Origin of the sequence: Cecembia lonarensis LW9 (genome assembly GCF_000298295.1) — a bacterium.
In the GTDB taxonomy this organism is placed as follows: domain Bacteria; phylum Bacteroidota; class Bacteroidia; order Cytophagales; family Cyclobacteriaceae; genus Cecembia; species Cecembia lonarensis.
Genome location: NZ_AMGM01000023.1, coordinates 1 through 57,506 on the forward strand (window position 1 = coordinate 1; position 57,506 = coordinate 57,506).

The window sequence follows — 57,506 nt, forward strand, 5'->3', positions numbered from 1 at the left end:
TTTTGAATGCAGAGGAGGAGGGATTCGAACCCCCGGTACCTCGCGGTACAACGGTTTTCAAGACCGCCGCAATCGACCACTCTGCCACTCCTCTAATCGTTTGAAGGTTTTGAAAATTATCTCCCGAAATTTTTCGGGGAGCATCCTATCAATACCTGATGTCTTTCCGAAATCTGAATCAGATTACGGTGTGCAAAGGTAGCCCTTTGCTTGAAATTAACAAATACAATTGACCTAAAAAAAATCATGCTTTTAATAAGCTATTGATTATCAATTTCATTAAACGTTAAAAATTTTACACCATTTTTGAGATTTCACATACCATTTGGCCCTGAAATAATTTACCCTCACAAAATTTAAAAAAAGCTAATCTTACTTAAGGTATTGATTAACAAAGATTATTTTAAAAAACTCGGAAATTTTTAAAAAAATACAGGGATAAAACTTTGCAATGTTATTTCTCAATATTATCTTAGGTAAACCAATAAACACTCAGTAATGATATTGACATACAATTTATTGTATCTCCTTCTTTTTTTGTTGACCGTTGAAAATCATAACCTTACCCCCCCACTTGACACGATAGCTGTCGAGGATGAAACGCCTCCCCCTAAAAAAATCAAAGCGAAAATCTCCATTTCATTTGACGATGGCAATACAGGTGACATGCCAGGAATGACCTTGGATGAATGGAACGATCGCATCCTCAATCATTTGGATAAATATGGGGCCAAAGCACTTTTCTTTGCTACAGGAGGACAGCTCAACAGTCCCAGGGGAAGAGCCATGTTGCAAAAATGGAATGATCAAGGTCATTACATTGGCAATCACACCTACACCCATCCCAGTTTTAGCAACGAACAAATCAGCCTGGAATTTTATAAGAATGACTTTTTGAAAAACAAGCCCTTTGTTTCCCAATATTCAAATGCCGTACCCTTATTCCGCTTCCCTTATCTGAAAGAAGGTGAAACCATTGAGAAGAGGGATGGGTTCAGGAAATTTTTAGAAGACCAAGGTTTCAGGAATGGGCATGTGACAATAGATGGGTCAGATTGGTACATCAACAGCCGCCTCCTAAGCCGCTTGAAACGTAACCCTAAAGCAGATATCAGTGATTTCAAGGATTGGTACGTACAGCATCACCTGGAAAGGGCCAATTTCAATGACAGCCTTGCCACAGTCCTCACCGGAAGAAAAATAGACCATGTACTATTGCTGCACCACAACTTTGCTGCCAGCCTCTTTCTGGAAGACTTATTGGATGCTTTGGTGGAAGATGGTTGGGAAATTGTAGATGCACTTCAAGCCTATGAAGACCCGGTTTATTTTCATGCACCAAATACACTGCCTGCGGGAGGAAACTTCCTAAGGGCCTTATCCAAAGAAGCAGGGATTTATGGCAAATTATTTGTACATGCACCGGAAAAAGAAGGGTATCTCAAAAATAAAATGGATCATTTAGGGCTCTAGGAAAAACAGAAATATCATATAAATTGAGAACCTTTTGTCCAAGACAGATTGGTTATGCTTCAGTTCCGGCCTTTTCCAATTTAAATGTGTATTTTTAATCTAAATTTGACAGAGAGTAATGGAGATGAACAGCTTACCGGCAATTTTTCTGATTGATGAGGAAGAAATTGTCAATATGATCAATAAAACAGTTATCAGAAGGGCAGGATACAAAGGCGAGATCAAAGATTTTCAATCCGGTCAAGAAGCTTTTGATTTTATTCAAAAAGTAGTGACTCAAAATGGACCGCCTCCTCAGCCTTACCTGATTTTATTGGATTTGAATATGCCGGGATTTTCCGGTTGGGACTTTTTAAATAAATTTTTATCCCTCAAACAGGAATTTAGAAAACAGTTTAAAATCTCGATACTTACTTCTTCAGTGAATCCTGAAGATATCACTAAATCGAGTCAGTTTACCGATGTAGTGCAATTTTCCTTCAAACCCTTGACCAAGGATTCTTTCCTGAAAATTCTGGACGTGCTTTAAACTTCTCTACAATAATTAGGGCTTGCTGAAAAAGACTACGCTTAAGAAATAGGGGATTCATCAAAATTGAAAGAAATTTTTCTCCAATTGGCGTTTTTCAGCACGCCCTAATTAAGATCAAATATTCCACCAGTAAGTAAACTTCAAGGCGATAGACCTGTCCTTGGCATAGAAAGGTGCAGGAAGGTAATTATCTGTAAAAACGAGAAAAATATCAGAGGCAGGTTTAAATCGCCATTGCAATCTGGTATTCACATTAATATTCTCAATCTGCTCATTGTATTGAACAAAAGCAGTGATAAAGAACGTGTTGGTCAAAGTGAGATCCAATCGGGGACCTACAAGCCAAAACCGGGTAATCCCCCATGCCTCCGGAAGATGGATTTCATTGTAATTGGCATTCAAGGTCAAACTAAAATAAGGCTGAAACCTGTAGCCCATTTCTCCTGTAACATTATACCTCTTACCATCTGCGAAGTATCCTCCAAACCTGTTTGAAAAAGCATAGGTGAAAACACTTTGGGGCTTGGAACTATATTCTGTACCCCAAGCATACCAGGTATGGGCAGTTCCTGCATCCAAGGTTTCTCCGGAAAAATTGGTGGGATCAAAAGGCTGCAACAATTGAATAAAATCCCTTGCGCCCCATACCACCAAATTACTCTGAGTTCTGAACCTCACCCGGTAAGCCAGCCACGTCTCATTATCCGTTTGAGCAAAATCTGTATCAAAAAACATCCTTGAATTCAATTCAGGGCCATGACTGAGTATTTTTTTGCTTTTTGGAAAAAACAAATAACCTACAGAAGGGTGGACCTTATAAAATCCAGTACGCGGCACAAAACCCACTTCTGCCGTATAATTTTCAGAAACATACTCATGCTGCCAATTCCAATACAAATTGCCACTGGTATACCGAAGGTTAGCAGCGTGGGCCAACCCACTCCCTTCTTCCCTAGGATTAAAAGACTTTAATACCATGGCTTTTCCTGTCCATAGATTGTTGGCGGAGGCCAGATTAAACTCTAAGCCAAGGTTTCTGTCATAGTCAGAAAATCCCGGCTTATCCAAATAGGATGGCCTCCTGAACATTCCTACCTGCCGGTTGACAAAAATGGCTCCTATATTGGACCTTGAAAATACCCTTCTTTGTACGGATACGACAGAAAAATTTTGGGCGTCGAGGTCATCAGCTTCTACCTGCCCAGTTTGCATGTTCATGGCGCCAATCCGCCAATCCTTATTGATTCGCCCACTTAGCCTTGCCCCAGCCTGGATCGGGGCATTCAGGCCTATTCTTCTGGAGAAAAACGGCCGGATGGTTTCATATCCAAAATTGGCAAAAAGGTCTCCGTTTTCAAGAAAAAACTGCCTTCTTTCAGGAAAAAAAGCTCAAATCTATCCAAATTGGTTATTTGCCTATCCACTTCCACCTGAGAAAAATCCGGATTAACTGTAAGGTCAAGATTCATGGAAGATCCCAACCCGATCTTAGCATCCATACCATAGTCATAGCGGTACCCTGGAGCCTGTCCTTCCTGTATATTTTGCCGCATTCCGGCCAACCCGTAGGGAATCAAAGAAATATTTGGACCCGGGGCAGGAGGTGGATTATCCCATACCAAAATCCCTGTATAGGCCAAAGAGGCCGATGGAAACTGTCTTGGAACAGGTGCCCAACCCGATTTTTCGGTTGTTTTTAAATCAAGTCTACTGAAATTGATTCCCCACTCTTTAATGCCATATTTATACCTGATTGACTTAAAGGGAATAGCCGCTTCAAAAACCCACCTGTCCTCATAGTTTTTCACCTTAGAGATCCATTTATTGTCCCAACTCAGGTCTACTCTTCCTCCATCAAACATGATTCCATCCCACTGCGCCCCTGCTGCATTTGCACCAAATGAAAAACCATTTAACTGATCATCAAACGGATCCATGAAAAGTAGGAAATTATCATTCTTGCCAAAATTGAAATCCCTGCGTAAAGACTCCACCATATAAGGCCCTTCCACAGCATGATAATTGACCACAAGGAGATAAAGGAATTTGTCATCATAAGCCATTCTAACATCTGTCCTCACCTGTGAATAGCTGGTATCCATCGGAGTAATCATAAAAAAATCGGTTGCCACCTCGGCAGAAAGCCAGGTTTCTTCATCCATCACCCCATCAATGCTGATAGGATCTGAAATTTTTGAAATATGCAAACGGTAATCAGAATTGATTTTTTGGGCCAAACCCAGATACTGGATATTCACAATCAGGAATACCAGGAAAGTTGCTCTTTTCATTATGCTGGTCAATACCTTTTTTAAAGGTTCCCAAAGTTATGTAAAAAGCAAAGTTGACATTCAATTATTCTATGGATGAGGCTATCTGTTTAAGAATGGAAAAAATACCGATTAACCCCCTGTCACCGCACTGCATCCCAATCAAAATACCTTCCCCTGTAACACTGCATGGCCGTTTCGGCCAACTTACCGCTTAATTTGAAATTAGCGATGGCACCTACACCCGCCCCTATGATGGGAATCAATTGGGCCAACTTGGCCAAGTCCATATAATCCCGGTATTCCAACTGGAATGTTTTCCAATCAAACGCTTCTAAACCTTCCGGAAATTTTTCCTGGTATTCCCCCCAGTTTTCTATAATATCTATGGTCGTATTCCTGGTTTCCTGACTGGCAAAAGTGAGCTTAAAAATATAGAGCATAAACAAACGTTCCTTGAAATCCCTGACATCATAGCCGTATGAGGCCGAAATTTCAAAAAGCATCTTCATCTTAATACTTAAAAAGGCAGGAAAATCCGCCAAACCCATCAGCAGACCTCCAGCCCCTGTAATTGCTCCTTCTGCTGATGCAGCCCGTGTATAGATTTGGATCACCTTTCTGACCTTTTCCTCCCGCTGCTCCAAAGAAAAAGCCGGAAAAGGATGAGGTGTGATGAACCTTGTCCCTGACAATACAGCTTTTACCATATTTTCAATCGCAAAAGTAATCACACGATGCACCTTTTCCGGTATCAGTTCATTAATGCTCTTTTGGGTACCCTTGGTCAACTTATTGACAAAAGAAGGTGGCTTCTTTGTCTTATACAGCCAAGCTGTAAACTCCGCTAAAGCAATTTCATCGTAATATTCAGTGGGATTATGGAACAAAGTGAGAAACTTTAAAACCTCTACCTGAATAAACGACCTATTTTGTAAAAGGTAAAGAAATTTATCCCATTTTTTGTAGATATCTCTCTCCAAAATCTCTGACTAATATAACCTTACCATCCCCCATGTCTAAATAGCCATATTCAAAACAAAACCAAAAGCATTTACTCTCGGTTAGCAGAAAATGATGGGTATGGTATTTAAAATTATACCCCATCATGGAAAGTCTATCCTTCTGGATTTTCACTTTTTCCATGCCGTCTTTCAAGTGATTGGACAAAATTCTCCGATTACGCATCAGGATTTTCCGGATAACCACCACATCATCTTCTATATTCTTCTTTCTAGCATTATTATAGCTGCTCCTGCAGCCATCACCACAAAACTTCTTGTCCGCCCTTCCATAAATCACCGAATTACAGTAAAGGCAATGCTTTTTGATCCGTAACATGTAAAAATAGTTTTAGTGAAAAATAGAATAATTGATAAAAATCAAGTTAGTTAAATTATAAATAACAAAAAATACCTAACGTTAGGTATTTTTTACAAAAAACAGAAGGTTATATGCATTAAAACACATACAACCTCTGTTTTTATATAAATTTTTATTATAATTAATATATTATTTTTTTATAAAATCTCTTAAAACATAATGGAGTATCCCTCCATGCTTATAATAAGCTATCTCAATGGCAGAATCCAATCTACAGATAACCTCAAACTCCAGCAATTTTCCACCTTCTTGTTCAGCCTTTATCTTAAGCTTTTTCAGTGGAGTTAAACCTTCAGCAATTTCCGAAATATGAAAAGTTTCCTTTCCATCCAAGCCTAGACTTTCTGCATTTTCTCCAGGTAAATATTGAAGGGGAAGCACACCCATCCCTACCAAATTACTCCTGTGAATACGCTCATAACTCTCTGCTATTACTGCCTTGATCCCAAGGAGATTGGTACCTTTAGCTGCCCAATCTCTTGAAGAACCACTGCCATATTCCTTTCCTGCCAACACAATCAAAGGCGTGTTTTCCTGACGGTATTTTTGAGAGGCTTCAAAAACCGACATTTCCTCCCCTGAAGGTATATGCTTGGTATATCCCCCCTCTTTTTCCGCCAGCTGATTTTTGATCCTTACATTGGCAAAGGTTCCCCTGACCATGACTTCATCATTTCCTCTTCTCGATCCATAAGAATTGAAATCTTTTCTTTCCACACCTCTTTCCAACAAATACTTCCCAGCGGGGCTCAATTCAGAAAAAGATCCAGCAGGCGAGATGTGGTCAGTAGTGATAGAATCACCCAGTTTCAATAATACCCTGGCGCTTTTTATGTCCTCCGCTTCTTTCACTTCTTCAGATATACCCTTGAAAAAAGGTGCTTCTTTGATGTATGTGCTTTCCTCAGACCACTGATAGATCTTATCCTCAGGAACTGCTAATTGCTGCCAGATTTCATTGCCTTCAAAAATTTCTCCATAATTTTTCTCGAAGTCAGCCGGTGAAAGCACCCTTGACATCACTTCAAAAATCTCATCATTGGAAGGCCATATGTCCTTGAGATAGACAGGCTCAAGATTGGGGTCATAACCTATGGGTTCATGGTTCAAATCCACATCCACCCTGCCTGCCAAAGCATATGCCACTACCAGCATGGGAGACATCAGATAGTTCATTTTTACCTGTGGATGTACCCTGGCTTCAAAGTTTCGGTTTCCTGACAACACAGAAGACACCACCAGGTCATTTTCCTCCACCGCCTTGGCAATGTGTCTTGGCAAAGGACCTGAATTGCCTATACATGAAGTACATCCATAGCCCACCACATGGAACCTTAATGCTTCCAGATCATCCAATAAGTTTGCCTTTACCAGATAATCTGTCACTACCTTAGATCCCGGAGCCAATGAAGTCTTAACCCAAGGCTTGACATCCAATCCCCGTTCTCTGGCTTTTTTGGCCACCAATCCGGCTCCAAGCATCACGGAAGGGTTTGAGGTATTGGTACAGGAGGTAATGGCTGCTATTACTACAGAACCATCATGTAGGGCAAATTTCTCGTTATTCATTTTTACCACAACAGTCTTGAGACCATTTTTGACCTTGGTCTCATACTCAATGTCTGTCATAGAACCACTGCCAGAACCAGTTGGCTGACTGCCTCCTTCACCATACCAACGTCCCACTTCCCTTTGCTCAATGGGTATGTAGGCCCTCCCATGAACTTCCTCCAATAAAGCACTGAACTTATCCTTAAACTCCCTGACCAAAATTTTGTCCTGAGGGCGTTTAGGGCCTGAAACAGTAGGTTCTACCGTACTTAAATCCAATTCGACGACAGAGCTGTATTGAATTTTTCCTTCATCCGCTCTCCACAACATATTGGTTTTGCAATAGGTCTCCACCAGATCAATCTGTGCCTTAGCACGGTTGGTCTTTTCCATGTAATTCAAGGTCCTGTCATCTATAGGAAAATAAGTTACCGTACACCCAAACTCCGGAGACATATTGGAGATAGTAGCCCTATCAGGAACAGTCAGGGTATCAAGGCCCGGACCAAATACCTCTACAAATTTGCCCACCACACCATGTTGCCTCAGCAATTGGGTAATGGTAAGCACCATATCGGTGGCTGTAGTTCCCAAGGGCAATTGACCGGTTAACTTTAACCCCACTACTTGAGGAAGTATAAAGTAAATAGGTTGGCCCAAAATCGCCGCCTCTGCTTCGATACCTCCTACTCCCCAAGCCACTACACCAATGCCATTGACCATTGGGGTGTGGGAGTCTGTACCCACCAAGGTATCTGGAAAAACGGCTCCTTCTCTTGCGATGACTCCCTGTGCCAGGTATTCCAGATTGACCTGATGACAGATACCCATTCCTGGAGGGACTACAGAAAAATTATCAAAAGCTTTTTGTGCCCATTTTAAAAACTGATAGCGCTCACCATTCCTCTCATACTCCACCTCCACATTCTTTTGGTAAGAATAATTGGTGCCAAAATAATCTACCTGTACAGAATGATCAATAACCAGATCTACCGGAATCAATGGATTAATCTTTTGAGGATCCTTTCCCTTCCGTACTGCCTCTGCCCGGAGAGATGCAATATCCACCACTGCCGGAACTCCTGTAAAATCCTGCATCAGAACCCTTGCAGGTTTAAACGGGATATCTTTATCAGAGGGCTCGGGTTTCCATGAAGCGATGGTTTTTATATGCTCCTCTGTGATACCAAAATCATCAAAATTCCTGAGGGCATTCTCCAATAGTATCCTTATGGAAAAAGGTAAACTTTCTATGGCATAACCAGCATCCTGTAATGATTTCAAACTCCAATAATGCAGGTCTCCTTGAGGGGTGGCTAATGTTTTCTTGGATTTAAAAGGGTCTTTAGACATGGTATAAATGGATTATTAGTGAAACAAAAAGGACTAAAAAGTACATAAATATAACCTTTTGAAAGATCAAATGATTCATTCAACTATAAGTATTTAGCGTATTAAAAAAAATAAACCCTGGAAATTTAGCCATTTGACCAACTTCCCAGGGTTATTGCAAATTTTGCATAAAATCCTACTTTACTGATTTTCCTTGGCTTTGTTCATTCGTTTAAATCCCCTTCTGAAAGGCCAGGTATATTCCAATGCTTCCAAACCACGGTTAAGGTTCATGGTTGAACTGTCCGCATAAATCAACGTGTTTTTCAGCCTTTCCGCAAATTCCTCATCATTCAAAATCATACCTACCGTATTGTCCTTATCCGAAAACTTGCCTGTCACCTCATTCAGGTTATCTGTCAGGGTTTTGGCATTTTCTGCTGTACTCTGTAAACCTTCAATAGAACCTTTGAGGTTTTCAAACATCTCCTTGTCATGTAACAAATCGTGCACAAAATTACCTTCTTTGTTTAGGCTTTCGGAAAACTTATTCAGTTCTACCAGCATCCTATTGCTGTTCACCGTTGCCCTTTCCAGATTGGTCAGGATATTTCTAAAATTATCAGCCACCACACTGTCCGTCATCACTGCACCTACGATACCTTCGCCTTCTGCAATCTTCCCGGTGAGTACTTTCAGGTTTTCAGTAATGGTCACCAGGTTTTTGTTATTTTCCTGAAGGGTTTCCATCATCTTATCTGTATCCAGAGGCATTTCTGCTACCAGTCTGTCTCCGTTTTCCACGGAAGGGGCCTGCGTTGTCCCACCATAGATGACAATGATTTTATTCCCGATCAGACCATCCGATCCTATAGTAGCCCTGGAATCTTTCCGGATGTATTCCTGTGCTTTTTGTTCCACATTCATAACGATTTCCACCTGGGAATCACCATAAAAGTTAACCCTTCTGACGGTTCCTATTTTCACGCCCGAAAACCACACATTGTTCCCTGTCTGCAATCCGGCCACATCGTCAAAAACCGCAGTCAACTGAATACTTTTTACAAATTTCTTTTGTTGACCCCCTAAGGTCATGATACCGGTCACAAAAATGATGATTCCTATCAGCACGAATATGCCAACTATAACGGTTTTTTTCTTATCGTTTCTCATTATCTGATGAAATTATAGTCGTAGAAAGATTTGATGTTGGGGTCAGTGGCATTTTCAAATACCTCCTCGAAGGACCCCACAGCTTTAAACTGTCCCTCAACCAATACGGCCATTCTGTCCCCTGTATCTTTAGCACAGGTAAGGTCATGGGTAATTACAATAGAAGATGTTTTATACTCTTCCCTCACCTGATTGATCAGGTTATTGATATCTATACAGGTAATGGGATCCAAACCTGCCGTTGGTTCATCATAAAACATGATCTCGGGATTAAGGATTAAAGTCCTTGCCACCCCAATCCTCTTTTTCTGCCCCCCTGACAATTCCGAGGGCATCTGGTTGATGGTATTTGGCAGTCCTACCGAATCCAGCAACCGCTCAATTTTAAAATCGATTTCTTTTCTGGTAAGGTTTTTAACATTTCTGGTCAAAGGGAACTCCATGTTTTCCTTAACCGTCATACTATCGTATAGGGCCGAAGCCTGAAAAGCAAACCCAATTCTAAGACGGAGTTTATTCAGTGCTTTTAAACTCAGCCTGGAAATATCCTGACCCAAAATATTGATATCGCCACTATCTTGTTTGAGCAACTGTACCAAAATTTTAATCAAGACCGACTTACCACTGCCTGACTTTCCCAAAACGACCAGGTTTTCACCTTTAAATAGGTCCAGATCTACTCCCCGAAGCACATGATTGTCTCCGAAAGATTTGTAAAGTCCTCTTATTTCGATTACCGGCTCTTTCATATCAGGAATATCGGATTGCATTAACGATCTGAAGTGCCAAGAGTTCCTCAATAAATATCAGAAACATGGACATGACCACTGCTGAATTGGCTGCCTTTCCCACGCCCTCTGTCCCTTTCGTCGAATTATAGCCCTTATAGCAACCTACGATTCCTATGGTAAAGCCAAAAACAAGTGATTTAATCACCGAAGAAAACACATCTAAAAAAGAAATGGCTTCAAATACCTGTACAAAAAAGGTTGATAAACTCACCAATTCATTTTGGTTGACATTTATAAAGGCCCCCATCAATGCTACGAAATCTGTATACATGACCAAAACCGGTATCATTAAGGTAGTGGCCAAAGTTCTTGTTACTACCAAATACTTAAAGGGATTGATTGCCGATACCTCCATCGCATCAATCTGCTCGGTCACTTTCATGGACCCAATTTCAGCACCAATGCTCGACCCTACTTTTCCTGATGCAATCAATGCAGTTACCAAGGGACCAAGGGCCCTTACTATTGCGATAGAAATCAGTGCAGGTAACCAAGATGTGGCCCCAAACTCGGCCAGAGAGGGCCGGGACTGATTGGTAAAAACAATACCAATGATAAAACCCGTTAAGGAAATCAAGGGCAAAGACCTGTATCCTATTTCATAACACTGCCTAAGTACTTCTTTGAATTCATAGGGCGGAAACCAAACTTCCTGAAAAAAACGTTTGACAAATGCAAAGGCATCTGCAAGTCCCCTGAAAAAATCATCAATTTTATTACTGATTATAGGTCGGTTATCTTCCATATTGTTTAAAACTCTCCAAGCTATTGAAACGCTAAATTAGGCAAAAGAATTGAGCTTAAGGAAGAACTCCCAAAATCTCGGCCATAATTTCGTTTTTTAAAGGCTTTATTAAAAAACCTGAGACCATGGAATAATTCATGCTCAATTCAATATCCGAAGGATCCATAGAAGATGTCAACATTTTTACCTCAATGGTTTTACCCCGTTTTTGAAGCAGGTCTAAGAAATCCCAGCCTGACATCTCGGGCATGTTAACATCCAAAATCAAAAGATCAGCATCATTGCCTTCCATCCATTCCAAAGCATTGAAAGGGTTCTCAAAGAAGAAAAGCTCAATTTCGGGCTTCAACCTTTGTAAATTTTTACGGTTGATCATGTGCTGAATCGTGTCGTCGTCGACAAAAATAATACGGTTGATAATTTTGCTCATCGGCCTAATTGCATGTCGTTAATCCAAATGAATTTTAATATCCTGCTCTCTTGCATACAGCTAAAAACTATTGAGCAAAGAAATAAATAGCTAACATCACAAATATAAAAACATATTGGTAGTCAGTGCATATTATTTTAAGTTATTTAAGGTTTAGGGCTGTCTAATCTTTTTAGTCGGGCAAAATTTAGCTCACCCTAAAGTAGATATAAGTAGCTGTAATTCTGAAAAGTAAACCGATTTTTCAAAAATAGACTTTAGCATGGAATAGCCAATTCACTGCCCTGACATTAAATATAAATTCTTTAAAAACAAAGAAATGTTTGAATCGATTTTTATCCTTCAATTACTTGACAGTCTCTGAAATCTTTTTGTTATTCTTGCCAAGGAATAAGTCCCATGCCCCACCCTTGTAAAAATAAATGAGGGACCATATCTGAGAATTATTTAGATTGGCATGTTGAAATTGCCTGAATAAAAATGACGCCAAACGAAAAAACGATCAGTCTCCGCAACAGGATCATGCAGCTCCTTCTTTTTTTCAAAGATCGATTTGACCTGCATGAAGGAAAAGAAGACGAGCTGGAGACCATTGACTACATAAGAAAAAATGTAGAGTTTAGAGGGGCCAACCTTTGGATATTGATATTTGCGATTTTTGTGGCTTCTGTAGGACTTAACGTCAATTCCACTGCTGTTATCATTGGAGCCATGTTAATTTCGCCGCTGATGGGTCCTATCATGGGTATTGGTTTGGCTGCCGGCATCAATGATTTTGAGCTGCTCAAAAAATCAATGAAGAACCTGGGTATAGCAGTTATCATTTCAATACTAACGAGTACCATCTATTTTTCTTTTACGCCTCTTGATGATGCCCAATCAGAACTCCTTGCGCGTACAGAACCTACCATTTGGGATGTGCTCATTGCCTTGTTTGGAGGATTAGCTGGAATTGTAGCAGGATCCAGAAAAGAAAAAAGTAATGCCATCCCCGGTGTGGCCATTGCCACTGCTTTGATGCCTCCTTTGTGCACGGCCGGTTACGGCTTAGCCACAGCCAACCTTTACTACTTCTTTGGTGCCTTCTATCTCTTTTTCATCAACTCGGTTTTTATCAGTTTATCCACATATCTTATTGTACGTTTTATGAAATTCCCTAAAAAGGAATTCTTAGACCCTAAGCGGGAAAAAACAGTAAAAACATACATCACCATTTTTACTATACTGACCATTGTTCCGAGTGTTTACTTAGCTTATAACATAGTTAAAAGAACCATCTGGGAAAAAACTGCCACACAGTTTCTTACTACCCAGATGGAATTCCCAAGAACACAGGTGATTTCCTCATCCCTCTCCTATGATCCGGACAGTGCCAGAATTGAAGTCACACTGATAGGCGAAAGGATAAGTGACGAAGAAATTGAAATTCTATCCAGGAAATTGGGAGGCTTTAACCTTCGCAATACCTACCTGCAGGTTAAGCAAAGCGGAGATAGAGGTACAGATCTCAATGTCCTAAGATCTGATATTTTAAAAGACCTTTATGAAAGAAATGAACTGCTCATCCAGGATAAGGATCAAAAAATTGCTTTACTGGAAAGGGAGCTGGCAGAATACGCCCAAACCAGCAACCAGGTATTGGATATTGCCAGAGAAGCCAAAATCAACCATCCAAGCTTACAGAACTTTTCGATGAACAGAGCTGTCATGGCTGACCTTCAAAAAGACAAACAGGACACACTGCTTATTGCCTATGCCAAATTCAGGGCCAGACCTAACAGGCAAGAACAGCAGCGTTTTCAACAATGGCTAAAGTTGAGAACAAAAGCAGATTCAGTTGCATTGATATTGGAATAAAAAAATCCGGCTGAAAATATCGAGCCGGATTTTTTTACTTGCAGAAACTCAACTTTCCACTTCCGAAATCAAGTTTCCGAAATTATCATTACTTCTTATCTCCTCCACCTTTGGACTTGCTTGCGTCAGTAGAGGAACTGCTTTCTCCACCTGCAATAGAAGACCTCATGTCTGTATCAGATTTGATGTTTTCCATACGGTAATAATCCATCACCCCCAGCTTACCGGTCCTGAAAGCTTCAGATATCGCTTTTGGAACTTCTGCTTCTGCCTGTATTACTTTAGCCCTCATCTCTACCGTTTTGGCTTTCATTTCCTGCTCCAAAGCTACAGCCATGGCCCTTCGCTCCTCCGCTTTTGCTTCTGCCACCTTCAAATCAGCAGATGCCTGGTCAATCTGTAATTTAGCACCGATATTAGTTCCTACGTCTATATCAGCTATATCAATAGACAGGATTTCAAAGGCTGTTCCAGCATCCAAACCACGCTCTAATACCAGCTTGGATATTTTATCAGGGTTTTCGAGTACACTCTTGTGGTTATTGGCAGAACCAATTGACGTAACGATACCCTCACCTACCCTTGCCAAAATGGTATCTTCGCCGGCACCACCTACCAATTGGGCAATATTGGCCCTTACGGTTACCCTGGCTTTGGCAATCAGCTGAATACCATCTGCAGCTACTGCCGCCACATTAGGGGTATTGATCACTTTTGGGTTTACCGAGATCTGCACCGCTTCAAATACATCCCGTCCCGCCAGGTCGATGGCTGTGGCCTGTTTGAAACTCAGGTTGATATTGGCTTTATCTGCTGAAATGAGTGCCCTGATTACATTTGGCACATTCCCACCTGCAAGGTAATGGGTTTCCAGCTCGTTGGTGGTCAGGTCAAGCCCTGCTTTGGTAGCCGTGATCAGGGAATTGACAATGACACTTGGCGGTACTTTTCGGATCCGCATCCCAATAAGCTCCCCTATGCTTACACGTACATTGGCAAAAATGGCCGTGATCCATAAGTTGATAGGAACAAAATACAGAAAGATAAATAAGAGAATGACCGCAGCAAATGCGGCAAATAGAATAAACGCTGAATCTGTAATTTCCATAATTTAGGTTTTTATGATAATCTTATTGTTTTCCAATTTGTGTATATAAATTTTTGTTCCGGCCCTCACGAGACCCGCATCTGATTTCACCTCATAAATGCGTTCCCCAAACTCAGCTTTGCCAATGGGTTTAATATCTGATAGTGCCTTACCATCCATACCCACTTCCAATCCAGCCAAGCGATCATCAAAAGACCTACTGGTGATGGCTTCTTTGAGTGCAAATTTATTCCACACGCCGGATTTGAAGCCATATACCAAAGCGCTGAAGTTTAAAACTAAAGTCACCACCACGACTAACCATGCATCACCAGGTTCAAATTTCAGAAAGGCATAATAAATCCCTCCGGCCGTAAAAACCAGCCCAACAATTCCTACCAGGGTTGTCCCGGGAACAAAAAGGATTTCAGTGGCTACCAATATCAGCCCTATCAATAACAATGAAATCAATACAAACCAGGTCATGGTATTTTTTTTCTGAAAATACTGCTTTTTAGTCTATCTAAAAACTCAATACAGATAAATCTTAAAACGTTGTTTGAAAACCAAGGTTTATAAAAAATACAGGCCATCCATAGGACGGCCTGCGCTAACATTTTCATCTCTTGTAAATCAGATCAATAAGCCCTGGCAAAAAGCACCCTGCCATTGGAGGGATTACCTGAAAGGATGCATTTTCCATCTTCAGCCTTTTGGTCAATCGGAATACAACGAATGGTCGCTTTGCTGAGCTCTTTGATTTTCTCCTCTGTTTCGGAAGTACCATCCCAGTGCGCAGAAATAAATCCGCCCTTAGTTTCCAACAATTCCTGAAATTCTTCCCAAGTATTGGCCTCTGTGGTCATCTCCTCTCTGAAATTCAAAGCTTTATTATAAATAGAGGTTTGTATTTCGTCCAATAGGTCCGCTATGTAAGTTGCTATATCCACCTCGCCAAGGGCCACGGATTCTTTGGTCAGGGTATCCCTTCTTGCCAATTCTACCGTGTTATTTTCCAGGTCTCTTGGACCCATGGCAATACGCAAAGGAACGCCTTTCAATTCATACTCGGCAAATTTCCACCCAGGCTTATGGGTATCCCTGTGATCAAAATGCACAGAAATACCTTTCTCCCTGAGTTTACCCATTATTTCATGGGCCTTCTCCGATATCCTGTCCAATTCTACATCCCCTTTATGAATGGGGATGATCACCACCTGAATCGGGGCCAATTTTGGAGGCAATACCAAACCGTTATCATCCGAGTGGGCCATGATCAAAGCTCCCATCAGTCGGGTACTTACCCCCCAAGAAGTCCCCCAAACGTATTCGAGACCACCTTCCTTTGTTGCAAATTTAACATCAAAAGCCTTTGCAAAATTTTGGCCCAAAAAATGAGATGTTCCTGCTTGAAGCGCTTTCCCATCCTGCATCATAGCCTCTATGCAATAAGTATCTTCAGCACCGGCAAAGCGCTCATTTTCACTTTTAACCCCTCTGACAACCGGAAGAGCCATATATTTTTCAGCAAATTCAGCGTAGACCTGCATCATTTTGACTGTTTCTTCCATCGCTTCTGCTTTGGTAGCATGTGCAGTATGCCCTTCCTGCCAAAGGAATTCCGCTGTTCTCAGAAACAATCGGGTACGCATTTCCCATCTGACCACATTGGCCCATTGGTTGACCAAAAGGGGCAGGTCTCTATAAGACTGAATCCAGTTTTTGTATGTACTCCAAATAACTGTCTCCGATGTAGGTCTGACAATAAGTTCTTCCTCAAGCTTAGCCTCTGGATCCACCACCACGGATTTGCCATCCTCTGAATTCTTCAGCCTGTAATGGGTGACAACGGCACATTCTTTGGCAAAACCCTCTACGTGACTGGCTTCTTTAGAGAGGTAAGATTTTGGAATAAACAGGGGGAAATAGGCATTGGAATGTCCCGTTTCTTTGAACATTTTATCCAACTGGGCCTGCATTTTTTCCCAAATGGAATATCCATAGGGCTTGATGACCATACAACCCCTGACCGGGGAGTTTTCGGCCAAATCAGCCCGTTTAACTAATTCATTGTACCACAAAGAGTAGTCTTCACTTCTTTTTGGCAATCCTTTGCTCATATTGTTTTTGTTGATTTCAAAAATCTATTTATCTTCGCTCAATACTGTGGGGGGCAAATATAAATTAAAAATTAATAACCCTAAGGCTATCCCCGCGTATAATATGAGTAATAAGAATAACCAAACAACATGATGAACCTCAACAAAATATTGACCATTGGCGCCGGAGCAGTATTAATGCTGTCTTCCTGTAGCTCCAGCTACAATGCAATGAGAGGCGGTGAAACTGACGATTTGTATTTCATGGCCTCTGACGCAAGAGTGGCTACTGAATTTGCAGTCAACAACAACAATCCGCAAAATTTCCAGGCCTTAGGAAATACAGATGCTACCTTTGATCAGGAAAATTTTTCTGCCAGAAATGTAAACCCAGAGTATTTAGCAAGATATCAGTCTCAAACACAAACTGAAGACAGTGGTTCGGTATATTTCGATGACAACGATGTACAAGAAGCTGCTCCTAATGTAAACGTGTACAACAACTTTTATGGCTCTGGATTCAACGGCGCCGGATTTGGACAAAGCAGATTCAACCTTAACCTTGGCTTTGGAATGGGCTTCGGAATGCCTATGATGGGCATGGGTTGGGGTATGCCAATGATGGGTTGGGGAATGCCTATGATGGGTTGGGGTATGCCAATGTGGGATCCTTTCTGGGGTCCTAACATGATGGGCATGGGCTTTGGCTCTCCTTGGGGCTGGGGCATGAGACCTGGATGGGGTCTGGGCTGGAACTCCATGTGGGGTTGGAACGCAGGCTTCGGCATGGGCTTTGGTAACCCTTGGATGATGGGCGGCATGTGGGGCATGAACCCTTGGATGGGTGGCATGTGGGGCATGGGTCCAGGATGGGGCTGGGGCGGTCCGATCTTTGTTACACCAGGTGAGCCCGGGAGACAAATTGTAAGAGGTTCACGATATGGAAGAGGTGCAGGTACTGCAGTAACTGGTGGCAGAGGAACTGGTTCATCTTATCAACCAGCTACAACAAGAGCAGCTAGAAGAGACGCTGCCACTGGTTCAAGAGCTATTTCTTCAGGCGAAAGAGCTGCAAGCAGGGATTTTGGTAGATCTCAAAATGATTATATATCTGGGAGAAGCAGAGTAGCAAATACCAATGCTTCAGCCAGACCTAGTGTAAGAAATACAGGCTCAGCAGCAGCTACACGCCCGAGCTCTAGGACTGGAATTGCCAACACCAGGCCTTCTTACAATACCAATACAATGAATAGGGCCAATACCAGATCAAATCTTGGTACACCATCCTATAATAGAGGAAGCAGTGGAGCAACAATGAATAGAGGTGGCTTAAGAAGTAACAGTCCTTCTTACAACAGAGGAGGCACATTCAACAATTCAAGAACTGCTCCATCAAGAAATACAATGACACCGTCCAGAAGCGGGATGTCTTCACCTAGCAGAGGAGGTAGCGGGTTCAGTGCGCCGAGCAGAAGTTCGGGCGGAGGATTTAGCTCAGGAGGCATGAGTGGTGGAAGCCGTGGTGGAGGCGGCATGAGCTCTGGAGGTTCAAGAGGCGGAAGGGGGAATTAATTCCCTCTTTTTTTTGCCCTAATCAAAACAAAAGGCATATTATTTGTTTGGTTAACATAGGTATATCAGCTTAGTTTTAAATATGATTTCGACAAAAAAAATTTTATTGTCATTGCTGTTTTGTCTTTCCTTCTTTGGTTTAGCGGAAGCACAAATCGGATACTTTGAAGATGCATTGAGGTTCAGTCAGTTTAGAGCTACAGGTTCTGCAAGGATTATGGGGCTGGGAGGCGCTCAGATGTCTTTAGGTGGCGATGTATCCAATATACATGGTAACCCTGCCGGACTTGGATTTTTCAGAAGATCCGAGGTCAGTTTCAGCCCATCCTTTACCACTTGGAATACAGAGTCTAACTTCCTGGGACAAATACAAAATGACCGTACGGGAAATTTTGCCGTCCCTAACCTGAGTTTGGTCATCAGCCGTCCCAGAGGGCCTTTATCCCGAGGTGCTTTTAGAGGTGGTTCTTTTGGATTCAGTTTCAACCGGATGAATTTGTTCAATACGCAATTTGGCTATTTTTCAGACATACAGGGAGAGACTTCCATTATAGACCATTTCATTCAGAGAGCAAATGGGATACCTGAAAATCAAATAGAAAATTTTGGATTGACTGGCTTAGCCTATCAGACTTTCCTGATCAATCCGATCACAGAAGACCAAAATGGCAATCCGATCATCAATCCAACACAATACGATTCCTTTGTCCTAGGCTTCCCTTTTCAGGATGAAACCGTTACCACAGACGGAAGAATCAGTCAGACAAGTTTTTCCTATGGGGCTAACTTTATGAATAAACTCTTTGTAGGCGCTAGTTTGGGTCTGACTTCCTTGGTATACAACTCATCAAAAGACTATGGGGAAGAATTCTTCGATGAACCTCTATTAACCACTACCATTATCGAAAACTTAAGTCAGGATGGTTTTGGTGCCAACATCAACCTTGGTGTGATTTATAAACCCATAGAACAAATTAACCTGGGCTTCAATTTTCAATCACCTACCTGGTATAGAATTAATGAGCAATATGAAGCAAGGATGATCAATTTCTTTGATAACTTTTTCTTTGAACCTGAGAACATCACTCTGGGCAGAGAAGAGGCATCCACACCGATTATCATCGGCACTTACAACCTTAATACACCGATGAGGTTGAGTGGTGGTATGACTTACTTCTTTGGGAAGAACGGTTTTATCACAGCTGACATTGATTACCTGGATTTCAGCCAAAGCCGCATCAATTCCAGGGATTTCAATCCTTCGGACGACAATCTTGAAATCAGAAGGTTATATGGGCAGACATTTAACTATCGCTTAGGCGGAGAGTACCGCATTGACATTTGGAGAATCAGAGGCGGTTATGGATTATATGGTGATCCCTTCAGAAACCCCGATGGATTTGAAAGGTCCATGCAACAATTCTCAGGAGGTGTGGGTGTTCGCCTTCAAAAAGTGTACATAGATTTTGCCTTCATTGGTTCTCAGTTCCGACAACTATACAGCTCTTATGATTTTATCGAGAATGGTGTCAACATTGGGCCGGTAACAGAAATCAGGAACACCCTATCTACCGGCATGTTGACCGTTGGCTTCAACTTTTAAAAAAGCCCATCAGTTCAGACAATAAATGCTCAGTGGAGATGTCATCACCACTGAGCTTTATTTTTGACTGCAAATAATAATTTTCTCTTTCAGCCAAAAGACTTTTCAGTTTAAGCGTCGCCTCACCTTGTCCCAAGCCCGAAAACATTGGCCTTTTACCTAATGTATCATTTCCCAAACGCCGCATAATTTCTTCAAGTGAAACATCAAGATAAACTGACACCCCTTTTTCATTGATGAGGTCCATATTTTCATTAAAACAAGGAGTTCCCCCACCTGTGGATAAGACAAAACCCTCTATACCGTCTAAAACCTTTTTTAAGTAAAAGCTTTCAAGATCCCTGAACCTACCCTCTCCATCTTGTTCAAAAATTTGACCGATGCTTAAACCTGACTCCTGCTCAATGACCTGATCCAGGTCTAAAAACGCAAAGTTGAGTTGCTTGGCCAACAATTTACCAAAAGTGGTTTTCCCTGAACCAGGTAATCCAACCAGGATGATTTTAAGAGGGGTTCTCATAGCTACTGTAGCAAACGCTTCACTTCCTGTGCATCAGGGGTGTTTCTATGGTGATATTTTTTTACCACAACCCCATCCTCTAAAAGCATGATGCCAGGATTAGACCGCATAATAGTTTTAATAACTGTAGCATCACCTTGATAACCTACCAGGTTCCATTTTCTTTCAGCAATAAGCGCTTGGATCTCATCTTCAGAAGAGGCTGCTACCAAAATTGGTGTAATATTTGAACCTTCGAGTTGGCTGACCAAAGCATCGAAAGCGGTTAAGTGATCCGGATTTACTTTGGCCAAATTGAAAGCCAGTATAACCGCTTTTTTTCCAGAAAGGATTCCTTCTGTGTAGTCTCCCTCACTATTCCACACAGCAAAATCCGATATTTTGGGAAGTGCCTCTTCATTGATCAGCTTCATTTCTACAAACTCATATCCCTCTTCCATAGGATACTGGTCAAAAGTATATAAATCCCCATCTTTCTCCATCACATAACTGTACTGCAAGGGCGCCGAAGGTAGCATAGCTTCTTGGATATTGACCCCTTCTTTATAAGCCCTAAAATCAATGAAAGGAAGATTCCTAATGGCTGTAATGGCCAATATCAAAGACAACACCAAACTGATCCTCGCAGTCCAATTGGCCCAGGATGGCCCCTGTTTGGACAAATCCTTTCTGAAATAAAACAGTACACCAATAAGTACCAAAAGGATAATATCTTTGATAAAAGATTCCCAGGGTGTTAGTTTGATGGCATCTCCAAAACAACCGCAATCTGTCACCTTATTGAAATAAGCAGAATAGAAGGTAAGGAAAGTAAAAAACAAAATCATTAGTGATAAGGCCCATACTGTAAACCTAAGCCTCACACCTACAATAAGCATGACACCCAAAACTACCTCTGCAACCACCAGGAAAACTGCCAGAGGCAGGGCAATGTCTTTGAACAAGTAGAAAAAAGAGGCTATATCCGTAGCAAAGACATCAAAGTATTCCTCCAGCTTAATTGCTGTACCCACCGGGTCATTGACCTTAATCAGTCCAGAGAAAATGAATAAGCCTCCTACAAACAGACGTATAAGAAATAGAGATGTATTTTTAAGCATGGTGATACCCTAATTTAATGAGACAAAAAACGGCATAGTTGATCATATCCTGATAATTGGCTTCAATCCCTTCGGAAACCAAGGTAACACCCTGATTATCTTCAATTTGCTTGACCCGAAAGAGTTTCATCAAGATGATATCGGTCATGGAAGAAACGCGCATGTCCCTCCAAGCCTCTCCATAATCATGGTTCTTGTTTTCCAAGAGTCCCCTTGTGGCCTCTGCCCATTGGTCATAAAGTGGTTCCAGCTCTTCATAGCCCACCTCCATCCTATCATCATCTTTCATACTGATCTGGATTAAGGCAATCAGACAATAGTTGATGATCCCAATAAATTCATCTCTTATCGGGTCATCGACCTTTTGGCTACCTTTCTCCTGAATGGACCTGATGCGTTGCGCTTTGATGAAAATTTGATCAGTAATCGAGGGAAGCCTCAAAATTCTCCAAGCAGTACCATAATCCAAGGTTTTCTTCTTGAAAAGTTCTTTACAATGCCTGATTACTTGATTATATTCGCTGACCGTTTGTGTTTTCAAACCAATTCCTTTAAATAACCTGTAATTACCACGAAACTTTGGATTTCGAAGATATAGTTTTTCCTGCAAAAATAACACTCCATACCAAAGGAAAGCTATTCCTAATGGACAGACCTTGGGTTATGGGTATTCTCAACCTGACGCCGGATTCCTTTTATGCTGGCAGCAGGCTGAACCCTGACTCAGATCAGGTTATAAAAGCAGCATCCCAAATGATTGCTGAAGGTGCTGATATATTGGATATTGGAGGCTATAGCTCCAGGCCTGGAGCGGATGAGGTGAGCGAACAGGAAGAATTGGACAGAACATTACCGGCCATTCAGGCCATTAAAGCAAAATTTCCGGAAATTTTAATATCCATTGATACTTTCAGGTCAAAAGTAGCAGAAAAAGCAGTATTGACAGGAGCGGATTTAGTCAATGATATTTCCGCAGGTGAATTGGATGGGGGAATGCTGGAAACCGTAGCAGGCCTAAAGGTCCCTTACATTGCCATGCACATGAAAGGGACCCCAAAAAACATGCAAATGCAAGCCATTTACGATGACATACTGACAGAAATGTTGCATTATTTCTCAAAAAAAATAGAGGATTGCAAAAAAGCTGGCATAAAAGATGTAATCATTGATCCAGGCTTCGGTTTTGCAAAAACATTAACGCAAAATTATTGGATATTGAAAAATTTATCTTATTTTAAGATAACTCAACAACCAATTTTAGCGGGAGTTTCTAGAAAGTCTATGATTTACAAAATTTTAGACCTAGAACCAGACCAAGCCTTAAATGGGACGACTGCATTAAATATGGCTGCATTAATCAATGGAGCAAACATTTTAAGGGTCCACGACGTGAAAGAAGCTAAACAAACCGTAACATTATATAAACAACTATACCCTTGAACCTCCTCTTTAAAATAGGATTTTTAGAAATATCAGTGGTCAATCTGATAGACATTACCTTGGTAAGTATTTTGATTTATCAAGTTTATAAGCTTTTACGGGGAAGTGTGGCCATAAAGATCTTTTTGGGCTTTTTATCCATTTACTTGATCTATCTATTGGTCAGTGCGCTAAGGATGGAACTACTTTCTATCATTTTAGGGCAGTTTATGGGGGTAGGTATCATAGCTGCCATCATAATTTTTGCTCCTGAAATCAGGAAATTCCTGCTGATCATCGGTAGATCATCTTTCCTTTCCAATGAAAATTTCTTACAGGAATTGCTGTTTTGGAGAAAAAAGGAATCTCAGGCTTTCAATATCAACCCCATCATTGAGGCGACCAAAAGTCTTTCAGGCACCAATACCGGGGCACTGATGGTGATTTCCAGCGGTTCTGAATTGAAGTTTTATGCAGAAAGTGGAGACCTTCTTGATGCTGTGGTCTCTAAGCGTTTATTGATTTCTATATTTAACAAATACAGCCCTCTTCATGATGGTGCAGTCATCATTTATAATGGGAAAGTTAAAGCAGCCAGGTGCATCCTTCCGGTCACCGAAAGAGACGTTCCCGCACAGTTTGGATTAAGACATAGAGCAGCAATTGGTATGTCCGAAACTACGGACACATTGGTACTGACCGTTTCTGAGGAGACTGGTCAAATATCATTGGCCAAAAATGGCAAAATCATGCACAATCTTTCCATTCAGGAAGTGAGGGAGTTTATCAATGATTACCTGACAGGCGTGGACATTGATGAAAAATTTGAGCCCGTCAGCATTTATGAGGCCAAGCGAGTGAAAAAGGCGGCAAGTAGCAGCAATTAAACTTGGTGCCCATTTTTACCCTAGAAAAGGGACTCAAAACTTATAGTATATTCAAGCTTTGTTCTTTGATTTTTTCCAATTCATCTTTCATCACCACCACGTATTGCTGAATTTCAGCATCATTGGCTTTAGATCCAATGGTATTGATTTCCCGACCTATCTCCTGGGAAATAAACCCAAGCTTTTTACCTTGTTGGCTACCTTCTAAAAGGTTTTTTTCAAAATAGTTGAGATGGGTTTCCAGCCTGACCAATTCTTCAGTGATGTCGATTTTTTCAAAATAGTAAATCAGTTCCTGCTCAAATCGGTTTTCATCGAAGTCGTTTTCCTCCAACCAATCGCTGAAATTATTCCTGATTCTTTGTCTTATTCTCTCCTTTCTGATGGGATCCGCCGCTTTGACCTGATTCAAACCTTGCCTAATTATGGATAGGTTTTCCAGAAATTTTTCCTCCAACACTTTTCCTTCGTCCATTCTGAACTCATCACAGGTGGCCAGGGCCTTTTCAATAATAGTTTTCACCGCTTCCCAAGCTTCCACATCAGATGTTTTTTCCACTAAATTAGAAATCACACTAGGGGACTGCAGTGCCAATTTGAATAAATCTGTAGATGCTCCCTGTACTTTGTCAGACAGCTGCTGATATTTTTGGAAATAGGACATGAATAGGTCTTCATTGATAGAAATAGGCAGATCTATACCGGTTTTACTGGCAAAGTCTATATTAAGGTTGACCTTGCCTCTTTCCAAGGCTTTAGAAACCAAATTTCTGATTTCCAGCTCCTTATCAGAAAATTGTTTGGGGCTTCGGATACTGAGGTCGAGAAACTTCGAGTTAAGGGTTTTTACCTCCACACTGATGATGTAATCATCGTTTTCTATACTTGCCAGGCCGTAGCCTGTCATAGATTTAATCATAGACTTCTATTGGAATTTAGAAATTATAGCCCAAGGTAACATAAAATCTCAAATTGTCCCTTTGGAAATTTCGAACTGGCTGGGCCAAATCAAATTTGAAATAATAATTCAACAGGACAGTCCGTACACCAGCACCATAACTTTGGAGCCAGGCATTATTGAAATTATTGATGGTAATTTTAAAAGGTGATCCAGGTGAAGTGATCACTTCAGTATTCTGGTCATTGACCCTCTCCCAAGGTGGGGCATCATCCCAAGCTGAACCTACATCATAAAATGCAACAAACTGAAAGTTTTTCACAAAATTGGAAGTAATATTCCCTCTTGACAAATAAGAGAATAAAGGTATCCTCAATTCTGAAGTAAAGGTAAACACATTTCTTCCCCTGATTTCATCGAATAAATAGCCTCTGAGATCCACAAACTCAGCAAAAAGAATATTGGAGTTTTCTGTGCCTGCCGGATTTCTTACTGGCGATTGTTCCGGTCTATTGGATGGAGGGTTATAGAACTGATTGAACAGCCAGTTATTCATTCCTCCTACCAGATAGTTCTGGGGATTTCTCCCAAAGAAAGAGCCTGCAAAAACTCTTGAGGCAAGAACAATATTTTTATGGATCGGCTGATAATTTCGGAAATCTAAATAGAAATTAGAAAATGACCTGTCTGCTTGTGTCAGCCCTTGATAATGTATCACTCCCGCTTTACCCTTCATACCTTTTTGCATGTAGAGCCCTAACTGTTCTGTTTTATCCAGGACAAATTCAGCTCTACCCCCTGCATACTGCACATCAAAGCGGTTTTGCTCAGGTACCTGACCTCTCAGAATAGAGTCCGGGAATAAATTGAAATACTGGGTACGTGCCACAAATGGTGCTAAAGTAAATCGGCTGTGTGGATTAAAAGGGTACGAGAAACCCAATTCAACTTTATTGAGTACATAACGCTGAAAGGTAAGGTCCCTGTCATTTAATTGAATGGCCCTTCTATCGAACCTTAAACGAGCATCAATTCTTTGCTTCAGGTATTCATATTCAAAATAAACATCACTACCGGAACTAAAATCCAAGGGCACCATTAACCCTCCTTCAAAAGAATGGTTATCCAGAATATCTGTCATTTTCCCCGACAATGCCGCACCAAAGCCTCTTAAAGGATCCACCACAAAATCTGTGGATAATGAATTGGTAATGAACTGTGGTGTCATACGACTTGGCCCCACCACTCTTTTTTGTGTACTTTGCCTACGGAAGTTTTCCAATAAATTACTCCTGCTGGCAATAGTAGTAGTGCTTCGCTCAGGTGCAGGAGATACCACAGGAATGGTATCGAATACATAATTATCTGTATCTATACCCCTACCTCTTTCAAACCTTAACCGATCAGCACTAAGTGGGCTGGTAAGACTTCTTGGTGCAGGAATCGTATCCAATACCTGTGGTTCTGTCGCTGGCGTGACAGGAGTTGGTGTAGGAGTTGGTCTTCTTTGTCCTGCGGGAACGCCCATCATCAAATCTTCCAACCTCAAATTAATCGCAGTATCCCTTTTTACTTGGGTTACCTCCCTTTGTTCCTCAGACCTGGTGATTGCTCTTCTTTCTCTTAATTCTTCCTGTGTTAGAGGCACAACCTGTTCCTGTTCCTCATCAGCCCTTTTGGCAGACAAGCGGTCTGCTAAAGTCTTGGCCTGTAACAGCTGTACCCTGGGTGTGCTTGGGGTGAATTGCTCAATATTTGAAAAACTTTCCAGGTTAATCCGACTCACCCTACCATCCCTGTATGAATAGGCTATACGATTGGTTTTTGAAGAATAATCAAATGCCTCCACACTCTTATTGAAAGCACTTACCTGACTGGTAATCCCATTGGAAATTGTTAATCGCATCAAGTTATTGATCCCACTTTGATCCGAAATCATTAAAATATTATTGGAATTCAATACTACAGGCCGGTAATTTTTATTGTTGAGGTTTGTCAATTTCTCCAAAGGAAGGGAATCCCTCAAATCCAACTTATAAAGGTTAAAATAATCTGGAAGTAATTTTACATCAGGTGTTCTTGTCAGAAGCGAATCTGGGATCTCTGTAAAATTGGATGCATAAATAACAGTGGAATCATTGAGAAAAACAGGCGTAACATTATCAAACACATCATTTGTCAGCCTTCTGCCGACCCCTCTTGCATTAAGGCTATAAATATCTGTCTTTCCATTGGCAATGGCTGATAGAACCATATTTCTACCGCTGGAATTAAAGTCAAGGCTAAGAATCTGTGTGATATTCCTAAGGAAAATTTTATCCTGGGCGGATCCATCAATGGCCCTCATGCGCAAGGTGGTAGTACCCCTTCTGAAAGAGGCTATTGCCAAATTGAGGGTATCTCTCCAAGCTATGATCGGTGAAGTTATATTGACAGGAAGGTCTCGGCTGGCGGCCCCACCCGAGTAAATCACCCTTTCCCTACCCGAAGAAAGCTCCCTTACCAGTACCCTGAATCTTCCCCCATTATTGACTACATAAGCCAGGTTTTTGGCGTCAGGACTAAACTTAATATCATTGATGATCCCAAGATGACCTGGAGAAGTTTTATTGATCTCATTATTTTCATTCAAGTCCTTGAAAGTTGTGAAAACCTGCTCGTTGGTACTGATATAAAACTGCCTCCATTGCTCCATAAATGCCCGGTAATTGACTCCTATGGTATTGGCTATACTGTTTTCTTCATTTCTGTTGATCCGGCTAAGGTTAAGAATACTGGAAACATACCGTCTGCCGTAGCGCTCCACGATAAAATTCCATACAGATTGTCCCAAATAGGCTGCCTCCTTTTCCGTATAACGATGCAATTTGATGTTCTTATTATCTCTAAAAAAATGACGGACAAAATCATCCATTTCCCTGCTCCAACCATAGGCCAAATACATGGCAGCCCCTTCTACATACCATTCAGGAAAAGTATTGATCAGGCTTGATTGAAATGCATCCGCTATGGTGGAACCATACAGCATTTCCTCAATGATCACCTTGGCCGTGGTGTAAATCAGGTCTTTTTTGAAGGAATCCCAAGTGCCGCTGAAGGCCACTTCTCCTATCAAACGGCTGAAATAAGTTTGACCATCAATTGTAAACTGATCCTTATTCAGGTTAAGATTACTTTGAAGAATTTCTTCCTGGGAATTGTATATGAAAATTTTGGGTTTGGTATAGGCCACATAACCTATTTGCTGGGTAAGGCGCTCAAACTCCCCCTCCAGGTAATCAATGGCCATTCTGGCATTGTTCATGCCGCCATCATAATAGTAAACCTCAAAATTATTGGAAGTATAATGATACCACTCTATATTTTGATGCTGCACCCTGTTTTTCCCAAATCTTTCCCTATCCATCTGAGAAAAGCTTTGTTGAGAAATCATTACCAGGGCAAAGGCAAATAAAATACGTATAAACCTAACTTTCATCTAGTGTGAACTCTTGGACTTAAATATACTTAAAAATATATTTTATGTTTACATGCAACGCATAATGTTTACTTCTTTTTGTGGTTCCTTTCCCTCAATAAGCAGTTCAATCATCTTGCTGCTAAGATAAGGTACCAAAGAAACCCCCTTGGCCCCAAATCCATTAAAGATATAAACCCTTTCTTGGGTAGGATGTTTTCCCAAAAATGGTTTTCTATCCTTCGTGGCCGGCCTGATGCCATATTTATGGAAAATAACCTCTTTTTGAGGGATTTTCACCAACTTTTCCAACTTCTCGACCAACTCTATTTTAGCCCTTTCTGTAGGTCCTGTGTCCAGGTCATGCCAGGAATAGGTTGAACCAACCCTCTTCAACCCATTGGGAAGGGAAATTCTAAATACACCCCTATTGATGATGGCGTCGGGATGAAATTCCTGTGCTATATCCAAAATCTCTCCCTTAACCGGTGCAAAAGGCAAGCGGTTAAAAAAACTACTCTCCATAGCACCTAGACCATTACAATACACAATGGCGCTGGCTCTAATGTCCTCATAAACTACCCCGTTATCTTCAAACTTAAGCTTATTTTCATCCCACTTTTCCTGTCTTAGGCAACCTTTTTCCAAAAGATAAGCTGCATAGCTGTCCAAAAGTGTATTGATATCAAGATACCCGGCATTTTTCAGCAAAATACCACCATAAGGATTGACCACTTCTTCAAATAATGGACGGGTGTAAATCTTTTCAAAAAAGGGTTGAAGCAAAGGGTCACCACTATGCCCCATCCATTCATTTTGTTCTTCTATGGACAAAAAGGGACGGTAAATTGGCCTTTTCATAAGAAATTTTGCCCCTAAAAGATTTTCCAAATCGGTGTAAAATGGCTCAATCTCCGGAAATAGCTGATCTGCCAACCAGGTCCTCACCATCTTTTTACCCGTTACAGGGTTATATAGGCCTGCAGCTACCCTACTGCTTTTATTGGATTCGGGTAGGTCATAAATCATCAGTGACTTCCCTTTTGAGAGAATTCTGTGGGAAAGGGCCGTACCTGCCAATCCCTGCCCTATGAGTAAAAAATCTACTTCCATGCCCAAAATTATATTCTTTCTTCGTTATTTTGAGGATTAAATCAAAAGAATCACAAATGCTCCAGATCAAATCTTTCACTTTTAATCCCTTTATGGAAAATACTTATGTGCTGTATGATGAGAGCAAGGAGGCTGTAATTTTTGACCCCGGCTGTTATGAAAAACACGAGCAGCTTGAACTGGACAGGTTTATCGAGGAAGAAGGCCTCATTGTCAAGCACTTGATCAATACCCATTGCCACATTGACCACGTTTTGGGGAATGCTTATATCAAAAGGAAATACAAAGTACCCTTATATATCCACAAAAATGACCTCCCCGTGCTCAAATCAGTGGCCGCTTATGCGCCCAATTATGGTTTTGCCGCTTATGAAGAGGCAGATGCTGACTTTTACCTAAGCGAAAAGGATAAACTTAAGTTTGGTAATACGATCATGGATATTCTCTTTGTGCCGGGTCATGCCCCAGGACACCTGGTATTTTATCATGAACCTACAGGCATCTGTATTGCAGGAGACACACTTTTTCAGGGAAGTATTGGAAGGACTGACCTGCCCGGTGGTGACCATAAGACCTTGATCAATGCCATTAAGCAACAAATGTTTACCTTGCCGGAAGAAACCAAAGTTTATCCCGGACATGGGCCTATGACAACCATTGGTATTGAAAAAGTGCATAATCCTTTTGTAGGTAAAAACGCAAGGTTTTGACAATTAAAAAACATATCCCCAACACCCTTACTTCCCTGAATTTACTGGCTGGCATGTTCGGTATTTTTTATGTCCTGGAAGGGGAACTGTTTTACGGTGCTTATTTAATTTTACTTGCGGCTGCATTTGATTTTCTGGATGGTTTTGTGGCCAGAATGCTGCGGGTTCACTCAGAAATCGGCAAAGAATTGGATTCTTTAGCAGACCTGGTAACCTTTGGCGTGCTGCCTTCTTTTGTGCTTTTCCAGATGATCAGGATGCATACGACACTGGATTACTTGCCATTTTTTGTATTTATTGTAGGTATTTTTTCTGCCATTCGATTGGCTAAATTCAATATCGATACGAGACAATCTGAGCGGTTTATCGGTGTACCTACACCGGCAAATGCACTTTTGATCAGTACCTTGCCATTTACTGCCTTAAAATTTCCTGATGCGTATGGATGGATATATCAGCCTTACTTGTTGCTGGGACTGGCACTGTTGATGTCTTTTCTGTTGGTATCCGAAATCCCCTTGATTGCCCTGAAATTCAAAAACTTTTCTTTAAAAGGTAACATTTTCAGATACCTTGTTCTACTGACGGGTCTGATCTGTATTTTGAGTTTTGGCCTAGCTGGAATCCCTATGGTTATAATTGTTTATATTGTGCTGTCGGTATTGGAGGGATTAATTGATAAAAATGCTGCAAAAGAATAGCTCATATTTTTCTATTTTCGGTGGCTTATTGCTTTTTTTCATAGCCCGGGATGTAACGTTTGCTCAAGAAAACAGGACATATTTCAAATTTCCCGTCACCCAAGATGGCGTTTATCAGTTAAATTTGAGTCAAGCCACCTCGATGGGCTTTCAAAATTTAGATGAAGTGGGGATTTTTGGCGTGCCTGGCATGTTGCCGCAACTACTCGACAGCACAGCTTTTGAACTCCAACCTGTCCCCACCAAAGTACAAGATGAAAAACTTTATTTTTTCCTTCAGGGGCCCCATTATATTTTTCATGGTGAAGAGGGTTTTGATTTGCAGGTTCATCATTATACCGACACTTTATTTTATCTTATTGGGAAAAAAAGTCCGGGTCAAGCAATAATCACTCATAACGAATCAGCGGCATCAGGTCCCGACCTCACAGCGATATTTGGGGTGGAGCTTTTGAAATGGGAAGAAACTAACCTCCTGAATTCTGGCAGGGTTTGGTACTCCAGACCGATCTTCAACCGGGAGCGACTATCCTTTAATTTTTCTATGCCTACAGTAGCCACAGGGCCTCCCGAGTTGAGTGTCAAGGTAATGGGACAAAGCTTATCAGAAGGACGAATGGAATTTTTCCATAATAACGCGCAGGTTGGGCAGGTATCCATCAGCAGCATACCCAATACGCCATTTGGTATCAAAGGCAGGGAAGCCTTCTTTAGGGCAGGACTACAAAATGCAAATAATTACAACATACAGGTAAATTTCAGTTCTGCCGACGTCAATGGTACCGGCTACCTGAACTACAGTCTATTGGCATTCCCTTTTACAGTGGCTAATGCCCCTGCAGGAACTTACATCAGCAAACAGTCAGGAATTATCAGAAGCAGACAGGATTTGACAACCTGGCTGGTGAAAGACTTTTATGATGTCAGGGAAGTTGTAATGCCAGAACTCGCCCAACCAGGCGACCGAATCATTCTTTTTAAAGATCATCAAACATTGGGCATCAGCGATTGGAAGCCAATAGACCTGAGGCCAAGAATGGAGACAGAAAGATCCCAAATGATCATTATCAGTGCCCCAAATCTTGTTTCCCAGGCAAACCGCTTGGCCTCACATAAGCAGGAAATGGGCATTTCAACCGCTGTCTACACCCCACAGCAACTGTATGATGCATTTGCTTATGGAACCAAAGACATTTCTGCTTTCAGGAACTTCCTCGCCTACCACTATATGCGATCCGGTAACCTCAAACATGTCCTGTTTTTTGGAAAAGGCACATTCGATTACAAAGGTATTTTAGGGGGGAGACCTAATTTGGTGCCTACTTATAGTTCGAGGAATAGCCTTAACCCACTGACCACCTTCTCGTCGGATGATTATTTTGGTTTTCTGGAGCTGGGACAGGGTAGTTGGGAAGAATCCAGCGATGGCGACGAACTACTTCGCATTGGGGTGGGAAGAATACCCGCCATAGATTTCAGGGATGCCAATGAGGCGGTGAACAAAATCATTGCTTACGAAAAGAGACAGCACATGGAAGGTACTTGGAAGCGTAGGATTTCTTTTTTTGCTGATGACGGAGACAACAATATTCACCTGAATGATGCGGAGACACATGCAAATTTTATCCGGGAAAACCATCCAGAATTTGAAATAAGCAAATTGTACTTGGATAGGTTTGAACAAGTCAGGGAAAATGGGATACAGCGCTCTCCTGATGCAAGACAAGCATTGAAGGAGCAAATAGCAGATGGTTTGCTGATTCTCAATTACATTGGACATGGCAATGAGACTACCCTTACGGAAGAAAGGGTTTTCACAGTTGCTGACCTAAGAGATTGGCCTGAAAACCCACTTTTACCACTTTTCATTACTGCTACCTGCGAGTTTGGAAGACAGGACAGCCCTTTTATCCGATCTGGTGCGGAGGAATTGCTTTTTGCTGAAAGAAAAGGTGCCATAGGGCTTTTGACTACAGGCAGGCCGGTATTCAGTTCCATCAATTTTGCGCTGAATAAAGCATTTATAGCATCCGTTTTCCAAGCAGAAGAAGGAATACTGCCTGACCTAGGCACGGTATTCAAAAACACCAAAAATAACAGTTTAAACGGTCCTTTCAACAGGAATTTTGCCCTTATCGGTGATCCTTCTCTCAGGTTAGCTGTTCCGGAAATTCAGGCAAAGACTCAGGAAATTCTTGATTTGGATTTGGAGATTCCAGTGGACACACTACAGGGCCTTCAACGGGTTCGTATTTTAGGAAAAATCAAAGATCCAGTAACCGGGTCGCTGCTTTCTGGAGCGAATGGCCAATATGAATTAAGTCTGGCGGACGAGCCAATGGAATTTGAAACATTAGGTGATGAAAGCAATCCTGTGGCTTTTAAAGAAGAGAAAAGCTTCTTGTTCAGAGGCACAGGAGAAGTCACTGATGGAGAATTCATGGCAGATCTTTTTATACCCCAAAATTTGAAAGAGGATGTTAGAAAAGGTACCATCCGGATAATGGCCAGTCTTCAGGAAGGCCGAGAAGAGGCTATTGGAGCAAAAACAATCCCAATCGGCGGAAAAATAAACACGGAGACAAACGATAATGAGGGGCCAGAAATCCGCTTATTGTTTGGAGAGGAACTGCTTGAAAGTCCTCCCCTCATCCCCTCCAGCACATACCCTGTCAAAATACTGCTTAGTGACATAAGTGGCATCAATATTGCTAAATCAGTTCCTGAAAATAACATCACCCTTCAGGTCAATGATGATTTGCCAATTGTACTAAATGATAGTTTTAGAGCAAGCAATGGAGGCTTTACAACTGGGGAAATTTTGACCAATTTGACCAATTTGGGGGAAGGCGTCAACCGGTTAAGGATAAAAGCCTGGGACAATGTTGGTAATGCCAGCCTCATAGAAGGTCAAATTGAGGTGAGGGGTAGTTTAAATATTAAAATCACCCAGCTTTTGGTCTACCCTAACCCGGCCCGGGAAAATAGTAGATTTTCCATCAGCCATAATAGGCCTGGTGAAAACTTAAACCTGGACTTAGAGGTTTACAGCGTGAAAGGGGATATAATATTTAAAACATCCAGGCGTTATCCTGTGGCTAATGCTGTTTTAGATGACTTGGAGTGGATTTTTTTCCACAACAAAACAAAAAATCCCGCAAAAGGAATGTATATTTACAAGTTGCAGCTCAGCTCTGAAAAAGATGATACTTTGGATCTGAAAAGCGGAAAAATAATTATTCAATGAAAATATCGGCAAAACCCTTTGTTTATTCATTTCATTTTTTGTGGATAAGCCTCCTGTTACAACCTGTATTCGCTCAGAGTAATTCTCCTATTATTTCAGGTCAAGACCCCGACAGAAGGGTTATCACCACGGCTGTGCCATTTTTGAACTTTGCTCCTGACAGCAGGCATTCTGCCATGGGTGACGTAGGGGTTGCTACAAGCCCAGATGCCTTTTCAGCCCATTGGAATGTTGGTAAGTTGGCTTTTGTGGAAAATGATATGGCTTTTTCCCTTTCCTATTCTCCATGGTTGGGCAGATTGGTCAATGACATGTTTGTCTCATACCTGACAGGATATAAAAGAATTGATGAGGTCTCCGCTTGGGGCTTCGACCTGAGGTACTTTAACATGGGAGATATCATTCTCACAGATGGCAGAGGTGAGGAATTGGGGGAGTTTACGCCCAGGGATATTGCTATTGGGGGTTCATATTCCCGCCAATTATCAGAAAATCTGGGCATTGGTATCTCCGCAAGATTCATCCATTCCAATCTATCTGGAAATTTATCATCAGTGGGTGGCAGTGAAAGCCGTCCAGGCATCAGTGTTGGAACGGATGTAGGTTTATATTACACCAAAGAAGTCTTCCCTGCTGACAAATCCGGCGAATGGTCTTGGGGAGTTACCATCACCAACATCGGACCTAAAATCACCTATAACAGTGCGGAGGACTTGGATTTCATTCCGACCAATCTTAGGTTAGGTACTGCCTACAAAGTCAACTTCAATGAAAAGAATTCCCTTACATTCGCTTTGGATTTCAATAAGTTGATGGTCCCATCCCCTCCTATATGGGAAAGAAATGAAGATGGTTCTTTGGCCACCGACCCAAATGGCAACTTGATTTTAGCTGCCGGAAGAGACCCAAACAGACCATTGCTTTCCGGAATGTTCCTCTCTTTCATAGATGCGCCGGGAGGATTTAGAGAAGAAATGCAGGAGGTAATGATCTCTTATGGCATGGAGTACATTTTTGACGAAGTCTTTGCGCTGAGAACCGGGTATTTCTTTGAAAATCCAAACAAGGGTGGTAGAAGGTATTTCACCATGGGATTGGGGTATGTATACAAAGAAAAGTTTGCATTTGATTTTTCATATCTTGTTCCACAAGTACAAAACCACCCATTAGCTGAAACCTTAAGGGTTTCTCTGACTTATAATATACCAAGATTATGACAGTAGACAGGTCTGTGGCACCAGTATTTCAGATACCGGACCACATTGACTTTCCTAAACCTCAACAAAGGACTCTAAAAAATGGAGTCCATTTGTATTTTATACCCACGCCGGAAATTGGGGCAGTAAAATTAGAGCTAATGGCAGACTCCCCTGCCCTATTGGGTAAAGAGGAGAAAAAACTACTCGCTTATTTTACCCTTCATATGCTTACAGAGGGAACAAAATCAAAATCTTCCGCTGTATTGGATGATTTTTTTGACACCTATGCCACAGAAGTAGAAGTTACCTCGACCTTCGAACATCAGGGACTTTCATTGCTCACCACTAAAAAACACTTCCATACAGTTCTCCCTGTATTCAGGGAATTATTGACTGAAGCTGTTTTCCCGGAAAAGGAACTGGCCAAACGAAAATCACAAAAAGCCTTAAGTCTTAGCATCATGCAGGAAAAGACAGGAAATCGAGCTTCACAGCTTTTCAGGCAACAACTATTTGGTGAAAACCATACCTATGGTCAGATTGCAGATGAACAGGATGTGGCGGCGATTGAAAGGGAGGATTTGATTGGTTTTTATGAACAACAGCTTTGGACCAACGTTGAGGTTTTCTTAAGTGGAGACCTGAATAAAGAGGAGTTGGATTTTATAGATCATGTTCTGGGCGATCTCCCCGTTAAAGCAGTGCAACAAAAACCCAGTCACTTTATTAATGCCCCCCACCCAAGAATCATAGAAGACAGAAATAATGCCCTGCAATCCAGTATAAGGATTGGTTGTCATCTCCTTCCAAAATCCCATCCTGAATATTTCGGATTTTGGGTTTTCAATGTATTTCTTGGAGGGTATTTTGGCAGCAGGCTGATAAAGAATATACGGGAAGACAAAGGCCATACTTATGGCATATACAGTAGTATCGGCAGTTTAAAGACAACTGATTACTGGGTAGTTATGGCTGATGTAATCAAGGAAAACAGGGAGGAAGTAATTGAAGAAATCTACAAGGAAATCAATAAGTTGCAGCAAGAAGCGATTTCGCATGATGAACTGGAGACCGTTCGGAATTACCTGGTTGGCAACTTATTGTCTAACTTCAGTTCCTCCTTTGAACTGATAAGTAGATTCAAATCAGTCCATCAAGCGGGCTTAGATTTGGGTTTTTATAAAAAGCAATTGGAATACATCAAGCATTTTGATCCAAAGCAGATTCAAGAAATAGGTGGAAAATACCTGCTAAAGGATCAAATGGTGGAAGTGATCGTCGGCTAGCCTTTAATTTTTTTAAGCAGCACATAAAGTGCGGAGAAATCCCAACGATATTTTATCCATTGCCCGTATATAAAGTAATGAAGGCCCGAAGCACCTAAGGCCGAGGCCAATTCCATAAAGCCAATAGCCTGTTCAAAATTGGCAGATAATAGGCTATGTTTCAATTCATAGAGGACCCTTTGGAGCAAAGCCTTATCCTCAAGGCTATCTTGGTTCATTTCCTTGATTTTCCAACAAATTCGTAAAGTGGAAGGTAACATCACTGATCGGTATCTCATATACTGAGTAGCTGAAAACGCATTGGGGTGCAAGGTTTTGATCAGTCCAAAATGATCCGAAAAAACAAAGGAATACTTTCTGGCCAGTCTCACCTGAATATCGAAATCTTCATAACTCAAGGTTTCATCATAACCGCCTATTGCCCTAAGTGCATCAGACCTAAGGACCATGGTTACAGAAAGGACATGATGAGAGGCTACCAGTTTTTTATATAAATCTCCATCTTCCACTTTTTTCTTCAACTTCCCTTCAGCTGTCCTTGGATAAAAACTACTCTTTTTACCATTCTTTTCAAGTAAGGCATCGGAGAAACATACTGCCGCAGTCGGGTGGTTTTCTAAAGCCTGAACTGATTTCATGGCATGCGCTGTCAGCAACAGGTCATCCCCGGACAAATCGATGAGGTATTTCCCAGAGGTCAGGGAAAACACCTCATTGAAGGATTTACAATAGGGCCATCTGGATTCCCTAAATATGGTTGATACCTGAAAATCAATGTTTTGATTACTCAACCATTCTTTTATGATTTCTTTAGCATTGTCCTCGCTGCCATTGTCCACCACAAACAATTCTACGTTCGGATAATCCAATGCTGCCACAGCCTCCAGGCAATCTTTGATAAAAGCTTCTTGGTTATAAACCGTACAGATTATACTGAGTAAAGGCAAATTATCCATCTTGAGGCTTTATATTTCTTGAAAAAACCTCTTGCATAGCCTCAAATTGGGCCCTCTCCCTGATATAATCATGCTCATCATAGGCTTGGTCTGCAAGTACCAACAATACTGCCCCCTTCCCGAAAGTAACCGATGACCATATCAAGGGAGGTAAAACCAGTGCTTTATCAGGTTGGTCAAGAACAATCTCAAACTGCTTTTTATCCAAAGCTTCCAGGTTAACCCTGACCTTTCCATGCAGGCAAATGAGCATTTGCTTCTCCCTTTTGTGTGCATGTACCCCTCTTTGCTCTCCCTCTGGCACCCCACTGATCCAAAACGAACGCTTGATAGGAAAAGGAAAAGCTTCTGATCCTTCAAAAAAAGTGAGTTTACCACTTGTCTGTACATTACTTTTTAAAGTGATAAGATCAGGCCGTAGAAGTGCTGTTTTCATAATTGCTAAATTAATCGATTCCGGCTAAAGTATTAATCATTAATTTTGATAGCTCGAAGAAGCATAAACAGAGAGAAACCAAATCATGGCACTGGAACATTTACCGGAAGATAGTTATTTGACCCTAAAAAGGGAATCTGAAGGAGTTTACAAAGAAAAAGGAAGTAAGTTTTTAGCTTTTGCTTTCCCTATAAAGGATGAAAATGACATCAGGGAGCATTTAGAGCAACTCCGGAAAAATTATTACGATGCCAGACACCACTGTTATGCCTACATTTTGGGGAAAAACCAGGATCTATACCGGGCCAATGATGATGGTGAACCCAACCATTCTGCAGGAGACCCTATCTTGGGGCAAATCCGATCAAATGGACTGACGAATGTGATGATCGTGGTGGTGCGGTATTTCGGAGGGACTAAACTGGGGGTTTCCGGACTGATCAATGCCTATAAAACTGCAGCTGCAGAAGCTATTGCCAACAATGAAATCATTACTGCCATCCTACATGACAAAGTCAAAATTGATTTTGAGTACCTCAATATGAATGAGGTCATGAAACTGATCAAAGAATATGATCTTCAGATCCTTGAACAACATTTTGACAACCAATGTCAGCTTGTAGTCGAAGTTCGCCAAAAACATTTAGAAGAAATCACCCTTAAAATTTCAGATTTGAATAGGGTGAAAATACATATTTTATAAGGTCTCTCGTAACTGACACCAAAGTCTTGAGTCTTGCATCTTGTATCTTGTATCTTCCTTTTCACCGATTAAACAACTCATCCAAATACCCCTGATACTGTAGCTTTTTATAAATTTCAAGGCAAACCCAGGCATCCGTAGCGGCATAAAGCTGTTGCCGATCTGTCAGTTCAACAGCCTCCCAGTTGGATACTTGCTCGGATTTGGAAATCCGCATTTGCAACACCATTGCTGCAAGGTTTCGCACGCCAATATTCTGGAACCCCACCTTTTTGAGTTCATCATTCAGGTCGAAAAAACTTTGGGGCTCAAAACCAATAGATACTTTTCTCAAACCCCTAAGGTCGTCCAGGACTGCAGCACCTATTTTAATGACCTCGGGATCCTCTAAAATTTCCTGGATAGGACCAGGCATACCTATTTCATTTAACCTGATCAGGAAAGCTACGTCCTCGGTAGCCAACTGCAAAAGAGAAACATAATATTGGGTACCTTTCCGGAAAGAAGGTCTGGTTTCGGTGTCAAAACCCAATAAGCTATGCCGGTCTAATTCCAAGGCTACTTCTTTGATCTGATCTTTTGAGTTGACCAAAACAATATCTCCCTGAAACTGTCCTAATGGTAATTCGTTGATTTCCTCCTTACTGATTTTTTTAAGGATCATACTGCGAGTTCTTTTTTAATCTCCATCATCTCTTCCTCTGTGTAAAAGTTCATTCCCAATTTGAAATACCCAAACAAAATGGTCATGAAAGGCGAAATGATATTAAAAAAACAATAGGGTGCATAAGTCAGAGTGGCCACACCAAGCACAGAAGCCTGAGTGGCACCACATGTATTCCAAGGGACAAGAACAGAGGTAACTGTGGCACTGTCCTCCAGCGTCCTGCTGAGATTTTCAGGTTTTAGCCCCCGTTTCCTGTAAATATCTGAATACATCCTTCCCGGAACCAATATGGCCAAATATTGATCCGAAGTGGTCACGTTGAAAAAGACACAGGTAGCAGCTGTAGATGCGATGAGTGATCCCACCGAATGAACTTTTTCAATAATGGCTTCTGCCAAGACCCTCAACATCCCACTTTCTTCCATAATTCCACCAAATATCATTGCACATACAATCAGCCAAATCGTATTGAGCATTCCAGCCATTCCCCCCGTCATCAACAGTTCATTGACCACATCATTATCAGTGACAATGCTGATTTCACCATATAGCGCCATCATAACTCCTTTGTAAGCCTGGTAAAGAAAACTTTCTTCAGGTTCATTGGCAATGGTCTTTATGATGTCCGGTTGAAATACCACAGCAAAGGCCCCACCGAGTAAAGCACCGGCCAAAAGGGCAGGTACCGCAGGAACTTTCTTAATAATCATCAACAAGACCAATACAGGTACAATGAACAACCATCCGTTGACATTAAAGTTTTCCAAAATTACCGCTGAAATTTCCTTGACCTGTGAGACGGAACCTTCTGCGTTGGATACAATACCTATCGTACCAAAAATGATTAAGGCAATCAAAATGGAAGGTACAGTGGTCTTGGTCATATGTCTGATATGGGTAAAAAGGTCAGTTCCTGCCATGGCCGGTGCCAAATTGGTCGTATCTGAAAGGGGAGACATTTTATCTCCAAAATAAGCACCGGACAGGATTGCACCGGCAATAAGGCCTTCGCCAAAGCCTAAAGCCTTACCAATACCCAACAATGCGACACCAACCGTGGCCACTGTGGTCCAACTACTCCCTGTTGCTATGGAGACTATGGCACTTACAATACATGCGGCTATCAAAAAAATGGTGGGATTCAAAATTTGCAAACCGTAATAAATCATGGCCGGCACAATGCCACTAAGCAACCAAGTTCCTGCCAGCGCACCGATCAACAATAAAATCAAGATACTGGACATGGCTGAAGAAATGCTTTTCACAATCCCATCCTGCAATTTCCCCCATTTGATTCTTAACCTGAAAATAGCCATCAATCCAGCCACAGCAGAAGAAATGACAAGCACCATCTGATTGGAACCAGAAAGCCCATCTGTTCCAAAAATCATGATATTGATGACCAATAGGACAATTAAAAATAAGATCGGAAACAATGCTTCCAGTAGGGTGGGTTCTTTACGACTAGTTGCCATCAATTATTTTTCAAAAGTTTTAAAATCTGAAATTAACAAAATTTATCAAATTCAAGCCTCACTTAAAAGATTTACCAGCTCGGAAGCGGTCTGCCAACCAATGGCCACGCCCATGCCACCCAGTCGTACGGCCATGGCTACATTAGGTGTCAACGTCTTCACTATAGGTCTTTTATCAGCACCAAAGGCCATAATTCCAGACCATTCCGTCTCAATTTTTGGAGCACTGTTTGGAAATATTACCTCTTTCATAATTTCCAAAAGATAGCGCTTAATATTAGGGTTGATGCCAAAATCTACCGTCTCTTCTCCTTCAAAATCTATGTTTCTACCCCCTCCCAAAAGCAGTCTGTTATCAATATTGCGGAAATACACATACCCTTTATCATAATGAAAAGCGCCCTTCCAGGGAATTTCATAGGGCAATGGAGCTGTCACCATCACCAGTCCCCTTCCAGGTCTGAGGTCCATATCAGGCAAGAAACTGGAGGTAAAGGCATTGGTGCAAAGCGCTAATTGGCTTGCTCGAAAATGTATTTTTTCTCCAAAGCCATCAACTTCAAGTATACCCTCTTCTTGAATCATTCGACTTACCCTGGCCCCGGTCAGAATTTTTACGCCAAGCTTACTAGATGTCTGCCACAATGTGTTGATGAATTTACCACTGTCCAATTCTCCTTCAAATGCATTCTTGACTACAGCCTTTACTTTGGGCCCAAAACCAAAGGCTCCATGACTTGGTAAAGCTGAAAAAACAAACTGATTGAAAATGGGGTATAGCAATTCATTGATTTCCTCCAACTTTTGCATAGCCGACAACTCTTTGTCAGTGATAAGCTCAAAGCCTCCATCTTCCCGAAATTCAAGTTCAGCATCACCAAACTTTTCCCGAATGGCCAAAAGCCCATCATAACGCCGTTTGACAAGTGTTACTACTTCTTCTTTTGGAAGTACTTCCAGGTCATCAAGTATCTCTGTCAGACTTCCAAAGCAGGCAAATCCCGCATTCTTAGAGCTGGCTCCAGAGGGAAATAAACCTCTCTCCAAGACCAATACCTTGCGTTCAGGAAACAATTCTTTATACTGAATGGCCGTAGAGAGCCCTACAATACCCCCTCCTATGACAATCAGGTCATGCTTTAGAAAGTTTTTTTTCTCCCAGAAACTCAACATCTGTCTTGAAATTGGATTTTTATGGTGGCTATTTATTAAATTCATATTTATAATCCAATCCAAAACCACTTAACCGCCTCAAACCATGAGAAAAATTGATGATTTATTACACGAATACGGCCTTAGCCATCAGAATGAGACCAACAAAGCCATTCATTGGATCTGCGTACCCGCTATTTTCTTCAGTATTGTAGGCTTAATTTATAGCATTCCAGCCGAACCGGTGGAGCGCTTACTTCCTTTTTTAGGGAGTTTTGCCAACTGGGCAACGCTAGCTTTGGTTATCGTGCTTTTTTACTATGTCACCTTATCTCCACCTCTCGCTTTGGGTATGTTTTTTTTCTCCGCCATATGTCTGGCACTGGCCAATTTGCTTAGCCTGACAGTACCGGTACCACTCTGGGCCCTCAGCTTGGGAATATTTGTGATTGCTTGGATATTTCAGTTTTATGGCCATAAAATTGAAGGGAAAAAGCCCTCATTTCTGAAAGATCTCCAGTTTTTGATGATTGGCCCGGCTTGGCTGATGCATTTTATTTATAAAAAACTTGGGTTAGCATATTGATTCATGCCTAACTTCATCCAAGAAGGCGCCTATTGCCATTGAGTCATTCTGGATTTTAAAATTTGGATAATAAACTCTCATGGGGATTTTTTATTTTTTTCCTTGTATTTTTAAGATTGAGATATGATTACCTAAACCGCTTTTATGATTAATTTAATTTTTGCTGCCGTAGAAATCCCCATGCTGTCCGACATCGTATGGATCTTTGGATTGGCCACTTTGGTTATCCTCGTATTCATGCGTTTGAAGATCCCTACGATCATTGGTTTCTTGTTTACCGGTGCCCTAGCTGGGCCTTATGGTCTTTCTTTGGTACAGGCTTCCGATACGGTAGACATACTTTCGGAAATCGGGGTTATCCTGCTTTTGTTTGTCATAGGGATGGAATTTTCACTGAAAAGCCTGATGGCCATTAAAAAAGCTGTATTTATAGGTGGAGCTTTGCAGGTTACGCTGACCATATTGATTAGCACATTTGTTTCTTATTTTTTGGGTTTTGACTGGGCTGTATCCGTTTTTATCGGTTTTCTATTTTCGTTGAGCAGTACAGCCATAGTACTTAAGCTTTTACAGGAAGGAGGTCAGATCAACACCATACCTGGCCGGACTACCTTGGCTATTTTGATTTTCCAGGATATCGTGATTGTGCCTTTGATGCTTTTCACACCTATGTTGGCAGGTGAAACGGATAATGTAGCTTGGTCCTTATTCCTCATGGCCCTAAAAGGCACCTTGGTGGTCATTCTGACCTTATTGAGTGCGAAATATTTCGTCCCTACCCTACTTTATCGCATCGCGAAAACCAGAAATGAAGAGCTTTTTCTTTTAAGTATCATTGTAATCTGTTTTGCTGTGGCTTATGCCACTTCTTTATTGGGACTATCACTGGGTCTAGGTGCTTTTCTTGCAGGATTGATTATCAGTGAGTCTGATTACAGTCACCACGCCACAGGAAAAATCCTGCCTTTCAGGGAAGTTTTCCTAAGCTTCTTCTTTGTATCAGTGGGGATGTTATTTGACATCACCTTCCTATTCGAACACATTATCCCGATTTTAGCTTTGACCTTGCTGACTTTTATCATCAAGTTCATCACTGCAAGTATTGCAGTAAGGGTTATTGGGCAGGGGTTTAAAGAAGCTTTTATGGTCGCTTTTTCCATCTTCCAAGTGGGTGAGTTCTCCTTACTCTTGGCCAAAGTGGGTTTAAATTATAGTCTATTAGACGCTGACACCTACCAGTATTTTCTAGCCATTTCTATACTTACCATGGCTGTGACTCCTTTTGTTTTGAAAAAACGGGAAGAAATTTCCTGTTCTATTCTTAACCTTCCCCTTCCCAAAAGGCTCAATAAAAAATTTGGTAATGAGGACCATCCAGAAATCAAACTGGAAGAAGAATTAAAAGACCATTTGGTCATCATAGGATATGGCCTCAATGGACGTAATTTATCCAAAGCGGCTAAAACTGCTGATATTCCATATGCCATCATTGAAATGAATCCCGCCACGGTAAGAGAAGAGTCCATTAAAGGGGAGCCCATTACTTATGGGGATGCCGCCAATGAAACCGTACTGGAGCATGTAAAAATCAATAAAGCCAGGGTTGCTGTCATAGCAATATCCAATGCAGAGGCTACAAAAAGAATCATTGCTGCCATCCGGCATATGACCCAAAACCCATATATCATTGTCCGCACACGTTATGTGAATGAAATAGAAGATAATCTCAAATTGGGGGCTGATGAGGTGATACCTGAGGAATTCGAAACCTCAATAGAAATATTTACAAGGGTCTTAGGAAAATACCTGATACCAAAGCATGATATTGAAGATTTTACTGAGGAGGTCAGATCACATAATTATGAGCTTTTTAGATTTTCGCCCGGTGATAAAATGCCACGTAAAAAAATAGACTTGCCGGAAATCAATTTTGTAGGGGTTATGGTAGAAAAAGATACAGGTAAATATATCAACAATACCTTAAGAGAATCTGGTTTAAGAAATGAGCTTGGAATCAATGTCGTTGCGATCAAAAGAAATGGGAAAACAATTACCACAATACACCCGGATGAAAAGCTAAAATTGGGCGATGTAGTCTACGTGGCCGGAAAGCCTGATGCCTTGGAAAAATTTGAAGCAGATGTAGAAATTGATTGATCCTTGCTACTCCAAAAATTGATACTCCTTAAGTCTGTTGAGTGATTTTCTGTTGATGGGAGAAGCGATATTATCAATGATAGACTTCTTCTCCCTTGCAGTAAGTCGCCAGTTGAGTGAAGCACGCTGAATTTCCTGTTCTAGCTGATTAAATACCCCCTCTTCATCAGCCAAGCCCCTTTCTCTGAGGTATTGCAGGGTGGAGTATTCAAACTCTATCCTTTCCATTGGGAAATCCACACTTTCTTTTATTCTAGTAAACAGTACTTCGTTGTGCAAGGTCTGAACATTATCCCAGTTGATGTAGATATTTTTCAATGGGGTAAAAAACTTTTCCAGTAAAGTGGGAGGATATTTTTGATCGATATCAGAAAACTTCTCTGAATCCCGGATAGTCAAAAGAAGAACACCTGAGGTATTATCCCTTATCCAATCTTCAAATACATCAATAAATTTCAATGCATCCTGCATACCGAAATTATCAGACAAACCTGCATCCATGGTTTCCATTTGGGGCTTGGAAGGCAATTGTATATTGGGTGTGATGAAAGGAAAGGTGGCTCCCATTCTTAATGCAGTGATAAAGCGAAGACTTAAGGCATCATGACGGGAATAAAATCGCTGAAAATCAATTCCTTGACTTTTTTCATTCAAGCCCTCTACCCTTTTATTGGAAACTCCAAAGTAGCTGATGGGATAAGGTGCAATATAAAGCTTTCGGCCATCATTGGTAACAAGTGGGGTGACAGGCAACATGGGAATTAGGGATCGGAATTCAGGCTCCCTATATGCAGACAAGGGTTTATCTAAAATCCCTTGCATATTGATATTCAACTGATTTTCAAAAGCATAGCCACGGTCTTTTAAATAACGCCTGCCATTGTAATCGAAATACTGATTTCGGAACAAGAGGTCATTTACAAGCAGGGTGAAAATGATAGGATTGAGGTTATCTGAGGAAATCTGGTCCAGATACCTTTCATCTTTGACACTGATCGAGGGGTCATCCAAAGACTGTAGGTATATCTCACGGAAAACCGCTGCCCCAATCAATCCCCCCGAGGCTCCAGTGATCAACTGGGTGTGTTCAAAAAGACGGTTACCGGTCACAAAATGGGCGTCCTGAAGTACCTTCAAAGACCAAAGTGCTGCCCTTTGCCCCCCTCCACTGACAGTGATAAAGACCATTTTGGGTTTGCTGCCTTCCGGAAACTTGGCTTTCCAGTTTTCAAGGATCTGCAGCGTATACTCCCTATCAGCTTTTACTGTATCCGGATGCAGGATGGCATTCAGTTTTTCCAAATTATAGCTAGCCGGTTCGGTGTCATAATCCAAACCAAAAGCTTCATGGGGCCGATTGAACCAAGTGGTATTGGACAGGGAATTAAAAACCAATATAAAAGCCAATACCGCAGGGGTACCCCAGTCCCTCAACCAAAAGGAGACTGCTCCGACCAACATGGTGGCTATGGCCAGTAATAAGATTCCACTGGCTGCAGCCGGTAACTGCAAAAAGGGCGTTTCCCTGAAAATACCCATCAAAAGTATCAAACTGATCAATGCCGTTTGAATGATGATCATGTTCAGGTGGTTTTGGTCAAAAACCCTAAGGAGTTGCTGTCCCTCAAAACCGGAAAGGTCCTGCCTGACCAACTTAAATCTGAAGGAAATATCCAGATAATCCAGCACTTTATACTTCGCGCGCTTACTTTCTTTGATCCTTTTGAGCATATTGGCCCTGGAGATCTTGGTTTTCCGCAACTGCTTTTCAACGGTTCCGGCAAAAAGCACAAAAAAATCCTTGTTGGTGAATCCGAAATAGACAAAGAGTAAGGTGTAAGTAATTATAGAACCCGCACTGAAACCGAGAAAATATTCCCAAATGATCCTATTATTTTCATGTTCATTGTCCAATTGGAATGCAATGAATGCGTAAAGGTACAGCAGGTAAAAGCTTAATGGAATAATTGAATTATTGAGGCAATATTGTAAGAAGGGACGGGGTATGATGGCCAGAAACTTAAACCTGGGTCCATCCAAAATATAGGTGGTCATATGAAAGGCCATTGTGAAAATAGCCAGCGCAATACCAACCAGGAAAAAACTCCTCCAAGAAACCCGATTGAGGTACTCAGGATCCAAAAAAAGAAAAGGAATACCCAAAACAGTTCCAAAACTTTGGAAAATAATGAGTACCAAAAGTCCCCATGTAACCAAAAGCAACAAATTCTTTCTCAGATGAAGAAAGAGCAATTGAACCGGAAAGCTGTAGATAATCTTGTCCCACATAAGACTTTAATTCAGTCAAAAGATAGTAGAATTTTAGTTGAATTCTAAATGGGATTTTTCATTGTGGCTTAAATTCCTATCCCTTACCTTCGCTATCTGAATTAAACGTTGACTTATGAGAATCTGGTTTTTGTGTAAGGTTAAATATGCCAAGGAAAATGAGCAGGGGTTACTGAAAAACGTATCTGAGCAATATCTGGTGGATGCAGTTTCCTTTACGGAGGCTGAGGCCAGGATTTACGATATGCTGGGTTCCACCATCAGGGGTGATTTTCAGGTCACCAATATTTCAAAGAGTAATTTTGTGGATGTATTTCCATACGATGATATAGATATCTGGCACAAATGTAAAATCACCTATGTAGTGGCAGACGCAGACAGTGGAAAAGAAAAAAAGGTAACCCAGTATATGCTGGTGACAGCTCATGATGTAAAAGAGGCTTACGACCGTATTCATGAGAGCCTGAGTAACATGTTGGTTACATTCCGTGTCCCTGACATTACAGAAAGTCCTATAGTGGAAGTTTTCCCATACGAACATGATGACGAAGAACTCCTACCCCCTCCACCTGCCAATTTGAAACCTTTAAGTGAGGTCAAAGCGGAACAGGAGAGAAGGGAAGCCATCAGACAGGAAAATCTAGCAAGTAAATCCGATTCCCCCGAAGAAGAAGCCCGATTGGTAGAATATGAAGGGGAGGATGACCAAGAGGACATTTAACCAAAAAACATTGATGAAGACCTGGTGAGAGAAATTTACCAGGTCTTTTTTTTTAATATGATTAGGCCAAATCTTCCATTTGCAACAATATTATGAATTTTTAAAAAAAAATACGTATTTTTGATTAAACACGTGCATTCATGAAGACTAAACTTACCTTAACCATCAAAAAGAGTGTTATTGAAACTGCTAAGAAAAGGGCAAAGGCTAGAGGCATATCATTGTCAAGAATGATTGAAGAAATTTTTGAAGATTCATCCGATAATCCTATTCAAACCGAGGAGCAACGGGCAGCCAAGAGGTTATTGGAAAGGTTAAAAAGTGCACCAACCATTGAAACTAAATCTGACAAAGACTTACTCAAAGAATTTATAAAAAGGAAATATGCCTGAAGTTTATCTGGATACTGACGTTGCTTTTGATATTATTTCCAAAAGATCTCCCTATTTTGAAACATCCGTTAAACTCATTGATCTTTTTCTCAAAAATAAAATAGAGCTATTGTTTGGTGAATGCAGTCTTGGGAATCTATTTTATTTGACGTTTGAAATATACAAACTTGAAGATTCAACAAAACTATTAGAAGATTTTACAGCTTCTTGCAAGATCATTTCAGGAGGAAAAACAGCCTTGAGAGAAGCATTAAGATCAGAATTCCATGATAAAGAAGATGCCTTACAATACTATACTGCTCTGAATTATGGCGCAGATTATTTTATTACCCGAAATGTCAAAGATTATAAAAAAGCGACTGAAAATTTACAGGTCTTGACTCCTATGGAATTTTTAAATTCTTTTTAACCCCTCAATTGATGATCAATCACAAATTGAATCAATTCATCTACTGAAATCCCAGCCCTTTGGGAGGCATCTGCGATATCATCCCGGCTGACCTGAGCGGCAAAACTTTTGTCTTTCAAGCGCTTTTTCACTCCTTTGATCTCCATACCGTCATATCCCTGCGGTCGCATCAGGGAATAAGCATGTACAAATCCTGACAGTTCATCAAAAGCATAGAGCATCTTATCCAGTTCTGAATCAGGATCAACACCAAAATATTTGGGTCCATGGGAAGCAATGGCCTTGATCATCCGCGGATCTTGATTGCGTTCCTCTAATTCTTCTATAATTTTTCGACAATGCTGCTCAGGCCATTGGTCCCAGTCTGCATCATGCAGCAAGCCAGATAAGTGCCAAAGCTTTTGGGTAAATTCATCATAACCTTTTGAAGCCGCATAAGCCTTCATCAAATGACCTACCTGCAACATATGAAAAACCAATTTCTCATTGGTAACCCATGAATTCAAAAGTTGCCTTGCCTCTTCCACATCCATCAGTTGACCCAAATTGGCCTGATTTCCAAAAGTATCTCTGTTCAAAAGCAGTGAATCTTCCATTTTAAATGCATTTAAATGTTATTTGAATATTTTTTTTGCTTTTTAACTTACAGGAAAGTATATTGGTTCAAATTTTTAACAATGAACCCAGGTAAACTTTCAAGTCTTCAGGTTGAGGAAAAATTAAACTCCTCATCTTATTTGTTTGCGATTTTATTAGACGAAAGTCATCAAATAACTAGCATTAATCCCAAACTTAACAAAACCTGGGAATTTGCTGAATCACAGCTTATCGGCTCTAATTTTTCTGCATACGTTTTCCCTGAAGATTTTTCAAAATATCAATTCCTGTTGAAAAACGCACTATCTCACAAAGAAAGAAGTTTCACCATCGACCTGAGAATATTAAGAGGGGATGGAAAAGACTTTGAATGGTCAAAATGGGAGTTTTTCTTAAGATACTCCAGAAAAAAATTGGCTGATATTACAGGGATAGGTCATAAAACCGGTACCCCAGATGATGAGAACAATCATGCCATTATCCTACTTCAAAAACAACAGGAACTACTTAAAAACCTGACCTTCAACCAATCTCATGACATGAGGGCAAGATTGGCCAATATTTTAGGGATTTTAGAACTGATGGACCATGAAAAAAACGCAGCTGGAAACGGTAAGCTTTTAAATATGCTAAAATCAGAAGCAGAAAAACTGGACAATGCCCTTAAAGAGAGCATTGCCCATTTTGTAAGTTTAAATACTTATATGGAAGAAAAATGAATGTGAGCTTAATTGACGCTCAACTTCACTTCAAATCCCGTTTCACTCCAAGCAAACTTAAGGAGCCCATTTTTCTCATCCACTTCAAGCACTTCAAATCTGAGCTGTTCGACAGGTTCTTCCAAATTTGAGGGAATCACTTCCCATCTGCCCACATCTTCAGATTCCTCGTAATCATCTGCTAAATGCTGTTCATAATTCTTATTGAGAATTAAGGTCCATTTTTCCCTTCCTGGAATAGTGAAAAGGGCATATTTCCCTGCTGGGATTGATTTCCCTTCTATCTCAAGGTCTTCATTAAAGGATATACTTGTGGCAGTATGTGCCCCTGTCACCCAGACTTCGCCAAAGGCCACCAAGCCCCCGAATATTTCCCTTCCCCTGACACTTGGAGCGGAATAATCAATATGGACGTGGTTAGATCCAATATTCGCCATGGCCGCTGTCCTTGGACTTTTCGAATTTGAAGATCCCGTATGGGCACTGTGGTCATGGTGTGAATGCTCCTCTTTGGCTTTCTCCTTTTGTTCCGACTTCTCCGAAGCACAGGAGATCATAAGTAAAGTGGCTATGATGAGGATATAGGTTCTGATTTTCATATCATTTCTTATTGTTAGATTAATTATTTTTTATCAAAACATTAGTTGATGTTTAGATTTTGGGGTATTGGGTAAAGCTCAATATCAAAACATCAGCCAATATCAACCCGGTATCAATTAATATCTAATTTAATGTTGATGACCCACATGCGCCTCTGGCTTTTTATCTGAAGATGAAGTCACTCTCTTCCCCGGTTGATAGGTTTCTTTTACCTCTCCACAGGTCAGCATCATGTCACCAAAATAGGGGTTCCGGATTTCTTTTTCTCCGCTGAGCCAGTAAGCCCCTTTGTCTCTGAAGGCCATGGGACAGTATTGGCGGTAAATGGTTTGCTCCGTTACCCCAAAATATTCCACCGCCTCAATAAGATTATCTGACAAGGTTTCGAAATGCTTCCGCTGTTCTTCTACATCAGAAGTTTGGGCTATTTTGTCCAAGCTGCTTTGCATAGGTTTCAAAATATCCATCCAAATATCATGAGCTTTGTCCTCTAACAACTTCATATCTACTTTTGCCAAAATGGCTTTCGCAGGATTGACCGTGTTTTGGGTTTCTTTGGCATCTGTCTTCACTAAAGCATTCTTGATGGGTAGATAAGCCTTTACAAAAGCAGTCAATTGGGCCTTGAATTCCTCCGGTACTTCAATGGACTTCACTTCTGGCCTGAGCATCATGCTGTAATTCCCCGACAACTGGGCCGCTGCATCTACAGCAAAAACCCCATTGCTGACCACTTGATCCCCTTCTTCAACTCCGGAAAGCACCAAATAATCATCTCCAACACGAGGTCCCAGTTCAATTTCCCGCATTTCAAACGCAGGAGCTTCCTTATTACCTACCTGCACATAGACCACAGATCTGGGACCTGTCCATAAAATGGACGTTTTGGGAACCATCAAGCCAGTTTGAGTGGACTGTGCAGTGGAAATGATAGCTGAAACAAACATTTCCGGTTTCAATTCAAAATTCCTATTTGCTGCCTCTGCACGAACACCCACAGTACGGGTATCCGGATTCAGCACAGGGTCGATATAGGTCACCTTGGCTTTGAACTCCCTGCCCGGATAAGCAGACACCAGAAAACTCAAATCATCACCTTTACGGATGGCACCCAGATCAGATTCATAGGCATCCAGGATTACCCAAACGGTACTTAAATCCACAATTTCAAATAGGACCGAACCTCTGTTGACAAAATCTCCCACAGCCACATTTCTGGCAGTAACTACGCCCGCGACATCAGCATAGACATCAAACTGGGTTTGAATCTGCCCGGATTGCTCTATGCGGGCAATTTGATCATCAGAAATCTTCCAAAGCCTTAACTTCTCTTTTGCCGCTTGATAGAGCGCAGGCTGCCGTTCTTTGATTTTCGCTGTTTCCAAGAGTTCTTTTTGGGCATTGACCAACTCTGGTGAATACAATGTTGCTAACTTCTCTCCTCTCCTCACTTCCTGTCCGGTGAAGTTGACAAACAATTGATCAACCCTGCCGGCAAAATTGGCCGTCAGACTTTTGACCCGTTGCTCATTGGTTTGGATTTTACCGGTCAAGGTCAGTTTACCGGTACCGGCTCCTGATTTCACACGGGTCAATTGTACATTGGAAAGCGCAACGGCCTCAGGTGTCATTTCCAGAACGAATGGATTGGAATCACCGGAACCGCTACTTACAGGAGTCAAAGCCATTCCACAAAGTGGACATTGCCCGGGTTCATTTTGACGGATCTGAGGGTGCATGGAACAGGTATAAATCGTCCCATCTTCCGCAACATGGAAGTGTTCGTGGTCAGGATGATCATCAGTCCCTCGGACCAACCAACCTGCTAAGCCACCAAAGAAAAGGCAGCCAAGGATGATGATGAGTATGTTCTTTTTGTTGTTCATTGTCTTATTTGAAAATCTATATCTATTTCATTTTGATGATAGATATTGATGGATATTAGATATTCACGGATATTGGGGAGCAACAAGTCAGAAACCTAGTCTCCAATATCATAATATCAATCAGTATCCATAAATATCTATTTCATATCCCAACCAACGTTTCCACCCTCGCAAATTCAATCTCCCTTTCAATCTTCGTATTCAGGAGATTCAATCGGAAATCCAAAAGCTCTCGCTGAATATTTAGGATTTCTTCGAAGGAACTTCCCTCGGTGGCATAAGCTGTTACAGAAAGTTCCAAGGTTTGCTCGGATAATTCGATTTGCTCTTCTAAAAGCCTGACTTTGCGGTCCGCATCTTTGATAGAGGCAAGGATAGATTCAAACTCTGCTTCCAGATTTCTTTGCAAGTCTTCTTTTTGGCGCTCATTGGCTTCCCTGTAAAGTCTGGATTCTGCTTCCATGGCTTTATACTTTTTGCGGTAAATGGGCAAAGAAACTGTTGCCATTGGCATGACCATATTATTGCCCATTCCTGCTGGCATATAATCCATCCCCCCCATACCACCGGGAACACCAGATTCTGGTCTAGGGGAAAAGACCATGTAATTCAATCCCAATCCAAACATGGGCCTTCCTTCTAATTTCGCCATTTCCCCTTGCTTTTGAAACGCCAATCCTTCTTTTTCCAGCATGAGCAGCATGGGATTGCTTTCAAGAATTTGCTCCAACATGGCAATTTCCCAGCCCATTTCTTTTTTGCTTCCCAATTGGCTTTGAATGTTGACCGGCTCGTTTTTATCCCTTCCAAGCAATTGGTTGAATCGGACCAAAAGTGGTCTCTTGTCTACTTCTAACTGTTGTAAATCAGATTCCAAAGCTTTAATCTGCACCTGTAAGCGAAGCACATCTGTCAGCTTTCCAGAACCTCCCCCAGAACCCATACTGGACATGGAAGCAGCAGACCCCGATGACTGCCCCATTGCTGAAGCACGCGAAGTACTTCCTCCTCCCATGCCCATACCATCATCTCCTCCACTTGGCTGTCCTCCTCTGGCAGGTCGGCTAACAGCAGTTGAAACTGAGGAGACGGCCTCAGAAGTATTGCCTCCTTGGTAACGGATAATGGCCAATTGCTCCAAAGATTTCAAAATCTCCAGATTAGCACTAGTAATATCCATGGTGTTTTGCAATTGCTGTAACTGAAAATAAGTCTCCTTTACCTGATACAAGAGCACATTGCGTTGCTGCCGAAACTCCTCATATTTGGCTTCGGCCATCAGGGTGGCCTCATCCTTCTGCGTCCTCAACATCCCAAACCAAGGGAACATTTGCATCACCGAGGCCTCAGCCCGCTGATTCCCCATCAACAATTCCATCGGCCTGGTAAATACCCCAATGTTCAATTGGGGTGATTCGAGACTTACCTGATTGGTTTTTTCCAAGGAGGCCTGATAGATTTTGAAACTACCCTGCAAAGCAGGATTGTTTTCTGCGGCTATTTCAAGGTAATCTTCCAAGGTTTGTGCGCTGGATTGAAATAGGATGGAAATAGAAAGTAATACCACAAGGAATAGATATTTGTGGATATTGAAGGATATTGATAGATATTGATTTAGATACCAACTTCTTTTCCTGGAATAAGAATTAGCTATTCTCTTCTTTATTATTAATTCTTCCTTCATTTCAATTCATTTTTTGAATTGTAAATAGATTTGATATAGTTATTTAATTTTACAGCTAATTTTTCAGCTGTATCCTTTGCATCTTTAAACTCATCATCAGAAATAACGCCCCTTTCATGCATCAAACTCAGCCAGTGATTTACTGACTCCAATTTGGAACCCCTACTATTATATAAAAATCTTATCCTGTCTAAATAATGATACCTTCCATAAGCTTCTGCTATATTTGCGCCTATAGAGTCTGAAGATTCAATAAATTGATCCCCCATAATCTTTCTCATTTGCCAATTTAATTTTGAATAAATGGCCCATGCTTTTTTTGATAATGATCTCGATAATTGATAGACCTCTAAGTCTTCCAATTTTATATAATCTTTATTTTCCCCCATGACATCAATAATTTAATTAAACACTTGATTTACAGGATAATATCTGCAAATATCCAATATCAATAAATATCAATTCCTTTTTAACCTAAATTCTTGATACTTACCATAAAGCACCGGCACAATAAACAACGAAATCAATGCCACCGTCATCCCTCCAAAGGCTGGAATGGCCATAGGGATCATGATGTCCGAACCGCGACCTGAACTGGTGAGAACAGGTAACAAAGCCAATAAAGTAGTAGCAGTGGTCATCAGACAAGGCCTCACCCTTTTCAATCCTGCCTCCAAAACTGCTTTGCGGACCTCTTTAACGTTATCAGGTTTGATCTTTTCGAAACTTTGCTTGAGGTAAGTTCCCATCACCACGCCATCATCCGTCGCAATACCAAAGAGGGCGATAAACCCTACCCAAACGGCCACAGATAGGTTGAAGGTCCGCATCTGGAAGAGCTCCCGCATATTGGTGCCCAAGAAATTGAAATCAAAGAACCAATCTTGTCCATAAAGCCACAGCATCATGAAGCCCCCCGAAAAGGCCATAGCAATGGCAGAGAAAATCATCAATACCATGGCTGTAGAGCGGAACTGCAGGAATAAAATCAGGAAAATCACCGCTAATGACAATGGAATCACAATCGCTAAGCGCTTCTCTGCCCGGATCTGGTTCTCATAACTTCCAGAGAAGGTGTAAGAAACTCCAGCAGGCACTTCCAATTCACCTGAATTGATTTTTTGTTGGATATAATTGCGGGCATCGTCTACAACAGAACCTTCTGCAAAACCATCCCTTTTATCAAACAAAACATACCCTACCAAAAAGGTATTTTCGCCACGGATCATCATCGGTCCTGGCCGGTAATTGATCTCTGCCAACTGACCCAATGGTATCTGAGCACCCGTAGGTGTGCTGACCAATATACGTCTCAAAGCCTCTGGATCGTCTCTATATTCCCGGGCATACCGCGCACGGATGGCATAGCGCTCCCTTCCTTCCACTGTGGTACTCAAAGTCATCCCACCGATGGCTACCTCTATGAATTCCTGCACATCGGCAATATTCAGCCCAAATCTACCCAGTTGGGTCCGGTCCAAATCAATTTCCAAATAGGGCTTCCCTAAGGAACGGTCGGCGAATACAGCTTCTCCCTTTACTGAAGGAACTTCTTTCAAGACAGATTCCAACTTCAAACTAAAGGATTCAATGGTTTCCAGATTTGGCCCATACACCTTCATCCCCATAGGGGCACGCATCCCGGTCTGCAACATTACCAGGCGGGTTTCGATCGGTTGGAGTTTAGGTGCAGAAGTCACCCCTGGCAGGTTGGATGTCCTTACCTGGATTTCATCCCATATATCATCAGGCGTACGGATTTCATCCCTCCACTGGCGAAAATATTGACCACGCCTTTCATCAGGCACTAAGTACTTGGCAACATTCCTAATCACAGCCCTGCGCTGGGATTCCTCCATGTAATTCTTATCGTTATCCCAGATTGCCCCATCCTGACGGTCATACCACCATGCTTTTCCATTCACTTCAAGCTGATAATTGCCTTCTTTATCCACTTTGAAGCGAAGTTTTCTGGCATTGTCATCTTGCAGGTATTCCGTCTTGTAATTGATGATGTTCTCATACATGGACATGGGAGCAGGATCCAAAGGGCTTTCTGCCCTACCTGCTTTTCCTACCACCATCTCCACTTCTGGTATGGCCTGAACCAACATGTCAAGTTGTTTGACAATTTGCATATTGGCCTCTACACCAGAATGCGGCATGGAAGTAGGCATCAAAAGAAAAGAACCCTCATTCAAGGCAGGCATAAATTCCTTCCCCATGCCAGGGAAAGTATGCGTCAAACCCGACCATACAGAAGTTGTGCGGATATTTACATTCAGCTTGTCAAATCCAGTGGCCACAAATCCAAAGATTTTCCCAAATCCTAACCAAATATTCAATGCTAAGAGGATGACAGTCAAAGGAATCAGTAAAAACACCTTTGCATTCACTAAACACCAGTTCAACAATTGGGCATAGTAACGGATAAATAAAGCAAATACCCCCAAGACCAAACCAACCACCAAACCGATAAAGAGAAAGTTCACAAAAACGGATTGGGTCAAACCCAAAGGTCTCCATTCAATCGCCAACAATATCGAAACCGCCACCACGGCAATAAACATGGCTATCTGATTCTTGTAGCGTCCCTCCTGTGTTTGTTTCGGGAAAAAGTGATGGATTAAATGATTGGCAGAAAATGCCAACAATACCCATCCCGCCCAAGGGAAGTAAAACAGCAATACCAGACCTGTCAATCCCATCAAAACATTCAAAATGGTTTTGTAATGCTTAGACTTGACCTTTGCACCGAAAACCCAATGGGCAAAAGCCGGCATAAAGACCAAAGTAAAAATCAATGCCGCTATCAAAGCAAAAGTTTTGGTGTAGGCTAAAGGTCCAAAAAGTTTACCCTCTGCGGCCTGAAGCGTAAAGACCGGCAAAAAGCTGACGATAGTGGTCATCACCGCAGTCAGTATCGCCGAACTCACTTCAGTGGTGGCTTCATAGATAATTTGAAATTTGGATTTTTTATTACCTGATTCTTCCAAATGGCGAAGGATATTTTCATTCAGAATAATTCCTAAATCCACCATGGTTCCAATGGCAATGGCAATTCCTGACAAGGCTACAATGTTCGCATCCACCCCCACATACTTCATCATGATGAAGCACATCAATACTGCCAAAGGCAATAGTGCGGAGATCAGGAGAGAAGCCCTCAAATTGTACACCATTACCATAATCACGATGATGGTAATCAGAATCTGTAAACTGATGGCTTCATTCAGTGTATTCAAGGTTTCCTTGATCAAGCCTGAACGGTCATAGAAAGGCACGATGGTCACTTTGGAAACCGTCCCGTCTTCCAATGTCTTGCTGGGCAGTCCTGGAGAGATTTCATCAATTTTAGATTTAATGGCATCAATCACCTGCAGTGGGTTGTCACCATAGCGGGCTACGACTACCCCACCAACAGCTTCAGCACCTCCTTTGTCCAAGATGGCTCTTTCTGCACGGCTGGCCGGTCCAATATTCACTTTGGCAATATCCCGGATACGAAGGGGTACATTATTGCTCACCTTGACCACTGCCTTCTCAATGTCTTCCAATGACTTCACATAACCCAAGCCCCTCACGATGAATTCCACCTGATTGATTTCCATGGTATTGGCACCGATATCCAAATTAGACTGC

General features: G+C 41.5%; 47 protein-coding genes, 1 tRNA gene and 1 pseudogene. 19 read left to right on the forward strand and 30 right to left on the reverse strand.

Translation table 11 applies throughout. The annotated features are described in order from the left end of the window. Positions 1–9: 9 nt before the first annotated feature. Positions 10–94: transfer RNA gene (locus B879_RS08930), tRNA-Ser, on the reverse strand. Between the two features lie 404 nt (positions 95–498). On the opposite strand from B879_RS08930, the gene B879_RS08935 reads away from it, so the two are divergent. Then, positions 499–1,473, forward strand: a complete 975-nt coding sequence (locus B879_RS08935; RefSeq protein ID WP_009184843.1) for a polysaccharide deacetylase family protein — start codon at positions 499–501, stop codon at positions 1,471–1,473. Positions 1,474–1,591: 118 nt separating this feature from the next. Next, complete coding sequence (locus tag B879_RS08940; protein WP_009184844.1) at positions 1,592–2,002, forward strand: response regulator; 411 nt, start codon at positions 1,592–1,594, stop codon at positions 2,000–2,002. Between the two features lie 117 nt (positions 2,003–2,119). On the opposite strand, the pseudogene B879_RS08945 reads toward B879_RS08940, so the two are convergent. The 8 genes and pseudogenes from B879_RS08945 to B879_RS08980 all read right to left on the reverse strand — a co-directional run bounded on the left by B879_RS08945 (position 2,120) and on the right by B879_RS08980 (position 11,680). Then, positions 2,120–4,296: pseudogene (locus B879_RS08945) on the reverse strand (DUF5916 domain-containing protein). Between the two features lie 122 nt (positions 4,297–4,418). Beyond that, positions 4,419–5,165 carry an EcsC family protein gene (locus tag B879_RS08950; RefSeq protein WP_009184847.1) on the reverse strand — a complete coding sequence of 249 codons (747 nt, stop codon included), beginning with the start codon at positions 5,163–5,165 and terminating at the stop codon, positions 4,419–4,421. Between the two features lie 61 nt (positions 5,166–5,226). Continuing rightward, complete coding sequence (locus B879_RS08955; protein ID WP_009184848.1) at positions 5,227–5,616, reverse strand: DUF2116 family Zn-ribbon domain-containing protein; 390 nt, start codon at positions 5,614–5,616, stop codon at positions 5,227–5,229. Positions 5,617–5,787: 171 nt separating this feature from the next. Continuing rightward, entirely contained in the window at positions 5,788–8,562 is a 2,775-nt protein-coding gene (acnA, locus tag B879_RS08960; RefSeq protein WP_009184849.1) for an aconitate hydratase AcnA, read from the reverse strand. 180 nt (positions 8,563–8,742) lie between these two features. Continuing rightward, positions 8,743–9,714 (reverse strand): MlaD family protein, encoded by a 972-nt coding sequence (locus B879_RS08965; protein ID WP_009184850.1) that lies wholly within the window; start codon positions 9,712–9,714, stop codon positions 8,743–8,745. Beyond that, positions 9,714–10,463 (reverse strand): ABC transporter ATP-binding protein, encoded by a 750-nt coding sequence (locus B879_RS08970; RefSeq protein WP_040400398.1) that lies wholly within the window; start codon positions 10,461–10,463, stop codon positions 9,714–9,716. The genes B879_RS08965 and B879_RS08970 overlap by 1 nt, the downstream gene beginning before the upstream one ends. Before the next feature lies 1 nt (position 10,464). Beyond that, a complete protein-coding gene (locus B879_RS08975; protein ID WP_009184852.1) occupies positions 10,465–11,250 on the reverse strand; it encodes an MlaE family ABC transporter permease in 786 nt (261 codons plus the stop codon). Between the two features lie 55 nt (positions 11,251–11,305). Then, on the reverse strand, positions 11,306–11,680 hold the full coding sequence (locus tag B879_RS08980; protein WP_009184853.1) for a response regulator: 375 nt from the start codon (positions 11,678–11,680) through the stop codon (positions 11,306–11,308). A 480-nt stretch (positions 11,681–12,160) separates the two neighbouring features. On the opposite strand from B879_RS08980, the gene B879_RS08985 reads away from it, so the two are divergent. After that, positions 12,161–13,537, forward strand: coding sequence for a TIGR00341 family protein (locus B879_RS08985; RefSeq protein ID WP_009184854.1), 1,377 nt, complete (start codon positions 12,161–12,163; stop codon positions 13,535–13,537). A gap of 88 nt (positions 13,538–13,625) precedes the next feature. On the opposite strand, the gene floA is transcribed toward B879_RS08985, so the two are convergent. The 3 genes from floA to proS all read right to left on the reverse strand — a co-directional run bounded on the left by floA (position 13,626) and on the right by proS (position 16,744). Beyond that, positions 13,626–14,645: a flotillin-like protein FloA gene (gene floA, locus B879_RS08990; protein ID WP_009184855.1), complete on the reverse strand. Its 1,020-nt coding sequence runs from the start codon at positions 14,643–14,645 to the stop codon at positions 13,626–13,628. A 3-nt stretch (positions 14,646–14,648) separates the two neighbouring features. Next, positions 14,649–15,110 carry an NfeD family protein gene (locus B879_RS08995; protein WP_009184856.1) on the reverse strand — a complete coding sequence of 154 codons (462 nt, stop codon included), beginning with the start codon at positions 15,108–15,110 and terminating at the stop codon, positions 14,649–14,651. A 152-nt stretch (positions 15,111–15,262) separates the two neighbouring features. Further along, entirely contained in the window at positions 15,263–16,744 is a 1,482-nt protein-coding gene (proS, locus tag B879_RS09000; protein ID WP_009184857.1) for a proline--tRNA ligase, read from the reverse strand. A gap of 129 nt (positions 16,745–16,873) precedes the next feature. Between proS and B879_RS09005 the strand changes: the two genes are divergently transcribed. Together B879_RS09005 and B879_RS09010 are read left to right on the forward strand one after the other, a co-directional pair. Further along, positions 16,874–18,295: a hypothetical protein gene (locus tag B879_RS09005; protein WP_202949609.1), complete on the forward strand. Its 1,422-nt coding sequence runs from the start codon at positions 16,874–16,876 to the stop codon at positions 18,293–18,295. 82 nt (positions 18,296–18,377) lie between these two features. Continuing rightward, positions 18,378–19,898 (forward strand): OmpP1/FadL family transporter, encoded by a 1,521-nt coding sequence (locus tag B879_RS09010; RefSeq protein WP_009184859.1) that lies wholly within the window; start codon positions 18,378–18,380, stop codon positions 19,896–19,898. Here B879_RS09010 and B879_RS09015 read toward each other — a convergent pair. The 3 genes from B879_RS09015 to B879_RS09025 are packed head-to-tail and all read right to left on the reverse strand — an operon-like array spanning position 19,888 to position 22,059. Then, positions 19,888–20,418 carry a shikimate kinase gene (locus tag B879_RS09015; RefSeq protein ID WP_009184860.1) on the reverse strand — a complete coding sequence of 177 codons (531 nt, stop codon included), beginning with the start codon at positions 20,416–20,418 and terminating at the stop codon, positions 19,888–19,890. The two genes, B879_RS09010 and B879_RS09015, sit on opposite strands and share 11 nt — an antisense overlap. Positions 20,419–20,420: 2 nt before the next feature. Continuing rightward, positions 20,421–21,518: a BT_3928 family protein gene (locus tag B879_RS09020; protein WP_009184861.1), complete on the reverse strand. Its 1,098-nt coding sequence runs from the start codon at positions 21,516–21,518 to the stop codon at positions 20,421–20,423. Beyond that, entirely contained in the window at positions 21,511–22,059 is a 549-nt protein-coding gene (locus tag B879_RS09025) for a DUF1599 domain-containing protein (protein WP_009184862.1), read from the reverse strand. Before B879_RS09025 ends, B879_RS09020 begins: the two co-directional genes overlap by 8 nt. Positions 22,060–22,163: 104 nt before the next feature. On the opposite strand from B879_RS09025, the gene folP reads away from it, so the two are divergent. Beyond that, on the forward strand, positions 22,164–22,958 hold the full coding sequence (gene folP, locus B879_RS09030) for a dihydropteroate synthase (protein WP_169314511.1): 795 nt from the start codon (positions 22,164–22,166) through the stop codon (positions 22,956–22,958). Next, on the forward strand, positions 22,955–23,824 hold the full coding sequence (gene cdaA, locus B879_RS09035; protein ID WP_009184864.1) for a diadenylate cyclase CdaA: 870 nt from the start codon (positions 22,955–22,957) through the stop codon (positions 23,822–23,824). Before folP ends, cdaA begins: the two co-directional genes overlap by 4 nt. 40 nt (positions 23,825–23,864) lie before the next feature. Here cdaA and B879_RS09040 read toward each other — a convergent pair whose 3' ends face one another. Genes B879_RS09040 through B879_RS09050 form a run of 3 tightly spaced genes read right to left on the reverse strand, consistent with a single transcriptional unit; the run spans position 23,865 to position 29,292 of the window. After that, positions 23,865–24,743, reverse strand: coding sequence for a YicC/YloC family endoribonuclease (locus B879_RS09040; RefSeq protein ID WP_009184865.1), 879 nt, complete (start codon positions 24,741–24,743; stop codon positions 23,865–23,867). Between the two features lie 16 nt (positions 24,744–24,759). Further along, a complete protein-coding gene (locus tag B879_RS09045) occupies positions 24,760–28,200 on the reverse strand; it encodes a biopolymer transporter Tol (RefSeq protein ID WP_009184866.1) in 3,441 nt (1,146 codons plus the stop codon). 48 nt (positions 28,201–28,248) lie between these two features. Next, complete coding sequence (locus B879_RS09050) at positions 28,249–29,292, reverse strand: NAD(P)/FAD-dependent oxidoreductase (protein WP_009184867.1); 1,044 nt, start codon at positions 29,290–29,292, stop codon at positions 28,249–28,251. Positions 29,293–29,348: 56 nt separating this feature from the next. Between B879_RS09050 and B879_RS09055 the strand changes: the two genes are divergently transcribed. The 5 genes from B879_RS09055 to B879_RS09075 are packed head-to-tail and all read left to right on the forward strand — an operon-like array spanning position 29,349 to position 36,435. After that, positions 29,349–30,002 carry an MBL fold metallo-hydrolase gene (locus B879_RS09055; protein WP_009184868.1) on the forward strand — a complete coding sequence of 218 codons (654 nt, stop codon included), beginning with the start codon at positions 29,349–29,351 and terminating at the stop codon, positions 30,000–30,002. After that, entirely contained in the window at positions 29,999–30,703 is a 705-nt protein-coding gene (pssA, locus tag B879_RS09060) for a CDP-diacylglycerol--serine O-phosphatidyltransferase (RefSeq protein WP_009184869.1), read from the forward strand. Before B879_RS09055 ends, pssA begins: the two co-directional genes overlap by 4 nt. After that, the gene (porU, locus tag B879_RS09065; RefSeq protein ID WP_009184870.1) at positions 30,687–33,950 is read left to right on the forward strand and encodes a type IX secretion system sortase PorU; all 3,264 of its coding nucleotides are present in this window, start codon (positions 30,687–30,689) and stop codon (positions 33,948–33,950) included. Before pssA ends, porU begins: the two co-directional genes overlap by 17 nt. Further along, positions 33,947–35,167, forward strand: coding sequence for a type IX secretion system outer membrane channel protein PorV (gene porV / locus B879_RS09070; protein WP_009184871.1), 1,221 nt, complete (start codon positions 33,947–33,949; stop codon positions 35,165–35,167). Before porU ends, porV begins: the two co-directional genes overlap by 4 nt. Continuing rightward, complete coding sequence (locus tag B879_RS09075; RefSeq protein ID WP_009184872.1) at positions 35,164–36,435, forward strand: M16 family metallopeptidase; 1,272 nt, start codon at positions 35,164–35,166, stop codon at positions 36,433–36,435. The genes porV and B879_RS09075 overlap by 4 nt, the downstream gene beginning before the upstream one ends. Here the strand turns inward: B879_RS09075 and B879_RS09080 are convergent. After that, positions 36,432–37,391: a glycosyltransferase family 2 protein gene (locus B879_RS09080; protein ID WP_009184873.1), complete on the reverse strand. Its 960-nt coding sequence runs from the start codon at positions 37,389–37,391 to the stop codon at positions 36,432–36,434. The two genes, B879_RS09075 and B879_RS09080, sit on opposite strands and share 4 nt — an antisense overlap. Continuing rightward, positions 37,384–37,827 carry a sugar 3,4-ketoisomerase gene (locus B879_RS09085; protein WP_009184874.1) on the reverse strand — a complete coding sequence of 148 codons (444 nt, stop codon included), beginning with the start codon at positions 37,825–37,827 and terminating at the stop codon, positions 37,384–37,386. The genes B879_RS09080 and B879_RS09085 overlap by 8 nt, the downstream gene beginning before the upstream one ends. An 85-nt stretch (positions 37,828–37,912) precedes the next feature. Here B879_RS09085 and B879_RS09090 point away from each other — a divergent pair, with 85 nt between their 5' ends. Further along, positions 37,913–38,530, forward strand: a complete 618-nt coding sequence (locus tag B879_RS09090; protein ID WP_009184875.1) for a YigZ family protein — start codon at positions 37,913–37,915, stop codon at positions 38,528–38,530. Positions 38,531–38,591: 61 nt separating this feature from the next. Here the strand turns inward: B879_RS09090 and B879_RS09095 are convergent, their stop codons facing one another. Genes B879_RS09095 through B879_RS09105 form a run of 3 tightly spaced genes read right to left on the reverse strand, consistent with a single transcriptional unit; the run spans position 38,592 to position 41,890 of the window. Then, a complete protein-coding gene (locus B879_RS09095) occupies positions 38,592–39,194 on the reverse strand; it encodes a 3'-5' exonuclease (RefSeq protein WP_009184876.1) in 603 nt (200 codons plus the stop codon). Then, a complete protein-coding gene (gene nhaC, locus B879_RS09100; RefSeq protein WP_009184877.1) occupies positions 39,191–40,672 on the reverse strand; it encodes a Na+/H+ antiporter NhaC in 1,482 nt (493 codons plus the stop codon). Before nhaC ends, B879_RS09095 begins: the two co-directional genes overlap by 4 nt. A 51-nt stretch (positions 40,673–40,723) precedes the next feature. Beyond that, positions 40,724–41,890: an NAD(P)/FAD-dependent oxidoreductase gene (locus B879_RS09105; protein WP_238542112.1), complete on the reverse strand. Its 1,167-nt coding sequence runs from the start codon at positions 41,888–41,890 to the stop codon at positions 40,724–40,726. A gap of 40 nt (positions 41,891–41,930) precedes the next feature. Here B879_RS09105 and B879_RS09110 point away from each other — a divergent pair, with 40 nt between their 5' ends. Together B879_RS09110 and B879_RS09115 are read left to right on the forward strand one after the other, a co-directional pair. Next, positions 41,931–42,410 (forward strand): Mpo1 family 2-hydroxy fatty acid dioxygenase, encoded by a 480-nt coding sequence (locus B879_RS09110; RefSeq protein WP_009184879.1) that lies wholly within the window; start codon positions 41,931–41,933, stop codon positions 42,408–42,410. A gap of 144 nt (positions 42,411–42,554) precedes the next feature. Continuing rightward, on the forward strand, positions 42,555–44,567 hold the full coding sequence (locus B879_RS09115) for a monovalent cation:proton antiporter family protein (RefSeq protein ID WP_009184880.1): 2,013 nt from the start codon (positions 42,555–42,557) through the stop codon (positions 44,565–44,567). A gap of 6 nt (positions 44,568–44,573) precedes the next feature. On the opposite strand, the gene B879_RS09120 is transcribed toward B879_RS09115, so the two are convergent. Then, positions 44,574–46,856, reverse strand: coding sequence for a patatin-like phospholipase family protein (locus B879_RS09120; RefSeq protein ID WP_009184881.1), 2,283 nt, complete (start codon positions 46,854–46,856; stop codon positions 44,574–44,576). A gap of 115 nt (positions 46,857–46,971) precedes the next feature. Here B879_RS09120 and B879_RS09125 point away from each other — a divergent pair, with 115 nt between their 5' ends. The 3 genes from B879_RS09125 (at position 46,972) to B879_RS23180 (ending at position 48,378) form a co-directional block, all read left to right on the forward strand. After that, on the forward strand, positions 46,972–47,577 hold the full coding sequence (locus B879_RS09125) for a DUF4494 domain-containing protein (protein ID WP_009184882.1): 606 nt from the start codon (positions 46,972–46,974) through the stop codon (positions 47,575–47,577). Between the two features lie 140 nt (positions 47,578–47,717). Continuing rightward, positions 47,718–47,969, forward strand: a complete 252-nt coding sequence (locus B879_RS09130) for a DUF6364 family protein (protein WP_009184883.1) — start codon at positions 47,718–47,720, stop codon at positions 47,967–47,969. Continuing rightward, positions 47,962–48,378: a type II toxin-antitoxin system VapC family toxin gene (locus B879_RS23180; RefSeq protein WP_009184884.1), complete on the forward strand. Its 417-nt coding sequence runs from the start codon at positions 47,962–47,964 to the stop codon at positions 48,376–48,378. The genes B879_RS09130 and B879_RS23180 overlap by 8 nt, the downstream gene beginning before the upstream one ends. Here the strand turns inward: B879_RS23180 and B879_RS09140 are convergent. Beyond that, positions 48,375–48,974, reverse strand: a complete 600-nt coding sequence (locus tag B879_RS09140; protein WP_009184885.1) for an HD domain-containing protein — start codon at positions 48,972–48,974, stop codon at positions 48,375–48,377. The two genes, B879_RS23180 and B879_RS09140, sit on opposite strands and share 4 nt — an antisense overlap. 81 nt (positions 48,975–49,055) lie before the next feature. On the opposite strand from B879_RS09140, the gene B879_RS09145 reads away from it, so the two are divergent. Continuing rightward, positions 49,056–49,694 (forward strand): PAS domain-containing protein, encoded by a 639-nt coding sequence (locus B879_RS09145; protein ID WP_202949610.1) that lies wholly within the window; start codon positions 49,056–49,058, stop codon positions 49,692–49,694. 8 nt (positions 49,695–49,702) lie between these two features. Here the strand turns inward: B879_RS09145 and B879_RS09150 are convergent, their stop codons facing one another. The 5 genes from B879_RS09150 to B879_RS09170 all read right to left on the reverse strand — a co-directional run. Next, complete coding sequence (locus tag B879_RS09150) at positions 49,703–50,293, reverse strand: DUF2911 domain-containing protein (protein WP_009184887.1); 591 nt, start codon at positions 50,291–50,293, stop codon at positions 49,703–49,705. Between the two features lie 129 nt (positions 50,294–50,422). Continuing rightward, positions 50,423–52,180 (reverse strand): efflux RND transporter periplasmic adaptor subunit, encoded by a 1,758-nt coding sequence (locus B879_RS09155; protein ID WP_009184888.1) that lies wholly within the window; start codon positions 52,178–52,180, stop codon positions 50,423–50,425. Between the two features lie 142 nt (positions 52,181–52,322). Next, positions 52,323–53,864, reverse strand: coding sequence for a TolC family protein (locus B879_RS09160; RefSeq protein ID WP_009184889.1), 1,542 nt, complete (start codon positions 53,862–53,864; stop codon positions 52,323–52,325). Next, positions 53,861–54,253: a four helix bundle protein gene (locus tag B879_RS09165; protein ID WP_009184890.1), complete on the reverse strand. Its 393-nt coding sequence runs from the start codon at positions 54,251–54,253 to the stop codon at positions 53,861–53,863. Before B879_RS09165 ends, B879_RS09160 begins: the two co-directional genes overlap by 4 nt. A gap of 69 nt (positions 54,254–54,322) precedes the next feature. Further along, positions 54,323–57,506, reverse strand: a 3,184-nt coding sequence (locus tag B879_RS09170) for an efflux RND transporter permease subunit (RefSeq protein ID WP_040400401.1), incomplete at its 5' end; no start/stop codon positions are given.

Excerpts from the sequence above, each read along its gene's own strand:
- nhaC (WP_009184877.1), bottom strand. The coding sequence starts at position 40,672 with ATGGCAACTAGTCGTAAAGAACCCACCCTACTGGAAGCATTGTTTCCG.
- B879_RS09095 (WP_009184876.1), bottom strand. The coding sequence starts at position 39,194 with ATGATCCTTAAAAAAATCAGTAAGGAGGAAATCAACGAATTACCATTA.
- B879_RS09040 (WP_009184865.1), bottom strand. The coding sequence starts at position 24,743 with ATGATTAAATCTATGACAGGCTACGGCCTGGCAAGTATAGAAAACGAT.
- B879_RS09115 (WP_009184880.1), top strand. The coding sequence starts at position 42,555 with ATGATTAATTTAATTTTTGCTGCCGTAGAAATCCCCATGCTGTCCGAC.
- B879_RS09110 (WP_009184879.1), top strand. The coding sequence starts at position 41,931 with ATGAGAAAAATTGATGATTTATTACACGAATACGGCCTTAGCCATCAG.
- B879_RS08965 (WP_009184850.1), bottom strand. The coding sequence starts at position 9,714 with ATGAGAAACGATAAGAAAAAAACCGTTATAGTTGGCATATTCGTGCTG.
- B879_RS09130 (WP_009184883.1), top strand. The coding sequence starts at position 47,718 with ATGAAGACTAAACTTACCTTAACCATCAAAAAGAGTGTTATTGAAACT.
- B879_RS09145 (WP_202949610.1), top strand. The coding sequence starts at position 49,056 with ATGAACCCAGGTAAACTTTCAAGTCTTCAGGTTGAGGAAAAATTAAAC.
- B879_RS09055 (WP_009184868.1), top strand. The coding sequence starts at position 29,349 with ATGCTCCAGATCAAATCTTTCACTTTTAATCCCTTTATGGAAAATACT.
- B879_RS09045 (WP_009184866.1), bottom strand. The coding sequence starts at position 28,200 with ATGAAAGTTAGGTTTATACGTATTTTATTTGCCTTTGCCCTGGTAATG.
- B879_RS09010 (WP_009184859.1), top strand. The coding sequence starts at position 18,378 with ATGATTTCGACAAAAAAAATTTTATTGTCATTGCTGTTTTGTCTTTCC.
- B879_RS08940 (WP_009184844.1), top strand. The coding sequence starts at position 1,592 with ATGGAGATGAACAGCTTACCGGCAATTTTTCTGATTGATGAGGAAGAA.
- proS (WP_009184857.1), bottom strand. The coding sequence starts at position 16,744 with ATGAGCAAAGGATTGCCAAAAAGAAGTGAAGACTACTCTTTGTGGTAC.
- floA (WP_009184855.1), bottom strand. The coding sequence starts at position 14,645 with ATGGAAATTACAGATTCAGCGTTTATTCTATTTGCCGCATTTGCTGCG.
- B879_RS09015 (WP_009184860.1), bottom strand. The coding sequence starts at position 20,418 with ATGAGAACCCCTCTTAAAATCATCCTGGTTGGATTACCTGGTTCAGGG.
- B879_RS08970 (WP_040400398.1), bottom strand. The coding sequence starts at position 10,463 with ATGAAAGAGCCGGTAATCGAAATAAGAGGACTTTACAAATCTTTCGGA.
- B879_RS09150 (WP_009184887.1), bottom strand. The coding sequence starts at position 50,293 with ATGAAAATCAGAACCTATATCCTCATCATAGCCACTTTACTTATGATC.
- porV (WP_009184871.1), top strand. The coding sequence starts at position 33,947 with ATGAAAATATCGGCAAAACCCTTTGTTTATTCATTTCATTTTTTGTGG.
- B879_RS09140 (WP_009184885.1), bottom strand. The coding sequence starts at position 48,974 with ATGGAAGATTCACTGCTTTTGAACAGAGATACTTTTGGAAATCAGGCC.
- B879_RS09165 (WP_009184890.1), bottom strand. The coding sequence starts at position 54,253 with ATGGGGGAAAATAAAGATTATATAAAATTGGAAGACTTAGAGGTCTAT.
- folP (WP_169314511.1), top strand. The coding sequence starts at position 22,164 with ATGGACAGACCTTGGGTTATGGGTATTCTCAACCTGACGCCGGATTCC.
- B879_RS09155 (WP_009184888.1), bottom strand. The coding sequence starts at position 52,180 with ATGAACAACAAAAAGAACATACTCATCATCATCCTTGGCTGCCTTTTC.
- B879_RS09075 (WP_009184872.1), top strand. The coding sequence starts at position 35,164 with ATGACAGTAGACAGGTCTGTGGCACCAGTATTTCAGATACCGGACCAC.
- B879_RS08975 (WP_009184852.1), bottom strand. The coding sequence starts at position 11,250 with ATGGAAGATAACCGACCTATAATCAGTAATAAAATTGATGATTTTTTC.
- B879_RS09085 (WP_009184874.1), bottom strand. The coding sequence starts at position 37,827 with ATGAAAACAGCACTTCTACGGCCTGATCTTATCACTTTAAAAAGTAAT.
- acnA (WP_009184849.1), bottom strand. The coding sequence starts at position 8,562 with ATGTCTAAAGACCCTTTTAAATCCAAGAAAACATTAGCCACCCCTCAA.
- B879_RS09080 (WP_009184873.1), bottom strand. The coding sequence starts at position 37,391 with ATGGATAATTTGCCTTTACTCAGTATAATCTGTACGGTTTATAACCAA.
- B879_RS08995 (WP_009184856.1), bottom strand. The coding sequence starts at position 15,110 with ATGACCTGGTTTGTATTGATTTCATTGTTATTGATAGGGCTGATATTG.
- B879_RS08980 (WP_009184853.1), bottom strand. The coding sequence starts at position 11,680 with ATGAGCAAAATTATCAACCGTATTATTTTTGTCGACGACGACACGATT.
- B879_RS09105 (WP_238542112.1), bottom strand. The coding sequence starts at position 41,890 with ATGAATTTAATAAATAGCCACCATAAAAATCCAATTTCAAGACAGATG.
- B879_RS09005 (WP_202949609.1), top strand. The coding sequence starts at position 16,874 with ATGATGAACCTCAACAAAATATTGACCATTGGCGCCGGAGCAGTATTA.
- B879_RS08985 (WP_009184854.1), top strand. The coding sequence starts at position 12,161 with ATGACGCCAAACGAAAAAACGATCAGTCTCCGCAACAGGATCATGCAG.
- B879_RS09050 (WP_009184867.1), bottom strand. The coding sequence starts at position 29,292 with ATGGAAGTAGATTTTTTACTCATAGGGCAGGGATTGGCAGGTACGGCC.
- porU (WP_009184870.1), top strand. The coding sequence starts at position 30,687 with ATGCTGCAAAAGAATAGCTCATATTTTTCTATTTTCGGTGGCTTATTG.
- B879_RS09120 (WP_009184881.1), bottom strand. The coding sequence starts at position 46,856 with ATGTGGGACAAGATTATCTACAGCTTTCCGGTTCAATTGCTCTTTCTT.
- B879_RS09125 (WP_009184882.1), top strand. The coding sequence starts at position 46,972 with ATGAGAATCTGGTTTTTGTGTAAGGTTAAATATGCCAAGGAAAATGAG.
- B879_RS09020 (WP_009184861.1), bottom strand. The coding sequence starts at position 21,518 with ATGCTTAAAAATACATCTCTATTTCTTATACGTCTGTTTGTAGGAGGC.
- B879_RS09160 (WP_009184889.1), bottom strand. The coding sequence starts at position 53,864 with ATGAAGGAAGAATTAATAATAAAGAAGAGAATAGCTAATTCTTATTCC.
- B879_RS08955 (WP_009184848.1), bottom strand. The coding sequence starts at position 5,616 with ATGTTACGGATCAAAAAGCATTGCCTTTACTGTAATTCGGTGATTTAT.
- B879_RS08935 (WP_009184843.1), top strand. The coding sequence starts at position 499 with ATGATATTGACATACAATTTATTGTATCTCCTTCTTTTTTTGTTGACC.
- B879_RS23180 (WP_009184884.1), top strand. The coding sequence starts at position 47,962 with ATGCCTGAAGTTTATCTGGATACTGACGTTGCTTTTGATATTATTTCC.
- B879_RS09090 (WP_009184875.1), top strand. The coding sequence starts at position 37,913 with ATGGCACTGGAACATTTACCGGAAGATAGTTATTTGACCCTAAAAAGG.